General features: G+C 64.8%; 53 protein-coding genes and 2 pseudogenes (2 of these 55 running past the window's edge). 32 read left to right on the top strand and 23 right to left on the bottom strand.

All coding sequences use genetic code 11. The annotated features are described in order from the left end of the window. The 3 genes from ACI6S0_RS25970 to ACI6S0_RS25960 all read left to right on the top strand — a co-directional run. A protein-coding gene (locus tag ACI6S0_RS25970; RefSeq protein WP_026109407.1) for an NAD(P)/FAD-dependent oxidoreductase crosses the window boundary here: on the top strand, positions 1-465 show its 3' portion. 423 nt of this gene lie to the left of the window's left edge; the window shows 465 of its 888 coding nt (coding positions 424-888); the start codon falls outside the window, past its left edge; the stop codon is at positions 463-465. Positions 466-569: 104 nt separating this feature from the next. Beyond that, positions 570-2,939 carry a heavy metal translocating P-type ATPase gene (locus ACI6S0_RS25965; protein WP_376784562.1) on the top strand — a complete coding sequence of 790 codons (2,370 nt, stop codon included), beginning with the start codon at positions 570-572 and terminating at the stop codon, positions 2,937-2,939. Then, on the top strand, positions 2,936-3,322 hold the full coding sequence (locus ACI6S0_RS25960) for a MerR family transcriptional regulator (RefSeq protein ID WP_026109405.1): 387 nt from the start codon (positions 2,936-2,938) through the stop codon (positions 3,320-3,322). Before ACI6S0_RS25965 ends, ACI6S0_RS25960 begins: the two co-directional genes overlap by 4 nt. Before the next feature lie 313 nt (positions 3,323-3,635). Here the strand turns inward: ACI6S0_RS25960 and ACI6S0_RS25955 are convergent, their stop codons facing one another. Continuing rightward, the gene (locus ACI6S0_RS25955) at positions 3,636-3,974 is read right to left on the bottom strand and encodes a hypothetical protein (RefSeq protein WP_125988681.1); all 339 of its coding nucleotides are present in this window, start codon (positions 3,972-3,974) and stop codon (positions 3,636-3,638) included. Positions 3,975-4,076: 102 nt separating this feature from the next. Continuing rightward, entirely contained in the window at positions 4,077-4,547 is a 471-nt protein-coding gene (locus ACI6S0_RS25950) for a hypothetical protein (RefSeq protein ID WP_313326448.1), read from the bottom strand. A gap of 231 nt (positions 4,548-4,778) precedes the next feature. Between ACI6S0_RS25950 and ACI6S0_RS25945 the strand changes: the two genes are divergently transcribed. Beyond that, positions 4,779-6,656, top strand: coding sequence for an FTR1 family protein (locus ACI6S0_RS25945; RefSeq protein ID WP_425506125.1), 1,878 nt, complete (start codon positions 4,779-4,781; stop codon positions 6,654-6,656). Here the strand turns inward: ACI6S0_RS25945 and ACI6S0_RS25940 are convergent. Genes ACI6S0_RS25940 through ACI6S0_RS25925 form a run of 4 tightly spaced genes read right to left on the bottom strand, consistent with a single transcriptional unit; the run spans position 6,642 to position 8,930 of the window. Then, positions 6,642-7,187: an MAPEG family protein gene (locus ACI6S0_RS25940; protein ID WP_188084231.1), complete on the bottom strand. Its 546-nt coding sequence runs from the start codon at positions 7,185-7,187 to the stop codon at positions 6,642-6,644. The two genes, ACI6S0_RS25945 and ACI6S0_RS25940, sit on opposite strands and share 15 nt — an antisense overlap. Positions 7,188-7,199: 12 nt before the next feature. Next, positions 7,200-7,844 (bottom strand): class I SAM-dependent methyltransferase, encoded by a 645-nt coding sequence (locus ACI6S0_RS25935; protein WP_313326445.1) that lies wholly within the window; start codon positions 7,842-7,844, stop codon positions 7,200-7,202. Further along, positions 7,841-8,476 (bottom strand): cation transporter, encoded by a 636-nt coding sequence (locus tag ACI6S0_RS25930; RefSeq protein WP_188084233.1) that lies wholly within the window; start codon positions 8,474-8,476, stop codon positions 7,841-7,843. Before ACI6S0_RS25930 ends, ACI6S0_RS25935 begins: the two co-directional genes overlap by 4 nt. A gap of 55 nt (positions 8,477-8,531) precedes the next feature. Beyond that, entirely contained in the window at positions 8,532-8,930 is a 399-nt protein-coding gene (locus ACI6S0_RS25925; protein ID WP_188084234.1) for a MerR family transcriptional regulator, read from the bottom strand. Positions 8,931-9,005: 75 nt separating this feature from the next. Between ACI6S0_RS25925 and ACI6S0_RS25920 the strand changes: the two genes are divergently transcribed. The 5 genes from ACI6S0_RS25920 to ACI6S0_RS25900 all read left to right on the top strand — a co-directional run bounded on the left by ACI6S0_RS25920 (position 9,006) and on the right by ACI6S0_RS25900 (position 15,817). Beyond that, positions 9,006-9,665: a cation transporter gene (locus ACI6S0_RS25920; protein WP_188084235.1), complete on the top strand. Its 660-nt coding sequence runs from the start codon at positions 9,006-9,008 to the stop codon at positions 9,663-9,665. Positions 9,666-9,748: 83 nt separating this feature from the next. After that, on the top strand, positions 9,749-10,090 hold the full coding sequence (locus ACI6S0_RS25915) for a hypothetical protein (protein ID WP_188084236.1): 342 nt from the start codon (positions 9,749-9,751) through the stop codon (positions 10,088-10,090). Between the two features lie 68 nt (positions 10,091-10,158). Then, a complete protein-coding gene (locus ACI6S0_RS25910; RefSeq protein WP_188084237.1) occupies positions 10,159-11,412 on the top strand; it encodes a TolC family protein in 1,254 nt (417 codons plus the stop codon). A gap of 4 nt (positions 11,413-11,416) precedes the next feature. Continuing rightward, entirely contained in the window at positions 11,417-12,580 is a 1,164-nt protein-coding gene (locus ACI6S0_RS25905; protein ID WP_434406011.1) for an efflux RND transporter periplasmic adaptor subunit, read from the top strand. A gap of 3 nt (positions 12,581-12,583) precedes the next feature. After that, the gene (locus tag ACI6S0_RS25900) at positions 12,584-15,817 is read left to right on the top strand and encodes an efflux RND transporter permease subunit (protein WP_434406010.1); all 3,234 of its coding nucleotides are present in this window, start codon (positions 12,584-12,586) and stop codon (positions 15,815-15,817) included. Positions 15,818-15,887: 70 nt separating this feature from the next. Here ACI6S0_RS25900 and ACI6S0_RS25895 read toward each other — a convergent pair whose 3' ends face one another. After that, positions 15,888-16,292 carry a MerR family transcriptional regulator gene (locus ACI6S0_RS25895; protein ID WP_188084240.1) on the bottom strand — a complete coding sequence of 135 codons (405 nt, stop codon included), beginning with the start codon at positions 16,290-16,292 and terminating at the stop codon, positions 15,888-15,890. Positions 16,293-16,327: 35 nt separating this feature from the next. On the opposite strand from ACI6S0_RS25895, the pseudogene ACI6S0_RS25890 reads away from it, so the two are divergent. Further along, positions 16,328-16,429 (top strand): annotated as a pseudogene (locus ACI6S0_RS25890) (Cu(I)-responsive transcriptional regulator); the annotation flags it as partial. 46 nt (positions 16,430-16,475) lie between these two features. Here the strand turns inward: ACI6S0_RS25890 and ACI6S0_RS25885 are convergent. Genes ACI6S0_RS25885 through ACI6S0_RS25875 form a run of 3 tightly spaced genes read right to left on the bottom strand, consistent with a single transcriptional unit; the run spans position 16,476 to position 17,875 of the window. Next, complete coding sequence (locus ACI6S0_RS25885; RefSeq protein WP_188084241.1) at positions 16,476-16,658, bottom strand: DUF1289 domain-containing protein; 183 nt, start codon at positions 16,656-16,658, stop codon at positions 16,476-16,478. Between the two features lie 10 nt (positions 16,659-16,668). Continuing rightward, positions 16,669-17,589 carry a CDF family Co(II)/Ni(II) efflux transporter DmeF gene (dmeF, locus tag ACI6S0_RS25880; protein WP_188084242.1) on the bottom strand — a complete coding sequence of 307 codons (921 nt, stop codon included), beginning with the start codon at positions 17,587-17,589 and terminating at the stop codon, positions 16,669-16,671. A gap of 10 nt (positions 17,590-17,599) precedes the next feature. Continuing rightward, on the bottom strand, positions 17,600-17,875 hold the full coding sequence (locus tag ACI6S0_RS25875) for a metal/formaldehyde-sensitive transcriptional repressor (RefSeq protein ID WP_188084243.1): 276 nt from the start codon (positions 17,873-17,875) through the stop codon (positions 17,600-17,602). A 107-nt stretch (positions 17,876-17,982) separates the two neighbouring features. Here ACI6S0_RS25875 and ACI6S0_RS25870 point away from each other — a divergent pair, with 107 nt between their 5' ends. Genes ACI6S0_RS25870 through arsH form a run of 6 tightly spaced genes read left to right on the top strand, consistent with a single transcriptional unit; the run spans position 17,983 to position 21,526 of the window. Then, the gene (locus ACI6S0_RS25870) at positions 17,983-18,315 is read left to right on the top strand and encodes an ArsR/SmtB family transcription factor (RefSeq protein ID WP_237366403.1); all 333 of its coding nucleotides are present in this window, start codon (positions 17,983-17,985) and stop codon (positions 18,313-18,315) included. Positions 18,316-18,326: 11 nt separating this feature from the next. Continuing rightward, positions 18,327-18,854, top strand: coding sequence for an arsenate reductase ArsC (locus tag ACI6S0_RS25865; RefSeq protein WP_237366402.1), 528 nt, complete (start codon positions 18,327-18,329; stop codon positions 18,852-18,854). Continuing rightward, the gene (gene arsC, locus ACI6S0_RS25860) at positions 18,854-19,285 is read left to right on the top strand and encodes an arsenate reductase (glutaredoxin) (protein WP_188084246.1); all 432 of its coding nucleotides are present in this window, start codon (positions 18,854-18,856) and stop codon (positions 19,283-19,285) included. Before ACI6S0_RS25865 ends, arsC begins: the two co-directional genes overlap by 1 nt. Then, positions 19,282-20,358: an ACR3 family arsenite efflux transporter gene (arsB, locus tag ACI6S0_RS25855; RefSeq protein ID WP_188084247.1), complete on the top strand. Its 1,077-nt coding sequence runs from the start codon at positions 19,282-19,284 to the stop codon at positions 20,356-20,358. Before arsC ends, arsB begins: the two co-directional genes overlap by 4 nt. Further along, complete coding sequence (gene arsN2, locus ACI6S0_RS25850) at positions 20,355-20,786, top strand: arsenic resistance N-acetyltransferase ArsN2 (protein ID WP_188084248.1); 432 nt, start codon at positions 20,355-20,357, stop codon at positions 20,784-20,786. The genes arsB and arsN2 overlap by 4 nt, the downstream gene beginning before the upstream one ends. Beyond that, positions 20,786-21,526 carry an arsenical resistance protein ArsH gene (gene arsH / locus ACI6S0_RS25845; RefSeq protein ID WP_188084249.1) on the top strand — a complete coding sequence of 247 codons (741 nt, stop codon included), beginning with the start codon at positions 20,786-20,788 and terminating at the stop codon, positions 21,524-21,526. Before arsN2 ends, arsH begins: the two co-directional genes overlap by 1 nt. A 23-nt stretch (positions 21,527-21,549) precedes the next feature. On the opposite strand, the gene ACI6S0_RS25840 is transcribed toward arsH, so the two are convergent. Then, positions 21,550-21,966, bottom strand: a complete 417-nt coding sequence (locus tag ACI6S0_RS25840; RefSeq protein WP_188084250.1) for a MerR family transcriptional regulator — start codon at positions 21,964-21,966, stop codon at positions 21,550-21,552. Between the two features lie 235 nt (positions 21,967-22,201). Here ACI6S0_RS25840 and ACI6S0_RS25835 point away from each other — a divergent pair, with 235 nt between their 5' ends. Next, positions 22,202-22,408: a mercuric ion transport protein, MerT gene (locus ACI6S0_RS25835; RefSeq protein WP_313326436.1), complete on the top strand. Its 207-nt coding sequence runs from the start codon at positions 22,202-22,204 to the stop codon at positions 22,406-22,408. Then, positions 22,401-22,628, top strand: coding sequence for a GDCCVxC domain-containing (seleno)protein (locus ACI6S0_RS25830; protein ID WP_281391464.1), 228 nt, complete (start codon positions 22,401-22,403; stop codon positions 22,626-22,628). The genes ACI6S0_RS25835 and ACI6S0_RS25830 overlap by 8 nt, the downstream gene beginning before the upstream one ends. A 175-nt stretch (positions 22,629-22,803) precedes the next feature. Here the strand turns inward: ACI6S0_RS25830 and ACI6S0_RS25825 are convergent, their stop codons facing one another. Together ACI6S0_RS25825 and ACI6S0_RS25820 are read right to left on the bottom strand one after the other, a co-directional pair. Then, positions 22,804-24,036: a tyrosine-type recombinase/integrase gene (locus tag ACI6S0_RS25825; protein WP_313326435.1), complete on the bottom strand. Its 1,233-nt coding sequence runs from the start codon at positions 24,034-24,036 to the stop codon at positions 22,804-22,806. 2 nt (positions 24,037-24,038) lie between these two features. Beyond that, positions 24,039-25,286: a hypothetical protein gene (locus ACI6S0_RS25820; RefSeq protein WP_188084253.1), complete on the bottom strand. Its 1,248-nt coding sequence runs from the start codon at positions 25,284-25,286 to the stop codon at positions 24,039-24,041. A gap of 151 nt (positions 25,287-25,437) precedes the next feature. Here ACI6S0_RS25820 and ACI6S0_RS25815 point away from each other — a divergent pair, with 151 nt between their 5' ends. The 3 genes from ACI6S0_RS25815 (at position 25,438) to ACI6S0_RS25805 (ending at position 27,782) form a co-directional block, all read left to right on the top strand. Then, positions 25,438-26,604 (top strand): hypothetical protein, encoded by a 1,167-nt coding sequence (locus tag ACI6S0_RS25815; RefSeq protein WP_015449224.1) that lies wholly within the window; start codon positions 25,438-25,440, stop codon positions 26,602-26,604. A 96-nt stretch (positions 26,605-26,700) separates the two neighbouring features. Further along, positions 26,701-27,099, top strand: coding sequence for an antitoxin Xre-like helix-turn-helix domain-containing protein (locus tag ACI6S0_RS25810; RefSeq protein ID WP_015449223.1), 399 nt, complete (start codon positions 26,701-26,703; stop codon positions 27,097-27,099). Further along, complete coding sequence (locus tag ACI6S0_RS25805) at positions 27,099-27,782, top strand: RES family NAD+ phosphorylase (protein ID WP_313326431.1); 684 nt, start codon at positions 27,099-27,101, stop codon at positions 27,780-27,782. The genes ACI6S0_RS25810 and ACI6S0_RS25805 overlap by 1 nt, the downstream gene beginning before the upstream one ends. Positions 27,783-27,826: 44 nt before the next feature. Here ACI6S0_RS25805 and ACI6S0_RS25800 read toward each other — a convergent pair whose 3' ends face one another. From ACI6S0_RS25800 to ACI6S0_RS25780, 5 genes are all read right to left on the bottom strand, one after another. Beyond that, on the bottom strand, positions 27,827-28,177 hold the full coding sequence (locus tag ACI6S0_RS25800) for a hypothetical protein (RefSeq protein WP_017183653.1): 351 nt from the start codon (positions 28,175-28,177) through the stop codon (positions 27,827-27,829). 64 nt (positions 28,178-28,241) lie between these two features. Beyond that, entirely contained in the window at positions 28,242-29,255 is a 1,014-nt protein-coding gene (locus tag ACI6S0_RS25795) for a ParB/RepB/Spo0J family partition protein (protein WP_313326430.1), read from the bottom strand. 47 nt (positions 29,256-29,302) lie between these two features. Then, complete coding sequence (locus ACI6S0_RS25790; protein WP_017183651.1) at positions 29,303-30,505, bottom strand: AAA family ATPase; 1,203 nt, start codon at positions 30,503-30,505, stop codon at positions 29,303-29,305. Between the two features lie 194 nt (positions 30,506-30,699). After that, positions 30,700-31,788: a replication initiation protein gene (locus ACI6S0_RS25785; protein ID WP_313326466.1), complete on the bottom strand. Its 1,089-nt coding sequence runs from the start codon at positions 31,786-31,788 to the stop codon at positions 30,700-30,702. A gap of 386 nt (positions 31,789-32,174) precedes the next feature. Continuing rightward, positions 32,175-32,471, bottom strand: coding sequence for a hypothetical protein (locus ACI6S0_RS25780; RefSeq protein WP_434406029.1), 297 nt, complete (start codon positions 32,469-32,471; stop codon positions 32,175-32,177). Between ACI6S0_RS25780 and ACI6S0_RS25775 the strand changes: the two genes are divergently transcribed. The 9 genes and pseudogenes from ACI6S0_RS25775 to ACI6S0_RS25735 all read left to right on the top strand — a co-directional run bounded on the left by ACI6S0_RS25775 (position 32,455) and on the right by ACI6S0_RS25735 (position 44,835). After that, positions 32,455-32,781: a single-stranded DNA-binding protein gene (locus tag ACI6S0_RS25775; protein ID WP_017183648.1), complete on the top strand. Its 327-nt coding sequence runs from the start codon at positions 32,455-32,457 to the stop codon at positions 32,779-32,781. The genes ACI6S0_RS25780 and ACI6S0_RS25775 overlap by 17 nt on opposite strands. Before the next feature lie 62 nt (positions 32,782-32,843). Then, the gene (locus ACI6S0_RS25770; protein ID WP_022684358.1) at positions 32,844-33,710 is read left to right on the top strand and encodes a DUF7146 domain-containing protein; all 867 of its coding nucleotides are present in this window, start codon (positions 32,844-32,846) and stop codon (positions 33,708-33,710) included. 66 nt (positions 33,711-33,776) lie between these two features. Then, positions 33,777-36,226: pseudogene (locus tag ACI6S0_RS25765) on the top strand (strawberry notch-like NTP hydrolase domain-containing protein). 145 nt (positions 36,227-36,371) lie between these two features. Further along, complete coding sequence (locus ACI6S0_RS25760; protein ID WP_434405294.1) at positions 36,372-37,919, top strand: tyrosine-type recombinase/integrase; 1,548 nt, start codon at positions 36,372-36,374, stop codon at positions 37,917-37,919. Continuing rightward, positions 37,913-38,827 (top strand): tyrosine-type recombinase/integrase, encoded by a 915-nt coding sequence (locus tag ACI6S0_RS25755; RefSeq protein WP_434405295.1) that lies wholly within the window; start codon positions 37,913-37,915, stop codon positions 38,825-38,827. The genes ACI6S0_RS25760 and ACI6S0_RS25755 overlap by 7 nt, the downstream gene beginning before the upstream one ends. Further along, positions 38,824-39,828 carry a tyrosine-type recombinase/integrase gene (locus ACI6S0_RS25750; RefSeq protein WP_434405296.1) on the top strand — a complete coding sequence of 335 codons (1,005 nt, stop codon included), beginning with the start codon at positions 38,824-38,826 and terminating at the stop codon, positions 39,826-39,828. Before ACI6S0_RS25755 ends, ACI6S0_RS25750 begins: the two co-directional genes overlap by 4 nt. Positions 39,829-39,976: 148 nt before the next feature. Further along, the gene (locus tag ACI6S0_RS25745) at positions 39,977-41,701 is read left to right on the top strand and encodes a strawberry notch C-terminal domain-containing protein (RefSeq protein WP_434406028.1); all 1,725 of its coding nucleotides are present in this window, start codon (positions 39,977-39,979) and stop codon (positions 41,699-41,701) included. A gap of 110 nt (positions 41,702-41,811) precedes the next feature. Beyond that, complete coding sequence (locus tag ACI6S0_RS25740) at positions 41,812-43,824, top strand: ParB/RepB/Spo0J family partition protein (RefSeq protein WP_313326416.1); 2,013 nt, start codon at positions 41,812-41,814, stop codon at positions 43,822-43,824. Between the two features lie 90 nt (positions 43,825-43,914). Next, positions 43,915-44,835 (top strand): ArdC family protein, encoded by a 921-nt coding sequence (locus ACI6S0_RS25735; protein ID WP_376784565.1) that lies wholly within the window; start codon positions 43,915-43,917, stop codon positions 44,833-44,835. 419 nt (positions 44,836-45,254) lie between these two features. Here ACI6S0_RS25735 and ACI6S0_RS25730 read toward each other — a convergent pair whose 3' ends face one another. The 3 genes from ACI6S0_RS25730 to ACI6S0_RS25720 are packed head-to-tail and all read right to left on the bottom strand — an operon-like array spanning position 45,255 to position 49,609. Next, positions 45,255-48,038, bottom strand: coding sequence for a TonB-dependent receptor domain-containing protein (locus ACI6S0_RS25730; RefSeq protein WP_066768143.1), 2,784 nt, complete (start codon positions 48,036-48,038; stop codon positions 45,255-45,257). Positions 48,039-48,074: 36 nt separating this feature from the next. Next, positions 48,075-49,070 carry a FecR family protein gene (locus tag ACI6S0_RS25725; RefSeq protein WP_051886791.1) on the bottom strand — a complete coding sequence of 332 codons (996 nt, stop codon included), beginning with the start codon at positions 49,068-49,070 and terminating at the stop codon, positions 48,075-48,077. Then, positions 49,037-49,609 carry an RNA polymerase sigma factor gene (locus ACI6S0_RS25720; protein ID WP_162181960.1) on the bottom strand — a complete coding sequence of 191 codons (573 nt, stop codon included), beginning with the start codon at positions 49,607-49,609 and terminating at the stop codon, positions 49,037-49,039. The genes ACI6S0_RS25725 and ACI6S0_RS25720 overlap by 34 nt, the downstream gene beginning before the upstream one ends. A gap of 281 nt (positions 49,610-49,890) precedes the next feature. Between ACI6S0_RS25720 and ACI6S0_RS25715 the strand changes: the two genes are divergently transcribed. Both ACI6S0_RS25715 and ACI6S0_RS25710 read left to right on the top strand, forming a co-directional pair. Further along, positions 49,891-52,371: a TonB-dependent receptor gene (locus ACI6S0_RS25715; protein ID WP_029547435.1), complete on the top strand. Its 2,481-nt coding sequence runs from the start codon at positions 49,891-49,893 to the stop codon at positions 52,369-52,371. Positions 52,372-52,373: 2 nt separating this feature from the next. Further along, a complete protein-coding gene (locus ACI6S0_RS25710; RefSeq protein WP_010335852.1) occupies positions 52,374-53,927 on the top strand; it encodes a CehA/McbA family metallohydrolase in 1,554 nt (517 codons plus the stop codon). Between the two features lie 389 nt (positions 53,928-54,316). On the opposite strand, the gene cueR is transcribed toward ACI6S0_RS25710, so the two are convergent. Both cueR and ACI6S0_RS25700 read right to left on the bottom strand, forming a co-directional pair. Continuing rightward, entirely contained in the window at positions 54,317-54,733 is a 417-nt protein-coding gene (cueR, locus tag ACI6S0_RS25705) for a Cu(I)-responsive transcriptional regulator (protein ID WP_037520666.1), read from the bottom strand. Further along, positions 54,730-56,035, bottom strand: the 3' portion of a protein-coding gene (locus ACI6S0_RS25700) for a heavy metal translocating P-type ATPase (RefSeq protein WP_037520664.1). It continues 1,058 nt past the right edge of the window; 1,306 of the gene's 2,364 nt are visible here — the last part of the coding sequence; the start codon falls outside the window, past its right edge; the stop codon is at positions 54,730-54,732. The genes cueR and ACI6S0_RS25700 overlap by 4 nt, the downstream gene beginning before the upstream one ends.

Raw genomic sequence — 56,035 nt, 5'->3', positions numbered from 1 at the left:
GGCAAGCGAGTGGCCGTGCTGGGCTGCTCCGACCATGGCGCGGCCGAGGCTTTGTTCGTTCGCCACTATAGCGACACCGTGACCTTGCTCGCGCAAGACAGTTCGCAATTGTCGGTAGCCGAGACGGCAGATCTGGCTCGAGGCGGTATTGCCGTCGAACGCGCGCCGGTTCGAGATTTGTCGATCGATGGAGAATTCCTGCACGCCCATTTGGCCGATGGCCAATTGCTCCAATTCGACACCCTTTATGTTGCCCTCGGAACCGCCCCTCGCTCGGAATTGGCGCGAATGGCTGGCGCTGGCCTGAGCCGGGGAGGTGGCATCGTCGTCGATGCGCACCAGCAAACGACAGTCGGCGGCCTGTTCGCGGCCGGCGACATGGTTGAAGGACTGGATCAAATTGCCGTTGCGGCAGGTCAGGCGGCTAAGGCCGCGACGGCCATCCACAATCTGTTGTCCGGCTGACGCGGCAGCGCAGAGTCAGCCACGCGAAAATATATTTTCGTCGGGCTTGACCCTGACACGATGTCAGGCCCCAGATTGCTTTTCGTCGATAAGGAGACGAGCCTGTGACTGACCCTGTTCCTGCAAGCAATTCGGGTGCGCACAGCTGCTGCGCGGCCAAGCACGGCGGCGGCACGGACGCGAAGACGGCCAAGGATCCGGTTTGCGGGATGATGGTCGATCCGGCCGCAACGCCTCATCATGCCTCGCATCATGGCGAGCAATATCATTTCTGCAGCGCCGGATGCCGCACGAAGTTTGTCGCCGAGCCGGTGCGCTACTTGTCCGCGGGTGACAAAGAGGCGATGGTCGCTCAACCAGGCGCGATCTGGACCTGCCCCATGCACCCGGAGGTCCGTCAAGACCATCCCGGGCCATGCCCGATCTGTGGCATGGCGCTCGAGCCGGAACTTGTGACGGCAGACACCGGACCAAGCGGCGAACTCCTGGATATGTCGCGGCGTTTCTGGATCGCGGTGCTGCTCACCATCCCGGTCTTTGTCCTGGAAATGGGCAGCCACCTGTTCCCAGCACTGCACAATCTTGTACCGGCCCGCATGTCCGGATGGTTGCAGCTTGCACTGGCAACCCCGGTCGTACTCTGGGCGGGCTGGCCATTTTTCGAACGGGGATGGGTGTCCATCCGGACGCGCAACCTCAACATGTTCACGCTGATCGCGATGGGGACGGGCGTGGCCTGGGCCTATAGCGTGGTCGCGACCATCGCCCCGAGGGTGTTCCCCGCAGCGTTTCGAATGATGGACGGCACAGTCGCTATCTATTTCGAGGCCGCCGCCGTCATCACCGTGCTGGTGCTGCTGGGACAGGTGCTCGAACTGCGCGCCCGCGAGCGGACCTCAGGCGCCATCAAGGCGCTGCTCAACCTCGCCCCCAAGACCGCGCGCCGCATTGGCGCCGACGGGAATGACGAGGAGGTATCGCTCGACCAGGTAGCCGTCGGCGATCTCCTCCGTGTCAGGCCGGGCGAAAAAGTACCGGTCGATGGCAAGGTCGAAGACGGCCGATCCTCGCTCGACGAGTCGATGGTGACGGGTGAGTCGATGCCCGTCACGAAGGCGCTCGGCGACACTGTCATCGGCGGAACGATCAATCAGAGCGGTGCCCTCGTCATGCGCGCCGAGAAGGTGGGCCGCGACACGATGCTGGCGCGCATTGTCCAGATGGTCGCTGACGCGCAGCGTTCGCGAGCACCTATCCAACGCCTGGCCGACCAGGTCGCGGGATGGTTCGTGCCCGCCGTCCTGTTGATCGCGCTCATTGCCTTTGGTGTATGGGGTATCTGGGGGCCAGAACCCCGTCTGGCCCATGGCCTGATCGCCGCCGTCGCCGTGCTTATCATCGCGTGCCCCTGCGCCTTGGGGCTTGCGACGCCAATGTCGATCATGGTCGGCATCGGCCGGGGCGCGGGGCTCGGCGTGCTCATCAAGAATGCCGAAGCGCTGGAGCGGATGGAGAAGATCGACACGCTCGTCGTCGACAAGACAGGTACGCTGACCGAGGGGCGACCATCGGTCACCCGCATCATTCCGGCGACAGGCTATGAAGAGACCGAACTGCTGCGGCTCGCCGCCGGCGTGGAGCGGGCGTCCGAACATCCGCTGGCGCTCGCCGTGATCGCCGCCGCCAAGGACAGGGGAATCGTGCTTCCCGAGGTCGCGGACTTTGATTCACCGACCGGCAAGGGCGCGATCGGCACGGTGGATGGCAAGCGCATCACCCTGGGCAACGCCCGTTTCCTGTCAGAAAACGGGATCGACGACAGCGCACTCGAGCCCCAGGCGGACGAACTGCGCCAGGATGGCGCGACCGCCATCTTCATCGGCATCGACAAGCAGGCGGCCGGCATTCTGGCCATCGCCGATGCAATCAAGGCGACGACGGCCGAGGCCATCGCGGCGCTTCGCAAGGAGGGCATACGGGTCGTGATGCTGACCGGCGACAATCGCACCACGGCCGAAGCGGTCGGGCGAAAGCTCGGGATCGACGACGTCGAAGCCGAAGTGCTACCGGATCGGAAAAGCGCGGTGGTCGCGCGATTGAAGAGTGAAGGGCGCATCGTCGCCATGGCTGGCGACGGGGTCAACGACGCGCCCGCGCTCGCCGCCGCCGATGTCGGCATCGCGATGGGTTCGGGCACCGATGTCGCGATCGAAAGCGCTGGCGTGACCCTGCTGAAGGGCGACCTTAACGGCATCGTGCGTGCGCGCCGGCTTAGCGAGGCGACGATGTCCAACATCCGCCAGAACCTGTTCTTCGCCTTCATCTACAACGCCGCCGGGATCCCGATCGCGGCAGGGCTGCTCTATCCGATCTTCGGCATCCTGCTTTCGCCGATCATCGCTGCAGCAGCGATGGCATTGTCCTCAGTCAGCGTGGTCACCAACGCGCTGCGCCTTAATCGGGCGGCGCTATGAACATAGGCGGTGCGTCGGGCGCGAGCGGGGTCTCACAGCGGATGATCCGCCACTACGAAAAGATCGGCCTGGTCCCATCGGCTGTGCGGCGGGATAGTGGCTATCGCGATTACAGCGACGCCGACGTCCATCGCCTGCGCTTCATAGCCAATGCCCACGATCTCGGCTTTCCGATCGAAGAAATCCAAAAGCTGCTTGATCTATGGTCCGATCGTGCACGCGCCAGTTCAGAGGTCAAGGCGCTGGCAGAGGCCCGAGCGGCCGACCTTGGCCGCAAGGCGGATGCGCTAAATGCGATGCGAGAAGCGCTGATGGGGTTGGCGAAGAGCTGTGACGGCAACAACCGACCGGAATGTCCGATCCTGACGCACCTGGCATCTTGAACATGTTCAACGACACGCCTGCACTCTCAGTTTTGCAATTCGCGTCCCGTCAGCTTCACGAGCCGGCGCGGACGGTCGGCGGCGATGAACATGGCGTTCGACGGCAAGCCTTCACTGCTCGATGGCATTGCCGTCGCGGCAAGGTCGCGTTCGACGTGACGGCCACCCGGATACTATAGACAGTCGCTGAGCTCTTCGGGAGGAGCCATGAAAGAGCCTCCCGAAGAGCTCCGACAAGTTTGGAACAGGCAATGTTCGCCAATCCATGATCGACGGCGAGGGGAAGTTAGCGCCTCGCCGTCACTTCACGCTATCAGCAGACATCGCTCCCATCGACCCAAACGCGGACCGGTCCCTGCAACGGCGCACGCGGACCATATTGCGGCCGCTGCCGCCACACATAACGGCCGGTTTTGCCGGTATAGGCCGGATCGCATTCCGGTCCACCTTTGCCTGTCCACTGCTCGCGTTGGTCGGCGACCTTCCTGCAGACCCGTGCACTTAGCGGTGCACGCGGACCAGGAGCCTGGGGTTGCCACTCACACTTGATGGTAGCCGGTTTCTCGACATCTGCCTGTGCCAATGCCGGAACTGGGGCGGCGGCGAGCATCGTGAATGCGGCCACCGTAGCGCTGAATATCAAGGTCTTCATGATTCCTCTCCTTGGACTGAAAGTGCTCTGGGCAAACGGCCCCGGAGGGGCGGGCAGCGCACGGCGCCGTCCAGCGCTTGGGAGGGTTCGCCTGGCGAGTTGTCAGGCCAAGGTGTTGGGTGGATGCTGTTCGGGCTGGGACGATCGTCCGTGTAGCGCCGGATAAGACGGTGAGATGAGAAGCGGATTCGTGCTCACCATTTCCGCCGCGAGGGGCGACCGGCTATTGAGAGCAAATAGGGGAAGACAACCCATGCCGGCCACGCAAGCGAGCGTCATCCGCTGACAGGGCAGCGATTTCTCGCCTTTGTCTTGCATCATCCCGGCACAGTCGATGGGCATCACCGCTGGCGCCGTTGCGCTGAATGCAGTTGCCACAATTGGGCTTGCGGCAACTGTGACTATCTGTCCGAACAGGCCGAGTAGGACGCCTAAGATCAGCGCTATTTTATGCGCTCGTCTCATCAGCACATTTTCTGCCTGTTGCTGAACCGAGTCAAGGTTCTGCGCCCGGAAACCGACTATTCCGAAGCCCGTGGCGCCATCATGGCCCCCCATCACCGAGGCCAGCACCGAACAGCTGTCAACGTCTCCCCCCCGTCCAGCCCTGCGGTCTGATCAATGCCTCTTGACCCTCTAGTTGCTACAGGGTGCAAGTTGCGAATAATTCTTAGCAGAGACTCGCACATGTACCTCCGTTTGCCTGCCGCCCCTTCCACCGCTTTTGCCTTCAAATGGTGCTCGACAGCGAATCTTGTTGTCTTGGCATTCGCCCTGATCGTGATCGTGCTTCCAGGGCGAGCCTTGGCGAGCGATGCGGACGTGCAGACCAGCTGGCGGTTGCTCGATTATATCGGGGTGGACTACGCGGGAGCTGTCTCGAACGGGAAAGTGATAAGTTCGGCCGAGTATGCCGAGATGTCCGAATTTGCCGGGCAGGTCGAAACTCGGGTCCGGGCACTGGCTCCAACATCGGCCAAGGCGGATCTGCTTCGCCGGTCGGGGACGCTGCGCAATGCGATCGCCGCCAAGGCGCCGCCGGCGATGGTGGCGGAACAATCCCGAGCGCTCGCTGCAGCGCTGCTTGCGGCGTATCCAGTACCGCTCGCGCCCAGTTCGCCGCCGGATTTGACGCGAGCCGCCGCGCTCTACGCGCAGAATTGCGCCGCCTGCCATGGCGCAAGCGGCGATGGCCACGGCCCGGACGCAGCCAAGCTCGATCCGCCGCCGATCGCGTTCACCGACAAGGCGCGCGCCGATCAGCGCAGCCTGTTCGGCCTCTACCAGGTCATCAGCCAGGGCCTGGACGGCACCGCGATGCAGAGTTTCGCGGCGCTGCCCGAAGCCGATCGCTGGGCGCTGGCCTTTCACGCCGGTCAATTCGCCTATCCCGAGACCGCCGCGCGTGACGGCGAGCGGTTGTGGCGCGGCGATGCCGCGCTCCGCGCCAAATATCCCAATCTCGCGGCGCTGGTCGGCGTCACCCCGGCCGCGCTGGCGGCCGATATCGGCCCGGAAAAAGCGGCCGCGCTTACCGCCTTTCTGCGCCGCCATCCCGCCGCGGTGACCGTGCGCGTCGATGGCTCGCTTGCCTTGACGCGCGAACGGCTCGACCAGAGTATGGCAGCCTATCGCGCCGGCGACCGCAAGGCCGCAGCAGATCTCGCGCTTTCCGCCTATCTCGATGGCTTCGAGCCGGTCGAGCCGGTGCTTGCCGCGCGCGATGCGGCCCTGATGGCGCGGATCGAGGGGGCGATGGCGAAGCTTCGCGCGGCGATCGGACAAGGGCGTCCGGCAAGCGAAGTCGAAGCGGCGAACCGCTCGCTGGCCAGCCTGTTCGCCGAGGCTGAAGCCGCCCTGGCGCCCGAGCGGGCGAGCAGTGCGTCGAGCTTTCTTGGCGCGTTCGGCGTGCTGCTGCGCGAAGGGCTCGAGGCGCTGCTAATCGTCGTCGCGATGATCGCGTTCCTCAAGAAGACCGAGCGCCCCGAAGTGCTGGGTTTCGTCCATGGCGGCTGGATCGCCGCGCTCGCCGCTGGTGTCGCCACCTGGTTCGTCGCGACCTATTTCATCAGCGTGAGCGGCGCTTCGCGTGAGCTCACCGAAGGCTTCGGCTCGCTGTTCGCAGCGATCATCCTGCTCACCGTTGGCATCTGGATGCACGGCAAGAGCAACGCGGAAGCCTGGCAGCGTTATGTGAAGGCGAAGGTGACCGCCGCGCTGTCGCGCCAGTCGGGCTGGTTCCTGTTCCTGCTGTCGTTCGTGGTCGTCTACCGCGAGGTGTTCGAGACGATCCTGTTCTATGCGGCACTGTGGGGGGAAGGGAATGGCGTGGCGATGCTGGCCGGAGCCGGCGCAGCGACCGCACTGCTCGCTCTGATCGCCTGGATCATGCTCCGCTTCAGCGCCCGGCTGCCGATCACCCAATTCTTCTCGTGGAGCTCGATCCTGATCGCGATTCTTGCGGTCGTCCTCGCGGGCAAGGGCATTGCCGGGCTGCAGGAGGCAGGCATCCTCGGCGTGGTGCCGCTGGCCAATATACCGCGCATCGAGTTTCTGGGTCTGTTTCCAACGACCGAGACCGTGCTTGCGCAGGCCGCGACAATCGTCGTGCTCGTCGCCGGCTTCTGGTACAGCGGGCGCAGTGCGGCCACGGCCCGCTCGTCAGGATCACCCGCCGAATAGGCGACCGAGGAGCATCGCGAGCGCGACCAGGTAGCAGGTCAGCGACCCGAGCGCCGTCGTCGCCATCCCGAAGGCGCGCGCGCCGGCGCCATCGGGATAGCAGCGGTAGAAGCTCCAGCGGCCGACCGCGAACAGCATGGACGATGCGACCAGCAGCCCCAGCCAGCGGCCGCCGGCGACCGAGGCGAGCAGCAGATGCGCGCCGACGCCGAGGAATGCCTGCTCCAGCGTGTTCTGCAGGAACGCGGCCTTGACCGCGAGCGCGGGGCTCGGCGGCCCCTTGGCCGCGCCGCCGATGTCGGCGGCGGACCGGTAGCGCCCGCTCGAGACCAGGCGGACGGCGAGCAGGACGAGGGCGAAATGGACGAAGCTCGTCTGGATCGCGAAGGCAAGCCGCGCGCCGATCACAGACGGGAAAGTGACCAGCTTGGGCAGAAAGAGGACGCACGCGACCGAGATCGCGGCACAAAGCAGAAAGGCCAGCCCCGACTGCTTCCTGATCTCCTTCTGCTCCGCTTTGAGGTCCGTCATGGCCACGCTCCGTCAGCCCGGCCGATCCGCCGCGATCAGCGCGATCGTGCCCGTCACCGTGTGGATGCGCGCTGCTTCGCGCACATTGTCGAACCCCGTCGCGCGCACGAGTTCCGGAAGCACGCCGTCGGCATTGGGCTGGGTGTCGGCCACGCCGTCGAGCCGCTGGATAGTCAGGCGGAACAGCAGCCGCATCAATCCCCATTGCCGCCCATAATCGGCGATCACGAGCCTGCCGCCAGGGCGGAGTGCCGCGTGCATCGCCCCGAGGCCCGCCCGCTTTTCCGCCATCGGCACCTGGTGGAACATCAGGCTCGACACCACGGCGTCGGCAGAGCGGGAACCGATGTCCCGCGCGAAGCCGCGCTCCCAATGGATGTCCGCACCCGCGGCGTCGCCCTTGGCGCGAGCGATCGCCAGCGCTTCTTCGTCGGGATCGATGCCGATGATGCGCACGCCAGGCGCGGCCGCCTTGAGCATGACCGCGAAGCTGCCCGTGCCGCACCCGACATCGATGATGGTCTCGCCGGGGCGCGGCGCGAGCAGCTCGATCATGGCGCTGCGCCAACGCATCTCGCGGGTCCAGCGCCGGATTGCGCGATCGTAATCCGCGGTGTCGCCGATCCCGAGCGGCTGCGTGTAGGCGCTATCATTCATGCCCGTGCCCTCGTTGCATGTTCCGCCAGCTCGCGGCGCGCGTCGCGAATTATGTCATAGGCGGAATGGAGGAACAGCAGCGCGATCACGCCGGCAACGACGAGATCAGGCCAGGCCTGTCCCGTCCAGGCAACCAGCGCGGCAGCGGCGATCACGGCGATATTGGCAAGCGCGTCGTTGCGCGAGAACAGCCAGATGGCGCGAGACGTCGCATCTCCCTGGTCCCGGAACCGCGCGAGGATCAAGGCGGCCGATACGTTGACGACGAGCGCCGCGATACCGATCACGCCCATCAGTTCGGCTTCGGGCGGGGCCGCATGGAATGCGCGCCACGCTGCGAACCCGATGACGCCGAGCCCGAGGCTCGCGAGAAAGATGCCTTGCACGAGCGCGACGCGGCTTCGCGCGACCGCAGTCCAACCGAGCGCGATCAGCCCGACGAGCGTGATCGACCCGTCACCGATGAAATCCAGCGAATCTGCTTTCAGCGCCTGCGAACCGGCAATGAAACCGCCAACCAGCTCGAACAGGCCGAACCCGACGTTGAGGATGACCACGATCCACAGCGCCCGCCGATAGGCCGGATCAGCGCCTGCCCGCTTGGTGTCCGCCTCACATTCGCAGTCGCTCATCGTCATCTCCGCCGCGAGTCGCGAGCATGTTCTGCACCCTGTAGCAGCTATAGGGTCAATGCCTTGCGTGGGGTCCCAGCGCTTCGATGATCCGGCAGTCGGAAATAGCGCCTTGGCTGCACTGGCCGATCACTTCGTCAAGCTCGCGTCGAAGTGCGCGGAGATCGGCGATCTTCTGATCGATCTGCGCGAGATGCGCGCGCGCGACGCTGTCGACGGCGCCGCACGAGCGGCTGCGATCGTCGGAAAGCGCAAGAAGCTCGCGCACCTGATCGAGTGTAAAACCAAGGTCGCGCGCGCGGCGGATAAAGGAGAGCCGCGCCAGATGGGCGGCCCCATAGTCGCGGTAGTTGCCCGCGGTGCGCCCGGGTTCGGGAAGCAATCCGATCTTCTCATAAAAACGAATGGTCTCGACCTTGGTCGAGGTCGTTCGTGCCAGTTCACCAATCTGCATCAGAAATCCCGCTTGACCCTATAGTTGCTACAGGCCGCACATAGCGCATGACATCGAGTCGTTCGAGGTAATGAAATGGCCTGCAACAGCTGCGCGTCCGCGAAGCCGGACCCATCCAACGATCCGCGCTGGCGGCGCGCGGTCTGGATTGCGTTGATCATCAACGCGACGATGTTCGGCGTCGAGATTTTCGCGGGCGTTACCGCCCACTCGGCCGCACTCAAGGCTGACGCGCTCGACTTCCTCGGCGACAGTGCCAACTACGCGATCAGCCTCGGAGTTGCAGGCATGGTGCTCACCTGGCGTGCGCGCGCGGCGATGCTCAAGGGCGCCACCCTGTTTGCGCTCGGGGTCTGGGTGATCGGCAGCACCGGCTATGCCGCGTTCGCGGGCACGCTTCCGCAGGCCGAGACGATGAGGATTGTCGGTGGTCTCGCGCTGGCGGCCAATGTCGCGGTCGCCTTCATCCTGTACCGTTTTCGCAGCGGCGAGGCGAACATGCGCTCGGTATGGATCTGCTCGCGCAATGACGCGATCGGCAATGTTGCCGTGGTCGCCGCCGCGTTCGGCGTGTTCGGCACCGGCTCGGCATGGCCCGACCTGACCGTTGCCGCGATCCTCGCCACGCTCGGGATCAGCGGCGGCATCCAGATCATGCGCCAGGCGGCGGCCGAGCTGCGGGCGCCGCATCTATTGCACGCGGCGCCCGCGCAGCCAATTCTTCAGGGGGAATAAATATGGCGTCGAAACAGGAGAATGGGAGGCGATCCCGCCCCGCCGCTTTGCTTGGCCGTGCCGTCCGGCTAGCAGAGCAGCCGATGCGACAATCGCTCGCCCTGATCGCCGGCCTGATGCTCGTCCTCTCTTTGTGGACGGGTCTCTCGGTGTCGGCGGCGCACGCGGCCGAGATCGTCGGCTGCCTTGAGCTGTCCGCCGGGGCCGGAGACCATGTCGCTTGCGATGGCGACGAGGTTCCGGGCGACGCGGACAATCCGGCGCCGCATCACCACGGCAGCTGCCACAATCATCATCTGAGCATGCCCGCCGTCGACGGCCCGGCAACGATCACCCCAATTGCCCGGACTACGCTGAGGATCGATCCCGCGATCGAGCCCGACGCGATAACCGCCGCGCGCGACCTGAGACCACCGATCGCCTGACGCGCCGATCGTCCACGCGGCTGCAGGCCACGGCGGACTCCCAGCCTTTCGTCAGGAGATCATTTCCCATGTCCCGTATCTTCGCGGCCGTCCTCGCCGCGGCCCTCTGCTCCACCCAGGTCGCAGCGCAGGACGCGCCGCCGGCCACGGTGTCGCTCACGCTCGATGAAGCGCTCGCCGCCGCCCGCCAAGCCTCGCCCGCGCTAGAAGCGGCATCCGCCGACCTGCGCGCCAGCAGCGCGGCGCGCACCGTCGCCGGCCTGCGCCCCAATCCCTCGCTCGAGGCGCAAACCGAGAATGTCGCCGGCAGCGGCGCCTATCGCGGCATCGACAGCGCAGAGACCACCGTGGGGTTCGCACTGCCGATCGAACTGGGCGGCAAGCGCTCGGCGCGGATCGGCCTCGCCGACGCACAGGGCGTGCGGGCGCGGGTCGATGCCGCGATCGCCGATGCCGATGTCACGCTGCGAGTCACCCAGGCCTATGTCGCCGCCGTGGCCGCCGAGCGCAGACTCGGCATCGCCCGCGAGCAGGCGGGGATCGCCGCCGAGGCCTATCGCGCCGCCAGGATCCGCGTGAGCGCGGGACGCGCCTCGCCGATCGAGCAGCAACGCGCCGACGTGCTCCGCATCAATGCCGAGGCGGCGGCCGCCCGCGCCGAGCGCGACGCTGTGGTTGTCCGCGACACGCTGGCCCGGCTGATCGGCCGCCCCGTCATGGCCGGGCTCGACCTTGCCTGGTTCGATCGGCTCGACGGCTATGGTCCCTCGGCACGAGCCGGTGTCGACGGCACGCTCGCGCTGGCCGCGGCCGATGCCGAAGTCGCGACCGCCGATGCGCAGGTCGGGCTCGCCCGCTCGCAGCGCATTCCCGACGTGACGCTGAGCGCTGGCGCACGCCGGCTCGAAGCGACCAACGACACCGCCGCGGTATTCGGCGTGTCGATCCCGCTGCCTTTGTTCAACAATGGCAGCGCTGGCGTCGCCCAGGCGCGCGCCGAGCGCGACCGGGCCGACGCGCGACGGCGCATGGCGCGAATCGACGCCGAACAGGCGATCTCTGCCGCCGAGGCCGAAGTGGCAAACGCGGCGGCCGATGCGCGCAACGCGACCGGGCCTGCGCTGGCCGCCGCGGTCGAGACCGCACGCATCGCGCGGATCGGCTATCGCGAGGGCAAGTTCGGCCAGCTCGACCTGCTCGACGCCGAGCGCACGCTGGCGGAGACCCGCGCCGCCGCGATCGACGCGCTCGCCGCCTGGCACGACGCGCGCGCCCGCCTCCAGCGCCTCACCGGCGCCGCTCCCACGATCACGAAAGACTGAGCCCATGAAGATCACGATTTTGCGGGCGACGCTGCCCCTGGCGCTTATCGCGACTCTCGCCGCGTGTGGCGGCACCAAGCCCTCCGAAGAAAAGGCCGAAACCGAAGCCAAGGAAGGCGCTGAAGCGCCCTCGCAAGGCGTCATCAAGCTCAGCCCGCAGCAGATCGCGACCGCCGGTATCCAGCTCGTCCGCCCGACTGTCGGCGGCGGGGGCGCGATCGAGCTGCCCGGGACGATCGAAGGCGATCCCCAGGGCACCCAGGTGGTGTCGGCGGCGATCGGCGGGCGCGTCGTCGCGCTGACCCGCAATCTCGGCCAGTCGGTCGGTCGCGGCGAGACGCTCGCGGTCATCGAGAGCCGCGAAGCCGCCCAACTCAACGCCGAGGTCGAGGCGGCGCAGGCGCGCGCCGCGCTCGCCCAGTCGAACCTCCGTCGCGAACAGCGGCTGTTCAACGAGCGCGTGTCGGCCGAGCAGGATCTGATCGCCGCCCGCACCGCGGCGCGCGAAGCAGAGATCGCGCTCAGGCTCGCGCGTCAACAAGTGTCCGCCGCGGGCGGCGGCGGCGGATCGCTCAACCGTCTCGCGATTCGCGCGCCGATCGGCGGCCAGGTGATCGCGCGCTCGGTCACGCTCGGCCAGACCGTCGCGGCCGATGCCGAACTGTTCCGGGTCGCCAATCTCTCCACGGTGTCGCTGACCCTGTCGCTGTCGGCCGCCGATGCCGGCCGTGTCCGGCCGGGCGCCACCGTCGAGGTAAGCGCGCCGGGCCGGCAAGCCACGGCTCGCATCACCTTCGTCTCGCCGGTGCTCGACGCCACGACCCGGCTGGTGCCGGTGATCGCGGCGATCGATAACCGCAGCGGTCAGTGGCGCGTCGGCGAGAGCGTGCAGGCCGCGATCCTGCTCGGCGGCGGCGGCGGCAACGAAAATGGAGGCGGAAGCGCAGTCAGCGTGCCGTCGACCGCGGTGCAGACGATCGGCGACAAGCCGGTCGTGTTCGTCCGCACAGGGGATGGATTCCGGGCCGCGCCGGTCACCCTCGGCCAGGCCAGCGGTGCTTCCGTCATGGTCCTCTGGGGCCTGACCGGCCGCGAGCAGATCGCCGCCGCCGACAGCTTTGTCCTCAAGGCCGAACTCGGCAAGGGCGAAGGCGGGGACGAGGACTGAGCCATGATCGAACGCATCGTCACCCTTGCGGTCGAGCGCCGCTGGTTCGTCCTGCTGCTCACCGCCATCGCCGCCATCATCGGCGCCGCCTCGCTCTATCGGCTCCCGATCGACGCGGTGCCCGACGTCACCAACAACCAGGTCCAGATCAACGTCCGCGCGCCGGCGCTGTCGCCTGAGCTGATCGAGAAGCAGGTCACCTTCCCCGTCGAGACCGCGCTGGCCGGCATCAAGGGGCTGGAGAGCACAAGGTCGCTGAGCCGCAACGGGTTCGCCCAGGTCACCGCGGTGTTCTCGGATGCGACCGACATCTATTTCGCGCGAGCACAGGTCGCCGAGCGCATCAACGACGCCAAGGAGCGGTTGCCCGACGGAGTCACGCCCGAGATGGGCGCGATCGCGACCGGGCTCGGCGACATCTATATGTGGACCGTCCGCTATCAGGATCGCGGGCACGAGCAACATAAGCCGGGCGAGCCCGGCACCCAGCCCGACGGCAGCTACATCACCCCCGAGGGCGACCGGCTGGTGAGCGAGGCCGACAAGGCGACCTATCTCCACACCGTGCAGGAATGGATCGTGGCGCCGCAGGTCAAGTCGGTCGCCGGGGTCGCAGGGGTGGATTCGCTCGGCGGCTACGACAAGGAATATCTCGTCGTTCCCGACGTGCAGAAACTCGCCGCGCTCAAACTGTCCCTGAGCGAACTCGCCACCGCGCTCGACGCCAACAACAGCGCAATCGGCGGCGGCATTGTCGATCGCAACGGCGAAGGCCTGGCGGTGCGCGCCGATGCGCGCATCGTTAGCACCGCACAGCTCACCAACACTGTCATTGCCACGCGCGAAGGCACGCCGATCCTGCTCGGGCAGGTTGCTGCGGTGCGGTTAGGCCAGGCGATCCGCCTGGGATCGGCGTCCGAGGCCGGGCATGAAGTGGTCACCGGCACCGCCGTGATGCGGATCGGCGAGAACAGCCGCACCGTCTCGACGGGGGTCGCCGAAAGGCTCGAACGGATCAGCCCGTCGCTGCCGCCGGATATCGTCATCGAGCCGGTGCTCGACCGCACCGACCTCGTCAACGCCACCATCTCGACGGTCGCCCGCAACCTCGCCGAGGGCGCGCTGCTCGTCATCGTCGTGCTGTTCGTGCTGCTCGGCAGCTTTCGCGCGGCGCTGATCGCGGCGGCGGTGATCCCGATCACCATGCTGCTGACCGGGTTCGGCATGCTCCAGGCCGGTGTCTCCGCCAACCTCATGAGTCTCGGCGCGCTCGACTTCGGGCTGATTGTCGATGGCGCGGTGATCATCGTCGAGAATGCGCTCCGGCGCATCGCGGAGCGCCAGCACCATCTCGGCCGGCCGCTCGATCGCGGCGAACGCCTCGCCCTGGTGGCGCAGGCCGCCCGAGAGATGATCCGCCCGTCGGTCTTTGGCCAAGCGATCATCATCCTCGTCTATGTGCCCTTGCTCACCCTCTCGGGCGTCGAGGGCAAGACCTTCGAGCCTATGGCGCTCACCGTCATCATGGCGCTGCTGTTCGCGTTCGTCCTGTCGCTGACATTCGTGCCCGCCGCGATCGCGGTCTGGTTGAGCAAGCCGGTCGAGGAAAAGGAAGGCCGGATCGTCGGCTGGCTGCGTCGTCGCTACGAGCCGGGGCTCGATCAAGCACTGCGGGCGCCGAGGCGCACGTTCGGCGTTGCGCTCGCTGCGCTGGCGCTGGCCGGCGCCGGCTATGCGACGCTCGGCCAGGAGTTCCTGCCGCAGCTCGACGAGGGCAATGTCCTGGTCCAGGCGTTCCGGGTGCCCGGCACCTCGGTCGACCAGAGCCAGAGAATGCAGTTCCAGATCGAGAAGGCGCTGTCCGGCATACCCGAGGTCCGGGTCGTATTCTCGCGCACCGGCACGGCCGAGCTCGCGTCTGATCCGATGCCGCCCAATGCCACCGATACGTTCGTGATGCTCAAGCCCCGTGGCGAGTGGCCCGATCCGGGCGAGACCAAGGCCGATGTCGTCGAGCGCATCGAGCAGCGCCTAGCGCAAGTACCCGGGCACAGTTACGAGATCACCCAGCCGATCCAGATGCGGTTCAACGAACTGATCGCCGGCGTGCGCAGCGATGTCGCGGTCAAGGTGTTCGGCGACGACTTCGCGCAGATGAACGATACCGCCGACAGGATCGCTGCGGTGCTGCGGCGCACGAAAGGCGCTGAGGACGTCAAGGTCGAGCAGACCGAAGGGCTGCCGATGCTCGACATCGCCTTCAACCGCGATGCGGCCGCGCGACTCGGGGTGACCGCCAAGGACGTGCAGGACGTGGTCGCCGCGGCGGTCGGCGGCCGCCCGGCGGGCGTGATCTTCGAGGGCGACCGGAAGTTCCCGATCGTGATCCGCCTCTCAGACACCGAGCGCGCGAATTTCGCGACGCTCGGACAGACTCCGGTGCCGACGCCCTCGGGCGCGTTCGTGCCGCTCGCCAGCGTCGCCGACATCGGCGTCGCCGACGGACCCAACCAGATCAGCCGCGAGAATGGCAAGCGCCGGGTGGTCGTCCAGGCGAATGTCCGCGGCCGCGACGTCGCCGGCGTGGTCGCCGATGCGCAGGCGGCGATCGCGAAGGACGTGCGCCTTCCCGCAGGCATCTGGCTAGAATGGGGCGGTCAGTTCGAGAATCTCGCCTCGGCGCGTGATCGTCTGATGCTCGTCGTGCCCGCCTGCTTCGCGCTGATTCTGCTGCTCCTCTACGGCGCGCTCGGCAGCGCGCGCGACGCCGCGATCGTGTTCACCAGCATACCGCTGGCGCTGGTCGGCGGCGTAGCTGCGCTGATGCTGCGCGGCATGCCGTTCTCGATTTCGGCGGCGGTCGGGTTCATTGCGCTCTCCGGCATCGCGGTGCTCAACGGCCTGGTCATGGTCACCTCGATCCAGGACCTAATGCGGGCCGGCATGGACCGTGCCCGCGCCAGCCGCGAGGGAGCATTGCTCCGCTTGCGACCCGTGGCGATGACCGCGCTGGTCGCCTCCCTGGGGTTCGTGCCGATGGCGCTTGGGCACGGCGCCGGAGCGGAGGTCCAGAAGCCGCTCGCGACCGTGGTGATCGGCGGGCTGATCTCGGCTACCTTGCTGACTCTGTTCGTGCTGCCGACGCTCTACGCCCGATTCGGTCGACGCGAGCTGGCGGCCTCGAACGTAGCGCACGCCGAGGATCTGCTTCCGCGCGATCCGCTGCCCGCTGAATGACGAGGGAAAGTCGGGTAGCCGTCAAACTACAATGACCGGAAGCTAAAGGTGATGGAGGAACTGGTCCGGATCACAGCGCTGCGAGGGTTTCGAGCAGCGGGCAACCGGCATGGCTGCCCGCCTCGCAGGCGGCGACGCTGTCCGTGAGCACGTCCGCCATGCGCTCGAGGTCGGCGATCTTCGCGCGCACATCGCGCAGGTGCGCCTCCGCGAAAGCTTGCGCCTGCGCACATGACGCTGACCCTCCAGCGGCGAGCGTGAGCAAAGCCCGCACCGTTTCGATGGAGAACCCAAGCTCGCGCGCTCGCCGAACGAACGCGAGGCGCCGCACGTCGTCGCGGTCATAGGCACGGTAGCGGCCCCGGCGCTCCGGTACAGGCAACAGGCCAATCCGTTCATAGTAGCGGATCGTTTCGATGTTGCAGCCAGTGCGGCGCGAGAACTCGCCGATCGGGATCCTCTTGGATGCAGTCATGGTCGCGATTAGCACTTGAGTCTGTAGTGACTACAGATGCGCTTAACGCAATGCGCGATGCATTGCTGGACCTGGCTAAAGCTTGCCACGGCAATGAGCGGCCCGAATGTCCGATACTTGCACGTCTGGCTTCCTGAGCTGATCTCACAGGCCAGTAGATCGCTGTGAGCGCAGCGAGCCCACTCACTCGTGCGGAGCGCGTCCTGCCAACTTCGCGAGTCGGCGCGGAAGGTCGGCAGCGATCTTGCGTTGTTGTTGAGGTTGCGCCTTCTTCCATGCCCGACATTCGAGTTTGGATCTGCCGCACCCCCGACACCAGCCGGTCGAGCCGTCGAATCTGCACAAGTCTATGCACGGGGACTTCACGTGGGCACCTTCAATGGCATTCGATCGTCAGGTGCTTCAGTTCATGGACAGGGACGAGCCGGTCACGGATGACACCAGCGTGGATTCCCGCACCGCCGACAACACCGACGATGGCGGCATGGGCTTCGGGGCCGACGCGCCACACATGGAGATCGGCAATACGCACGTCGCCCGGTCCCTCAACGAGATCCTGTATTTCCTCGGCAACGTGATTGTCGGTCGAATCAAGGAGGACTGAAGCGGTATCTCGCATCAGGCTCCAGGACCAGCGAGCGATCACCACAGCTCCGACGATACCCATGACAGGGTCCATCCACACCCAACCAAGATAGCGACCTGCCAGCAGGGCCGCGATCGCCAGCACGGAAGTCAGGGCGTCGGCGAGCACATGCACATAGGCAGAGCGGAGGTTGTTGTCGCCGCCATGGGCATGATGGTCGTGTACATGATCGTCATGACCGTGATGGTGGTGGCTGCCCGACAACAAAAATGCGCTGAGGATGTTCACGCCTAGCCCGATCACTGCAATCAGGGTCGCCTCGCCGAACGCAACCTTGATGGGCTCGAATAGGCGCAGGATTGATTCAACACCGATCCCCAAGGCGATCAGGCCAAGCACCAACGCCGAGGCGAAGCCCGCCAGGTCGCCGACCTTGCCGGTTCCGAAGCTAAACCGCCGGCTCGATGCACGCTGCTTGGCATAGGCATACGCAATCGCCGCGACACCCAGCGCGCCGGCATGGGTCGCCATATGGAAGCCATCGGCCAGGAGTGCCATCGATCCGGTGACATACCCGGCGAATATTTCGCCGGTCATCATCACAGCCGTCAGCACCACCACCCACAACGTCCGGCGTGCATTGTCGTCGTGGGCGGCCCCCAGATACACATGGGCGTGCGTGAAATCGTCAATATCGCGTAAAGTGGTCATTATCTCGGCTCTATTTCGCGTAGCGGCGTATCACCGCGATCAGTTCTTCAGCTCCTGCGGCACGTTCTGCGGCCGTAAGGTCGGGGTCCGCCACATGGTCTCGGACATGCTCTTCTATAATCTCGTCCATCAGCCCATTGATGGCGCCGCGCGTCGCTGCGACGAGATGCAGCGTCGTCGTGCAATCCGCATTGGCCGTCAGCGCTTTTTCGATCGCCGCGACTTGGCCTGCGATGCGGCGGACCCGCTTCAGGAGTTCGTCATTGCCTTCATTCAAATGTCCCATAGGATACCCCCCTACCCTATGTAGCGCGTCGCTACCACCGTAATCGACTTGGATTGGGCTATCAAAATTGCCTGGTGTTCTTCCTACATATCTATCATAGTGGATATATGGAATCAGAGAGAGCTATTACGGCGCTGGGAGCGCTCGCCCAGACAACGAGGCTCGATGCCTTTCGTCTGTTGGTGCGGCATGAGCCGCACGGTCTCGCCGCAGGTGAAATTGCGCGTCAGTTGGGAGTTCCCCAGAACACCATGTCGGTGCATCTCGCGACGCTTGCGCGCGCCGGGCTCATTCGCTCGGAACGGCGCAGCCGCATCATCAACTATCGCGCCGATCTCGACCAGTTGAAGGCGCTTACCCTGTTCCTCGTCAAGGATTGCTGCGGCGGCAAGGCGGAGCTTTGCGAACCGCTGATCGCCGAACTCGTCCCCTGCTGCTGATGGAGCCCATCATGTCCGATCGCATCTTCAATATTCTCTTCCTGTGCACCGGTAACTCGGCCCGCTCGATTCTCGCAGAAAGTGCGTTGAACCAGCTCGGCGACGGGCGCTTCCGCGCCTTTTCGGCCGGCAGCTTTCCCAAGGGTGCGGTCAATCCCGACGCCATCGCGCTGCTCGACCGGATCGAGTATCCAACCGAGGGCCTGCGCTCGAAGAGCTGGGAGGAGTTTTCCGGAGCCGACGCGCCGGTCATGGATTTCGTGTTCACGGTCTGCGACGACGCCGCCGGCGAGACCTGCCCCATCTGGCCGGGCCATCCGATGACGGCGCACTACGGCATCGAGGATCCAAGTCACGTCCAGGGCACGCCGGTTGAACGCGAGCGGGCATTCGTCACTGCGCTCCGTTACCTCGAAAACCGCATCAAACTCTTCATCGCCCTGCCGTTCGATCGGCTCGACGCCTTGGCATTGCGCACGCATGTCCGCGAGATCGGCCATGGCGAAGGGGCGAGCAGCCGCCGGGGGGATGCCGCTTGATGTCCGTCGATATCGTGATCTACCACAACCCGGAATGCGGCACGTCGCGCAACACGCTGGCGATGATCCGCAATGCGGGGATCGAGCCGCATGTCGTCGAATATCTGAAGACGCCGCCATCGCGGCCGATGCTGGTGTCCCTCATCGAACGCATGGGGATCGGCCCGCGCGCGCTGCTGCGGGAAAAGGGGACGCCCTTCGCGGAGCTTGGCCTGGGTGATTCATCGCTCGGCGACGACCGGATCATCGATGCGATGATGGAGCATCCGATCCTGATCAACCGGCCGATCGTGGTCTCACCGCTCGGGGTGAAGCTCTGCCGCCCTTCCGAAGAAGTCCTCGACTTGCTGCCGAGCGAACAGCGCGGGGCATTCACCAAGGAAGACGGCGAGCGCGTCGTCGATGACAGCGGCCAGCGGGTCGCGTCATGAACGCCACCACTGGTCAAGCGTTGGCGCCGGCGAAGCCGGCGATCAGCACATTCGAACGCTATCTCAGCGTTTGGGTAGCGCTGTGCATCGTCGTCGGCATCGCGCTCGGCTATGCGCTGCCCGGCCTGTTCGCGGTGATCGCATCCGCTGAGGTCGCCAGGGTCAACCTCGTGGTCGCCGTGCTGATCTGGCTCATGATCATCCCCATGCTGCTCAAGATCGATCTCGGCGCGCTCGGATCGGTCAGGCAGCACTGGAAGGGCGTCGGGGTGACGCTGTTCATCAACTGGGCGGTGAAGCCCTTCTCGATGGCGCTGCTCGGCACGCTGTTCCTCGGGTGGCTGTTTCGGCCGCTCCTGCCCGCGGCCGATGTCAGCTCCTATATCGCCGGCCTGATTCTGCTGGCCGCCGCCCCCTGCACCGCGATGGTGTTCGTCTGGTCCAACCTCTGCGACGGCGACCCCACCTATACGCTCAGCCAAGTCGCGCTGAACGACATCATCATGGTGTTCGCTTTTGCGCCCTTGGTGGGCCTGCTGCTCGGCGTCGCGTCCATCACTGTCCCATGGGGCACACTGCTGATCTCGGTGCTGCTCTACATCGTGGTGCCGGTGATCGTCGCGCAACTGATCCGCCGCGCGGTGCTGTCATCGGGCGGGCAGTCAGCCCTTGACCGGCTGCTGGCGCGGCTAGGCCCGGTGTCGCTGGTCGCGCTGCTGACGACGCTCGTCCTGCTGTTCGGCTTCCAAGGGGAGGCGATCATCGCCCATCCGCTGGTCATTGCGCTGATCGCGGTGCCGATCCTTATTCAGGTCTATTTCAACGCCGGGCTTGCCTATTGGCTGAGCCGCCGGTTCGGTGTCGCTTGGTGCGTGGCCGCGCCGGCGGCACTGATCGGCGCCTCAAACTTCTTCGAACTGGCTGTCGCTGCCGCGATCAGTCTGTTCGGGCTCAACTCGGGCGCGGCACTGGCGACCGTGGTGGGCGTCCTGGTCGAGGTTCCGGTCATGCTGTCGGTCGTCAAGATCGTGAAGGCGACCCGGCCCTGGTACGAGCAACGTGTGCCGGAATGATCGCGAGTTTGCTCAATGCAGAGTCGCTATCCGACCTGACGGCCGAACTTGCTGCCGCCGGCCTGCCGACCAGCGATCTTGCCGAACCAGATCGTCGCTTCTTTCGATTCGAGGACGTCGCCGGCATCATTGGCTATGGCGGCATCGAAGGCGATGGGCCTGACCGGCTGCTGCGATCCCTGGTCGTAAAGCCCGAGCGACGTGGCGCAGGTTTGGGCGCTGCCATCCTCGGCGCGATCGAGCAGGCGGCAACCGATAACGGTGTCGCTGCCCTCTATCTGCTGACCACCACGGCTGAACCATTCTTCCGACGGCACGGCTATAAAACCGCCGAGCGCGCCAATGCGCCCGCCGCGATCGCCCGGTCGGCCGAGTTTCGAACGCTCTGCCTGGCGAGCGCGGCCCTTCTCTCCAAACGGATTGCCTGATGTCGCGTCTTCGAACCCTTGCCGACCCCGATTATGTGCCAGCGCTCGATCGCGACGTGGTTCGCCCTGATCTGGCGGCCGGCCTTGGCTCGCTCGACCATCCGCCCCGGATCCTTCTTCTCTACGGTTCGCTCCGTGAGCGTTCATTCAGCCGACTCGCGGTCGAGGAAGCGGCCCGGCTGCTGATCTTTTTCGGTGCGGAAGTGCGTATATTCGATCCCTCCGACCTGCCATTGCCCGATCAAGTGAAGGGCGACGATCATCCAGCCGTCCACGAATTGCGCCAGCACGCCTTGTGGTCCGAAGGCATGGTCTGGTGCAGCCCGGAACGGCACGGCCAGATCACCGGCATCATGAAGGCGCAGATCGACCATCTGCCGCTGGAGTTCGGTGGCATGCGCCCGACCCAGGGTCGGACGCTCGCAGTCATGCAGGTGTCGGGCGGCTCACAGTCGTTCAACGCGGTCAACACGCTACGCCTGCTAGGCCGCTGGATGCGCATGTTCACGATCCCCAACCAGTCGAGCATTGCGATGGCCTGGAAGGAGTTCGACGAAGCCGGCAGGTTGAAGTCGTCGAGCTATTATGACCGCATCGTCGACGTGATGGAGGAACTGGTCCGGTTCACCGTGCTGACCCGTGGCCACGCCGATCAGCTCGTCGATCGTTATTCCGAGCGCAAGTCCGCGGCTGCCAAGCGCGACGCCGCACACGACCTGGCATCACAATCGATCGCCTGACCTAATCCCGACAACCTCCGGATCTAACGCGCTTCCGAAGTGCAAAGCGTTTCCAGCAAGGGACAGCTCACGGTGTCGTCCGCCTCGCAGGCGGCGACGGTGTCGCCGAGCACTTGCTCCATGCGGCGAAGGTCGGCAATTTTCACGCGGACATCCCGCAGATGCTCGCTCGCCAGATCACGCGCCTGCGCACATGAGGCAGCGCCGCCGTCGGCAAGCGCCAGCAGCGCCCGCACCGAGTCGATTGGGAAACCCAGTTCGCGCGCACGTCGCACGAACGACAGGCGCCGCACATCCGACGGTCCATAGGCGCGGTATCGACCACGGCGCAGCGGCACCGGAAGCAGGCTGATGCGCTCATAATAACGGATCGTCTCGATGTTGCAGCCCGTGCGCTGCGACAGTTCGCCAATCGGGATGGTGGTGCGAGATGTCGTCATCTTCAAAATACCGCTTGAGTCTGTAGTAGCTACAGACGCTAGGACAAGATCCAACAGCTCTCAAGGGGTCGCCATGTCTGAACCTTCTGCCACCCCCCGTTCGCCGAAGGGATTGGGAACCGCGTCTCTCACTCTCGGCGGGATCGCAGCCGGTTTCGGCGTCGCGGCGTGCTGCGCCCTGCCAATGCTGCTGGCTTCGGTTGGCATCGGATCGGCATGGCTCGCCGGAATCGCTATGACCGCGCTACCCTATCGCGTGCCGCTGCTCGGGATAGGCGCATTATGCCTGGTTGCAGGCGCCGCACTTCTCATACGTCAGCAAGCCGTCGCTGCCCGCTGCGCACCGGGCGGCCTATGCACCTCTCTCGCCACGCGCCTCATCACGCTTGCCGGCCTGCTGATCGGTGCCGCGCTCCTCTGGCTGGGCTATGCCTATGTCTGACATCACCCCGGAGCTAAGTTCGACGATCACCTGTCCAGAGTGCGGCACGGTGAAGACCGAGCAGATGCCAACGAACGCCTGCCAGTTTTTCTATGATTGTTCGGACTGCAACGCCGTGCTCCGGCCCAAACCCGGCGATTGCTGCGTGTTCTGTTCGTATGGAACCGTTCCTTGTCCACCGATCCAGATCGAAGGCAAGGGCGCAGGCTGTTGCAGCTAGTTTCCGGTGTTGTCGTGGACGATGTTTAATTAGAATAAAGGATCGAAGCGAAGCGGCCTGCACGCAATTTGTGTCGAGGTGGCAGCCAGACACTTCGCTGAGCGTCAGAAGTGGCTGAGTCGATTTCAGGGGTACGCGGTACCCCCGGTCTTGACCGCACGGGGGGGCAATCTGGTCATCCCAGCTTGCCCATCAGCCTTCCAGCCGCGCCCGCCTCAGCGGCGAGATTGCGGTTGTAGGCGAGTGGCATACGCGGGCTCTTCCAGCGTAGCGCGTCCATGATCCCGGCGAGATCTTCGCCGCTCGCGAACAGGTCCTGGTTGAGGCCAACCCGCGTCGAGTGCGCGCTGATTCCCTTGAGCAGCCGGGCAAGATCGTCCGCCGTCAGATCGACCAGCGCGGCACGGTCGAATGCCCGCTGGATCATCGACCGGTAGATCGGGCCAACCGAGGCGGGATGGAGAGCCCCCTCCCCCACATCATACTCGACCCGAGCCGGCACGGCAGGTGTCGACAGTGTTTTGCGCAAATCCCACGTCTCGCGGCCCGAAATGCTGTCGATCTTACGCCCGCGCAGCGCAGCCCGCGCCTTGTAGCGCCGCACATTCACCCGGCGGAACACTGGTCCTGCCTTGATGCCGGCGGCTTCCAGCCACGCCGCGATGGCCCGCACGGTGCGCGGGCTCAGAAACGCGGTCGCCCCCTCCCCCTCCTGATCGCCCTTGCTGCGCGGAATGCTGAGCAGCCGCGCGTCGGGATCGATCGCCTCGACGATATGCTCGACCTCGATCGCCACCAGCTCGGAGGCGCGCAGTCCAGTGTCATACCCTGCCGAGAGTAGCGCACGATCGCGCAGGCCTGGCAGATCTTCAGCGCAGCTCTCAAGCAGCGCTCGCACATTGAGCCCGCGGGGTTCGTCGCGCTCGACATTGCGCACCGGCCCCTTGAAGCGCAGCGGCCGCGCCTGCTTCTGCGCGGTGCCGAGGCGGCGACGGATCGCCTGCAGGCGCAGCTTCACCAGCGACGCCGACGTCGGATCTTTCAGATCGAGCAGCTGATGGATTTTGGCGATCGACGCCTTGTAGCGGCCGAGCGAGGCCGGTTTGCTACCCTTTCCTGCCCGCGCGTCAAGATAATCGGCGACCACTTCGGGCGTCGCCGGCAGCGCGATCCGATGCGTCCGCCGGCACCACGCATCAAACGCCTCGATATCTGATTTCAGCGCGCGGAGGCTGTGGGGCGAGGAGGCCGCCTGGTAGGCGGCGATCAGCGACTCATTGATGACGATGCGCTCGCCCGCGCGCATCTGCACGACCGTCCACGCGAGATCGACAGCGTCGGCCACAGCCGGAAGTGACGTCTCCGACGGAGGCGGCACAGGCAACGGTGTTCCTGCATCCTCGGTCATGGCTACCGCTTCGCCATCTCTAGAATTTCGGCGAGCGTGAAAGGCTCGTGGCCATAGACGCTCGCCAACCCGTTGAAGGCGTCGACGGCGACCTGCTGCAGCACCTCTGTCTCGACCGAGGTCAATGTCGCTTCAAATTGGTAGGACGGCTCAACCGCGGCGAAACCATCCTCACCGAAATCGAACGTCCCAGGCGGCCACCACGAGCCGGCCAGACCGTTGACCCCCAATCGCATATGGATCGGCAGCGCGCCGCCATGATCGAGCGCGAGCGTCGTGTTGCGCTTCAGAAAATCCAGCCAGTGCTGGAAGAAATATCCGGTCGCGAGCGTGATCCGGCTATCCCGATCGAACAGGAATCCGCCCGCAACGCCCCAGAACTCGCCGGTCTTCTCGAACCACTGGGTAACGGCAACGGTCGGCGCAACGCCTTCCTCCTCCGTGCCCGGCCAGTAAATCGCAGTGCCGCCCCGGCTTGTACCAAAGCCGAGTGATCGGGCGTCCGCCATCAGGTCGGGATGCCCCTCACTACTCGCAAGCGACCGCTTCGCATCCGCATTGGCCGTCCATTTGGACGGGATCAGACGCGCGTAGCCCGGGAAGTGATCCTTCCAGCGGTATCTGCTCGATCCATGACTGGGGTGGGTAACGATCTGCGGCTCGGCCCGATCGAACCAGAGATCGGCGTCGCCGGGAAAATGCGGCTGCCAATGCACCGCCTCGGGGAGCGGCGCCGGGAGCTGTTCCAGCGACAGCTTCAGGGCGGCCGCCAGCTGCTTGGCCAGCTCGCCGCGTACGCGGCGCAGCTCGGCGGTATCCGCGCCGACGGGAAGACAGAAGCCGATCGGCCCGCGCCGTCCGCGCATATCGAACGGCAGCTTCTCGAGCGTCGCGCCCTCGAACGCCGTATTCCAGACCTGGATGACGCGGTGCTCGCTCAGTGCCCGGTTGGCATACCCCATCTCGAGCAGGACGTTGGGGTTCGCGCAGGCCTTGCCGCTGGCGGACACCGCGATTGGCGTCACGTCGCCGACGAACACAGCGGCTTCATCGATCTTGCGGAGAATAGTCGCAACAATGTCCGGTGTGCCGGCGACACCCTGCGTGTCGGAGGTCAGGCTCGGCCGATCGGCTTCCTCGACGTCGGCCGCGAGCATCGTGATCGCAGCATCGAGCGCAAAGCGGACAACTTCTCTAGTGACGCGCCCGTCGAGATCGCTCTGCCATGACCAGAAAACCGTCTTTTCCACGCGTGATCGCCCTTCATTTCTCGCGACGCTTCATAGCCGACCTTATAGAGAGGCGTCAAACATGGACATGTGATAACTGCAATTATCACATGTTCATTTACGGACCCTCCGAGCAGTTGTGCAGTATTTTGGCATTCACTACACATTCGGCATGGAGCGCTTCCATCCCCTCGCCGCCGACACCGACGCTCCGCCCGAGGCGCTTGGCCAGGCGCAGGCGGAATGCGCGCTCGCGCTCGGCCGCCTCGACGGGCTCCTCACCGGCCTCACCGATACCGAAAAGCGGCTGTTCTGCGTAGGGCTGCTGCGCGAGGTGCTCCTCTCGGCCTTGGCGCAGGCGGGATTTGCTGACGCCGAACACCGGTTCAACGCCTGGTTCGCCGGGCTCGATCGCGGCCCCCAAGAGACGCCCCTCACCGCCTGCTCCGCCTATGCCGTGGTCCGCGCCCTGCTGGGCGAACTCAGCCATCATCCGTGGGAACCGCTTGCCGACGCCGCGCAGACCATCGCTCTGGCCGCTCGCTTCGGGGCCGACCGCCCGATGCAAGCCGAAGATGCGCTGGCGGAGGAGGCGATCGGCAGAGCGATCACGCTGGTGAAACAGGCCGGCGCGGATGACGAGATTCCCCTGCCCTTCGCGGGTCTGGCGCGCCTTCACGCGCTGCTGCACGCCGATCCGCTGTTCGCGCCGCTGGAGCGCGCGGTGCAAATCCGTTCGCTTGGGAACCGCGCGGTGGCGATCGAGCAGGCCGCCCCGCGCACACCGCTCTGGGCGGTCGATGCCTCGCTGGGGCGGCTGCTGGCCGCGTGCGGCGCGTGGCAACTTGCCCTCCCCTGCCCCGGCGCGGTGACCGCCGAAACGCTTCAGCCGCAGCTCTGGCCTGGCGAACGCGCCATTGTCTCAGCGCGAACTCTCCACGCCAGCGCTACCCGGCTTGCAGAGCTGGTCGCGAAAGCGCGACGGCGCGCGGCGCTGATGCGCGAGCAGCTGGGGCACCTGCGCTCGAGCGCGCGGGCACCGCAGGTGTGGATCCTGCTCGCTGGTTTTGCGCCGCTCGGGCTCGATCAGATGACCTCGGCGTTCGGGATCAGCCGGCGCGGCACCTATGCGATCGGCGACGCGCTAGTCACAGCGGGCCTCGCGCGGCGCGCGAGCATCAAGGGCAAGGTTCTGCTGGTCGCCGAAGCGCCGCGAAGGGATCGGTTGTCGGCACCCCTGGACCACGCTCTCGCGCTCCCCCATCCGGCGCTCACCGAGTTCGACGCGGCGATGGGCGAGATCGACCGGCTGCTCGCCGGCAGTTCTGGCCATCCCTGACGCGGCCTCGCGCGCATTAGGCGTGTATGAAAACTGATCTCCTCTTGACGTTATGTACAGATATCATACATAGACAGAGAAAGAAGGAGATGGCCAATGGCCACAGCTGCCCATTCCGGCGTCCCCGCCAAAGCGCCTAGCCGCAAGGACCTGAGCGGTCCGGCGCTGCGCACCTTTTTCCGCATTGCCGACGCCTGGGGCCTTAAGGAAGCCGAGCAGATGAAGCTTCTCGGGCTCGACAGCCGCTCGACCTTCCAGACCTGGAAGCGCGGCGCCGTCGCGGCGATTCCCAAGGATGCGCTGGAGCGCATCTCCTATGTCATGGGGATCTACAAGGGGCTGAAGATGCTCCTGCCCCGTACCGCCAACGAATGGGTACGCAAACCCAATGAGGCGCCGCTGTTCGCCGGACGCCCGGCGATCGAGCGGATGGCCTCGGGCAATGTCGCCGATCTCTACGTGGTGCGCCAATATATCGACGCGCAGCGCGGCTGATGGATGCTATTGCGACGACGCAAGTGCGGTGGCAACCGTGCTATCGGATCGTCGCAAGCCGGTTCCCGCCCATATCGCTGTTTGAAGACGTCGCGGATCCGGCCGATTTAGAAGCGGTCTATGCGATCGAGGCGATGACCAACGACCGGCTTCGCGACGAGGTCGGGGACCTTGCGCTCGTCCCATCGGAGGACCGCGTATCGGGACCCGGGACATCGGCAATCATGGCAGCGTTCACCCACCTCAATCTTGATGGCAGCCGATTCTGTGACGGCAGTTTCGGGTTGTTCTATGCTTCCAACACCATCGAGACTGCGGTTGCCGAGACGAGCCATCACCGAACCCGCTTCATGGCGTACACCCACGAACCGGCGCAGGAACTCGACATGCGCGTCTACGCGGTCGACTTGGACGCCATGCTCCACGATATTCGCGGCCTGCGCGATGAACGCCCTGCCCTCTACGCCCCGGACAGTTATGCCGCCGGCCAGGCGCTTGGCCGACACCTGCGTGAGCAAGGTTCGGATGGCATCGTATACCAAAGCGTGCGCGACACCGACGGCGAGTGCGCCGCGGTGTTCCGCCCTCGCCTACTCGCAAACTGCCGACAGGAGCGGCACCTGTGCTACGTTTGGGATGGCCGGGCGATTGTCACCGTCTACGAGAAGAAGACATTCACCTGAAGGTCCTGGGGACAAGCTAGCCTTTCGGCATCGAGTGACGCCTGTCAGGAATAGACCCCGGCAGCCATACGATCGAGATCTTCCATGACGATATCGATATCGCCATTCGCAACCAATTCCGCAGCCGTTTTCCCAACTCCAGAAAGGGGTTGATGCTTGAACCAGATAACCGCCTTGCCTTCTTCGCCTGCGAGCTCTGCCGCTCGCGTTATAACTCGGGCTATTTCCTCCAGTTTAATCTGCACGGTCGGGGCGGAGGGATACAGAGTCATGGCCTTACGATCCAGGCGAGCAACGCGAGCCAAATGCGCCATGGAGAAGCGCAGGCGCTCCGCCAGACGACGGGGCGCGATGATCTCATTCTCGCGAATGTCATCCTGGAAGGCTGCAGTCATTGGGCAGTCCATATTCAACATGTGAAGACAAAACTCTCACATCTCAGAACCGCTGAAGATTGTCCTAGCTCCAATGCTGATCGAGCAGGGCTTTCAACGCGGCCTCCGCTTCAGCCCGCGTACCACCGGCATGCGGAAGCAGGGTGAGCTTGAGACCCTTACGATCCACCGCCTCCACTTTCAGCAATGGTTTCCCCCCTTCGGACACGATCGTTTCTGGCTTTCCTGACTTCTTGGGGGATCCTGACCTCTTGGGGGGATCGGCGGCCAGAGCGAGAGCGCGTATGATATCGGGAACCGGCATCGGTGCTGCGCGGTCGGACTGCACCTGAGCGAGACGCCCCGCCTCGGCGAACACACGCTGCCGCCGGTCCTCCGGTTTCAAGAGAGGCTTGATCGCGGTGACATGCTTGATCCTGAGATCCTGTGGGATGGCAAAGGCCGCCATCAGTTCTGCCGGCAGTCGGGCAAGGTCGAGATAGCGGCTGAGCCAGCTTTCCGTGACGTTGATCCGCTCGGCCATGACCTTCTGGCGACCTTCATAATAGGCGTCGAGCGCGCGCAGATAATCGCGCGCGCGCTCCAGATCGCTAAGGTCGTCGCGCGCCCGGTTTTCCAGGTCCGCAAGCCGGAAAGCCTCTTCGTCGGTAAGGCTGCGGATATCGACGAGAAAGCGGAAATCCGGATAGTTGTGGGCGCGCAGCCAACTGATCGTCCAATGCCGGCGCGCGCCACAAATCACCTCGAAATCGAAGGCAGGGTCGTCCTTCACGCGGCGAACGATGGCGGGCATTTCCTGTTTACCCTGCGCCTTGATGCTCTCGATGAGATCGGCGCACCGCTCCTCGTTAAGCAGCGCATATTCGCGGTTATGGCCGACCCACATCCGGCAGCGTGCCGGATCAACGAGTTCATGGGTGCGTGAGACGACACTGCCCGTCGCCAATTCGGCAAGTCGGCTTTCTCGACCCGCCAGGACGCTCGCACCGATGCCAGGGCGCCGCGCCGCTGGGGCTTGCGCCCCCGGGTCGATTCCGGCGACCAGATCAGCCGCGAAGTTGGCGTTTTTCTTGCTCATCATCCACCCCTTCTACCCGGAATTGCACCGGTGCAATTTTGCTCGCATCAGGCGAGGCCCTCCTTGCGCAAGCGCGCCAGATGGCTGGGCCACATCGACCGGATGTCGACCTCGATTTCACTGTTCACGCCGTCGAGATAGGCGAGGCAGCGGTTGCGCACCGCCGAACTGGTGACAGGTCCGTCAAGCTCATAGACGGTCATTAGCCGCGCCGTCGCATTGTCGATTTCCGCCGAATCCTTGAGCGGTGTGCGCACGATCGCGTGGCCGAAAAGGGTCCGCATCAGGTTCAGCAATTCCTTCTGCATCGACTTGTTCTCGTCAACCTTGGAGGCGACGAAGCGCAGAAACTGCAGCGACGGGGCCAAGCCGCGATCAGCCAGGGTCTCGATGGTCTCGTCGAGCATGGCGAGGAAGGCTGCAGTCGACGAGAAGTCCATTACCGTCGGCGGCACCGGCACGACCAGCGCATTGGCCGCACGCAGCACCGAAAGCGAGATCGCACCGAGCGCCGGCGGCGGGTCGAGAACAACGACATCAAACCGATCGGCTATGCTCGCAATGCCTTGTGCCATGCGATCGATCAAGTTCCCCTGCCCGCGCGCCATACGCGCCGCGATTTCATATTCCGACTGGAACAACCGGAGATTGGCCGGGACAAGCTCGAGGCCGTCGAAGTGAGTCTTGCGCAGGGCGTAATCGAGCGACTCCATGTCGTCATGCCGCAAGAACGGATAGAGCGTGTCCTCCTCGGTTAGGTCGAGGTCGGGAACATAGCCGAACAGGGTCGTTGCCGACGCCTGGCTGTCGCAATCAATGAGGGCCACCCGGTAGCCCTTGATCGCGAGATATTGGGCCAGATGCACCGACAGGGTCGATTTCCCGACCCCGCCCTTGAAGTTCTGCACCGCGATGACGCAGCAGGGGTCGGTGGCAGCCCGCCAGGGCCGGGTGCCGAACAATCCCCGCATGTCGTTGAGCTGCGCCAGGGTATAACCGACGCGCCGATTATTTTCGGTTCGCGGAGGCGGCGGCAAGCGGCCGTCCTTCTCGGCCTCGCGAATGGCCGCCGCGGTCCGGCCGACCAGTTCGGCCGCTTTACCGATCGGGAAGGTGGGCTCGCGCCGTTCGTCCGCCCGGGCGCTACGCGCAGAGTCGCGGAGCCGCTCGAGAACAGAGCTGGTCCGTTGTGCAAGCGTTGAGACGGACAGCAGATCCTGCGTGCCCTCAATATCGAGTGATGCAGCCAAGAGAGGCCCCCTTGCGAAACTGTAGGGGGCATAGCTCAATTTGCACTTTTATGTCAATGAAAGGCTTATTTTCGCAAGTGAGTAGGCCCGGTCGGCCCAATTGCCTCGAATTGCGTCGCCAGCCTTTCGTGCACGCCTACAACCTGACCTCTTGGGGGCTAGCCACCCTGAAATTGCACCGGTGCAATTTCGGCTCAAGGGCGCCCGCGCCGCGCCAGGAAGCTCTCGCAAAAGCCGGTCCAGGACGCGATCAGCTTGGCGCCCTTCAGCTTCGCCAGCCTCTCACCCATCTGCGCGCGATAGGCGTCGGCAATCAGGTCGATGTCCCAACCACCGCCGGCCGAACGGCCAATGGCCGCGAGCGTGTCCGACCCAAATCGGATCGTGCCGTTTGGGAAGGTAACCTCCCCTGCCCCAGTCTTATCCTTTGACACCAAGGCCGCCACCGCCGCCTGCGTGACGGCTTCGACGGCCACAGTCTCGACCTCGTCCTCGCGCCTCGCCTTCCTCCCCGCAGAGTGTCGGGCAATTTCATCCACGGTCGCTATCTGCTCAGGCGCATCCTTTGGCTCAAAACGAAATTCGATCTCGGTGACGGTTCGACCCTGACGGATTTCCCGCCACTCCACACGGAAATGAGCGAGCTGGTCGATTTCGGCCTTCGCCTTTTCGAGAACCTTGCGGCGCAGCTGCGCAAAGTCCTTGTAAACGTCTGGCGCGATGCCGAGCAGCGCACGCAGTGCCGTCATGTCGCCCTTCCATAGCGACTGGCGTCGATGCAACCGCAATGCCCCGATCTCGTACAGCTTTAGCGCATAGGTCGACCGAAAGCCGAGCACCGCCTGCCGGTTCAGGACCGCATAGGTCTCCGATTCCTGAATCAGTTTCCGAGCCTCGGGCGTGAACTCCCACTCGATCCACCCTGTCTCAGCGCCCTCCTCGTCCTCCACTTCTTCGCGCGATGATGAGATCAGAGAAAAGCGCAGCGTCGCCTTCTTGCCGCGCCAGGACTTATCATCGACCGCAAAAAGCGTGCGATGCAGTTCCTCGAGCATATCCGAGATGCGCTCATTGCCCTTGTGGCCGCGGCGAATATCCGCCTTTCGCATCTTGTGCGGGCGGTCCTCCCAGGCATCACCGCCCGCAGTCAAAATCATCAGCGCAAGCAAACGCGAAGCGGTCAGGCTCAGCGACTGGCCTTTGACGAACTTGACCTCAACGATGCTGCCGGGCTTGGCGAACTCGTCGCCGCCCTTGGCCTGCAGGGCGGCAGCCACCCGCATCGCCCGCCCCGGAGAAGCATCATCACCGGCGGGGGAGGGCGTTACAGCGTGGTCTAGGGCTTGTTCGTCATCCATGCCATGAAGTCTGCACCGATTCGTCCGGCGTGGAAGAAAATCTGCCTGACCTGTCCTCTTGCGTCAAGTCAGGGCAGGATAGACGGCGGTTTCGGCCCCCAAGAGGTCAGGATGGAACTTCAACCCGAAACGACAAAACACAAGGAAGTACGCCGAGTCGCGTTTCAAAGCGATCTAACCCTCGCAAACGGCCGCGGGGAGGGCGAAGAACGTCCCTGACGAGCGATATGACGAGCGAATCGCGCCCAACAGAGCCTGGCCCCCATGCGGTCAGGAAAGCCCCAACCGGTCAGGTTGCATCCCCCGATCGGTCAGGAATGAGCCCCCACAAGGGCAGGCAAAATCCCCCGTCCGGTCAGGATAGGCTTGCTCAAGCCCGCAGAAACGCTGGGCTTTCGGCTTCCCGAATCTGAATCGTTTTGAATCGGAAAAGCTTCCGCTGCGAGCAGCGGCGTTTTGATATTTTTATTTTGAGAAAGAGATTGGCGCTGCGCTTGAAGCAAACCTTCAATCCCCCTGCCTGGAGGGATACGCGAAGTTGGCCGTCCACGATAGGCTTCCTCGCCAAAGGACGTCACGAATGGAGGGTGCATGATCAACTTCGCCAAGTTCGAGATCATCGGCCGGATCGGCGAAATCGATGCGCGACCGAAAGTCACCCTGCTGTCGGTCTGCGCGAATTACCGCCGCAAGGGTGACGATGACGAATGGCAGGAAGACAGTCACTGGAACCGCGTGAGCGTCTTCAGCGAGGGCCAGCGCAAGCATATCGCCGACCGAGCCCAAGTCGGGGATCTGGTGCGGATTGCCGGGCGGCTCAAGGACAGCTCCTATGAACGCGACGGCGTGACCCATTACACAACCGATCGCATCGTCGAGGAATTCGGTATCCTCGCAGCCAAGGGCATGCCTGGCTGAATTGGCGGAGAGGGGAGGGCGCAACCGGCAGCGGCGCTCCACCACTTTGCAAGGTTTAGTTGATGCCCCTAGCTGCTTCCCATCGCGCCAAAGCCATTGTCGAAGCCCTCGGCGGAACGTGGCGCGGGACGTGCGGCGAATGCCGTTGCCCGGCTCATGACGATCATGGCCCCAGCCTGTCAGTGCGCCTGGGCGAACGGGCGATCTTGTTCCACTGCTTTGCTGGCTGCGATACGCGCGACGTTCTGACTGCCCTGCGCCGGCGGAAACTTCACGATGCGGTGCCGCTCACCATGCCGCGCCCGAAGGCGATGGCCGACCATCGCGCTCTCGCGCTTCGGCTATGGAAGGCAAGCCAGCCCATAGCCGGCTCGCCAGCGGCCGATTACCTTGCCGCACGCGGTCTTGCTCCTCCCTATCCGCGTTGTCTGCGCTACAATCCGCGCACCATCGTCGGGGCCGGTGAGCGTCGCCGGTACTTTCCGGCGATGATCGCCGCGGTCGAGAATGATCTGGGAGTTGTCGCCGTCCAGCGGACCTGCCTCGATCTCGCCGACATCCTGCACAAACCCTTGCCAAAACCGAAGATTGCCCTTGGCCTTCTCGGCGACGCGGCCATTCGTCTGGCGCCGGCCGACGAGGAGCTTGGCCTTGCCGAAGGCATCGAGGACGCCCTTTCAGCAATGGCCTGGTTCGGAACGCCGACCTGGGCACTGGGCGGGGTCGAACGCCTTGGGCTTGTCGCCATCCCCGAACGGGTCAAGCGTATCATCGTCTATGGCGATCGCGGTGCCGCCGCTGCCGCCATGCTCAAAAAAGCTCGGCCGCATCTCACAGCCCATGGACGCGAACTGGTGCTCCGCCTCCCGGAACGGCACGCGGACTGGAATGATGCTTGGCGTGTCCGCCGGGCCACCGAGGCGGCCTGAGAGGGGAGGGGGCCTTCAGGCTGATGACCTGGCGCTGATGCCAGGTGTCAGACCCGGAGATACCCCATGGCCACACAACCCCTCGCGCTCACGCTGCCGCTCGATGATCCCGCCCGGACCGCTGCTCAAGGCATAGCCGACCGGCTGTCCGAAGGCCGTTCGGTTGCACGTAACGACCTCCTTGCCGGGATGACCTCCGCCTTCGGTGGCTCGAGCGCGGATGGCTCATGGTCATTGCGCGACGCCTATGATGTGCTCGAACTCGCGCAGATACTCCATCTGAAGAACACAACACTCCCGGCAGATGCGAATGTGCGGCTCGCCCAGCTGATCGCCATGACGGCGGCGCTTCCGACGCACAGCGTGCGTAGCGAAACGCAGGTCGCGTTCCAGCAATTCTCGACACCGGCACCGATCGGCTTCCTTGCCGCCAGGGCAGCCGCGATCACGGCAAGCGATATCGTACTCGAGCCCTCGGCCGGGACCGGGCTCTTGGCCGTACACGGTCATTTTGCCGGCGCTCGCCTTCTCCTCAATGAGATCGATGCCTGGCGCGCGCGTTTGCTGCGTCATGCCCTTCCCGAGGGCACATTGAGCACGCATGACGGCGAATTGATCGACGACATGCTCGATCCGCAACTGGTGCCGAGCGTCGTGCTCATCAACCCGCCCTTCTCGCGGAGCCAGGGACGGGGGCGCGACCGCCACGCTGCGCTTCGCCACCTGCGCTCCGCGCTCTTGCGCCTCGCACCAGGCGGGCGCTGCGCCGTCATTCTTCCCGATCGCATCGAGACAGGGGACGCGGATTGGCTGCACGCCACCGCGGGCGCACATCTCCGGCTGCATCTCGACCTGCCGCCCAATGCCTATACCAAGCACGGCACCGGGCAAGCGGTTCAGCTCATTCTCCTCGAAAAGGGCGGGGCAGGGGATTGCGTCTCACGCCAGACCTGTACGACGTTCGGCGCTGCGCTCGCGGCCGTCGATGCGATGGCGACCCCGTGCGCCCCCACGCCGCAACCGATCTCCCGCCCCAGCGGATTGTTCCGGGGCCTTACGCGGCGGACCTGCCCCGTAAGCTCGCGTGTGGCGGTAACCCTGCCCACGATCCGCGCGGTCGCCTATCACCGTCTCGACGCGCCGGCGCCCGCGGGCGAACCGCAAGGGATTTACCTGCCCTATCGGCCGAGCCGTCTGCTGATTGCCGATGCCCGTGAGCACCCAAGCGCGCTGGTCGAATCGCAGGCAATGGGATCGATTGCCGCACCCTCGGTCGCTTATGAACCCGTGCTGCCGGCCAGGATCTTGGACGACGGCCTGCTCTCGGACGCGCAGCTCGAAACGCTGATCTACGCTGGCGCGGCGTTCGAGCGTGACCTTCCGGGCCGGTTCGTATCTAGCGAGGAGGGGCTTTCGCTGTTGCCGGCAGAGGCCGGCAATGCCTATCGGACGGGCTTTTTCCTTGGCGATGGCACGGGCGCCGGCAAGGGGCGGCAGGTGGCGGGCGTCATCCTCGACCAGTGGTTGCGCGGCAACCGCCGCCACCTCTGGATATCCAAGAGCGAGACGCTGATCGAAGACGCGCGGCGCGACTGGTCGGCGCTTGGCGGCTTGCCGCTCGACATCCAGCATCTCAACCAGTGGAAGCTCGGCACCCCGATCGCGCTGGGCGATGGGATCCTCTTCCTGACCTATGCCACCCTGCGCTCCAACCGCGGTGACAGGGGCACGCGGCTGCGCCAGCTGATCGAATGGATGGGTGAGGATTTCAGCGGCGTCATCGTCTTCGACGAGGCGCATGAGATGGCCGGGGTGGCCGGTGGCGAGGGCCGGTTCGGCGCCACGAAAGGATCCGAACAGGGCATCGCCGGCGTCCGCCTCCAAAATCTCGCTCCGCGCGCCCGGATTCTCTACGCTTCGGCGACGGGCGCCTCGGACGTCAGCAACCTCGCTTATGCGACACGCCTCGGATTGTGGGGACCGCAGACGGCCTTCGCCGACCGGCGGGCCTTCGTGGAATCGCTTCGCCGCGGCGGCATCGCAGCGATGGAGTTGATCGCCCGCGACCTCAAGGCGCAGGGCCTCTATGCCGCGCGGGCGCTCAGCTTCGCCGGCGTCGAATATGACATCCTCGAGCATCGGCTCAGCGAAGAACAGATCGCCGTATACAATGCCTATGCCGATGCCTGGGCGATCATTCACAACAATCTGCAGGCCGCCTCGCCGCCACGCGCGTCACCGACGGTTTCAGCGGTGCCACCTACAATAGCGGCGCGAAGGCCGCGGCATTGTCGATCTTCGAATCGACCAAGCAACGCTTCTTCGGCCAGATCCTGCTGTCGATGAAGCTGCCGTCGCTGATCCCGGCGATCGCCGCCGATCTCGCGCGGGGCGACTGCGCCGTGGTCCAGCTCGTGTCGACGTCGGAAGCGATGCTCGATCGTGCCCTTGCCGACCTGTCCCCTGAGGAGCGCGCCTGGCTCGACATCGAGCTGTCCCCGCGCGAATACGTGTAATGTGGATCTCAACATTAGACGGCTTCTTTGCAGTCGCAGTTTATGTCGAGCGTGGCGGCGGGAGGCGCAGGTTTCCTTCGGTTTTCCATGATTTCACTCCAGATAATTACAGTTCCTTCGACCTCAACAAGTCGAAGGAAGCTACATGCGAACAAGATCATCATTGCCGTTTCGAGCGGCCTCGCTCCGGGTCGAAGACCCGCCCAGTCACGGCACCCTACTCACCGCATTCCTCTCCTCTCTGTCGCTCGACGAGAGGTCAGCCTGTGCGGTTCTGTTTGGCGCTGCTGTCCGCCATTTCCTGCATTGGCTGGAACTGCATGGGATCGCGATCCGCACGATCGACGATCAGGCTGTTCGGCGGTTCGAGAAGCACCGGTGCCGGTGCCACCGGTATTCGGCGCAGCAGCCAGTATATAAGGCGGACATTGCAGCGCGGGTCAGACGCTTCGTCCGCTTCCTGGAAGATCAAGGCTACGTCGAAGTCGACGACGGGATCGACGATCTGCCACGGCACCTCGCCGACTATTTCGACGCGATCGATCGCCTGCAACTCGCCGAGGGACCGGCGCAGTCCTATCGATCCGAGGCCGAGCATGTCGTGGCCTGGCTCCGCATTGCGCGACGACGGTGGGCCGATGTCGACGACACGATCATCGACCAGTACGCCGTGCATGATTGCCGTTGCCCGGTCTGGCGCAAGCGGGGCAAGCTGGTTGCCACGGGCACCAAGCGGCGGCGGCGCTGCGCTCGGCACTTCGTCGAGTTTCTGCGGGGTCGGGGCGTCGTCCCATCGGTCGAACCGATGGTGGACGATAACCCGCACATGGCGGCATATCTTACATGGCTCAAGCAACATCGTGGCGCGACCGACGAGACGATCCGGCGTTACCGGACCGATATCACGCGGCTCATGCCCATGCTCGGCGAGCCTTCACAATGGGATGCAGCCGCTCTCAGGCGCGCGTTCCAGCGACGAAGCAAGGAGACGCCGGGTTCGGCATCGCTGCTCGTCACGATAATGAGGAGCTACATTCGGTTTTTGATCGTGCAAGGCGAGTGCCGACCGGCATTGTTGCACGCGATACCATCAGTGCAACGCTACCGCCTTTCGGCGTTACCCCGTCACGTCGACCCGGCCACGATCGAGAAGATCATTGCAGCCTGTCCGACTGATCGGCCGGTGGAAGTCCGCGACAAAGCCATAATTCTCCTGCTCGCCAGGCTCGGACTGCGAGCGGGCGATGTCCGGGACATGCGGCTCGACGATATCGATTGGCGGGGCGGGTACATCCGGGTCAAGGGCAAGACCCGAAGGCCGGACCGGTTGCCACTGCCGCAGGATGTCGGCGACGCGATTCTGACATATCTTGCGGCAGCCCGCCCGAAGGCCGTCGAAGAGCATCTGTTCCTGCGCGTGCAAGCTCCGTTCCGGCCATTCAGCTCGTCTGCGGAGATCGCAGGCATCGTCGCACGCACACATGAGCGCGGTGGGATCGAAGGGGTGCCGACCGGGTCGCACATATTCCGGCATTCGCTTGCCACCAACTTGCTGCGCGCGGGCGCGGGCTTGGAGTCCGTAGGGACCATCCTGCGTCACAGCACGCCCGAGACCACTGCCATCTACGCCAAGGTCGATCTGCCGATGCTCATGAAGATCGCGCAGCCCTGGCCCGGAGACCTGCCATGTTGAACACACACATCTCAAGATACGTCGCTCTGCATCGCAGCCTGGGTCGGAAGTATTCCGAACAGGACCGGATGCTCCGCCAGTACGCTGCTTACGCCGAGGGTTTCGGCGATCGGCACACTCAGGTCCGGCGCATCTACGACTGGTGCCACACGTCGAGCTCACAATATGTGGCCCGCCGGAGGTTCGACACCGCACGTAACTTCAGCCTTTTCGCTCACGCCGAAGATTCAAGCCATGAAGTTCCGCCTGCCGGCGTCTTCGGCCGGGGCAAGCGGCCACGCCCGACGCCGACCATCATTGAACCGGACCAAGTGCGGGCGATCATGACTGCTGCATTGGACGTTCCACCCCAAGGCACGATCAGCCCATACACGTACCATTACCTGTTCGGGCTGCTGGCGGCGACAGGTCTCCGGATTTCCGAGGCCCTCGCGTTACAATGCAACGATCTGGTCGAGGATGGCCTGATCGTCCGCAACGGCAAGTTCGGCAAGCAGCGGCTGATTGCCTTGCAGCCATCGACGCGCCAAGCACTCGAAGCCTATCTCGCCCTCCGCGAGAAGCACGCGGCCAGGGGCAACGACCTGTTCGTCACTATCCGGGGACGGGCACCGCACAAGGTGCGCACCCACGTCGTGTTCGTCAGATTGGCCCGGCTCCTCGGATATCGTGGACCAACCGGTACGGCGGGCATGCGACTCCACGATCTGCGGCACACCTTCGCTGTCCGCTCGCTTGAGTCATGTCCGCCCGACAGGGAGGCCATCGCTCACCACATGGCCGGTCTCAGCGTCTATCTGGGGCACGTGTCGGTCGCCAACACGTACTGGTATCTCGAGGCCACTCCAGTGCTGCTGCGCGACATCGCTGCCGCCAGCGAGCAGCTTTACCGGGGAGAAGCGGCATGACGGCGCTAGCTCCCCATCTCTCGGCATACCTGCGTGAGCATCTGCCGCGCGAACGTGCCGTCAGCCCGCACACGGTGAAGACCTATGCCAACTGCTTCGTCCTCCTCGTTCAGTTCGCTGCCGATCGGCTGAAGCGTCGGCCGACCGATCTTGAGATCGAGGATCTCGGCACCGACATGATCATGGCCTTCCTGGACCATATAGAGACCGGCCGCGGCAGCTGCGTGCGGACCCGTAATGGCAGGCTCGCTGCGATCCGATCCTTCTTCCGGTACATCGAGTATCGGATTCCAGCCTGCCTCGATCAGGCTCTCCGCGTCAGATCGATCCCGACCAAGAGGACCGACAAGGCGCTGATCGACTATCTCGACCGGGCCGAGATCAAGGCGTTGCTCGACGCCCCCGATCCCCGCACTCGGCTTGGCACCCGCGATCGCGCCATGCTGCATCTGGCCTATGCTGGCGGGCTGAGGGTGTCGGAACTCGTAACGCTGCAGCTGCGCGATTTCCCGGACCGCTCCCTGTCCACCGTGCACATCATGGGCAAGGGTCGGCGTGAACGGGTCCTGCCGCTCTGGAAAGAGACCCAGTTCGTATTGCGCGCGTGGCTTGCGATACGGCCCGACGCGCAAGCTGCCGAGATATTCCTCAATGCCAACGGGCAGCCCATGACCCGCGACGGATTTGCGTTCCGTTTGGCCGAGCACGTCAAGACCGCGGCAATGAAGCAGCCGTCGATCCTTGGCAAACGGGTTACGCCGCACGTGCTGCGGCATTCCTGTGCGATGCACACGCTCGCGGCGACCGGGGACATTCGCAAGGTCGCATTGTGGCTCGGCCACGCCAGCATCCAGAGCACCGAGACCTACCTGCGGGCCGATCCCGAGGAGAAGCTGCAAATCCTCGCGGCCCATGGCGCGCCTGCAATCAAGCCCGGGCGCTTCAAGCCACCATCCGATGCCCTGATTACCATGCTTACCGACGTTCGAAGGCGGGCTTAGCCCGTCCCAGAACATTCCCCCTGACCCTCATATTATCTGGAGTGAAATCATGGAAAACCGAAGGAAACCTGCGCCTCCCGCCGCCACGCTCGACATAAACTGCGACTGCAAAGAATTCCTGGTCGACTATCTGACGGCGGCCTTTCCGGTGCGCCAGATGCGCACCTATACCGACGATAGCGGCACGGTGCGCTCGGAACCGATGATCGACGAAGCTGGGCAGCCCGTGCTGTGCCGGGAAGCGATGGCCATGCGCGACCAGCTCCTCGAGCAACTCTGTGCGCTGCCGGTGGTTGGCTCGGCGCTCGATCATATCATCGGGCATTTCGGGACGGAGGCAGTGGCCGAGGTGACGGGTCGCAGCCGGCGGATCATCGTCGATGCCGAGGGCCGTCAGCGGATCGAACGGCGCAGCGCGCGCACGAACCTCGCGGAGACCGACAGCTTCATGCGCGGCGAAAAGCGCATCCTGATCTTTTCCGACGCCGGCGGCACGGGACGGAGCTATCATGCCAGCCTCGACGCGCTCAATCGGAGGCGCCGCATTCACTATCTCCTCGAGCCCGGTTGGCGTGCTGACGCGGCGATCCAGGGGCTGGGCCGCACGCACCGCACCCACCAAGCCAGCCCGCCCCTGTTTCGGCCCGTTTCCACCGATTGCCGAGGCGAACGGCGGTTCATCTCGACGATTGCCAGACGCCTCGACAGCCTCGGCGCGCTGACCCGCGGCCAGCGCCAGACCGGTGGACAGGGACTTTTCGATCCCCGTGACAATCTGGAGTCCGACTTCGCGCGGGAATCGCTCGACCAGTGGTTTCGCCTGCTGTTCCAGGGAAAGCTCCAATCGGTGCGCTTCGATCAATTCCAGTTGCTCACCGGTTTGAACCTGGCCGGGGAGGGTGGGGGACTCACTGAGACCTTGCCCACGATCCAGCGGTGGTTGAACCGCATCCTGGCGCTGCGCATCGACCTGCAGAACGCGATCTTCGACGAATATCTGGGCTTGATCGAAGCACGGGTGGAAAAGGCCCGCGAGGCTGGCACCCTCGATCTTGGCGTCGAAACGATCGCGGCCGACCGCATTTCGATCCTCGACCGCACGGTGATCCGGTGCGATCCCGTGAGCGGCGCCGAAACCGAAATCTTGCGCATCGAAACCGAGGAACGATATCGACCGCTGACCCTGGAGCGCGCGCATTGGCTTCTGGCCGACCCGGAAGCGCGTGGGTTAATCAACCCGCGTTCCGGCAAGGCCGCCATTTGCCGGCCGACCTTCTCGCTGACGGACGAAGAGGGGCGGACCGTGCGCCGCTACGAGCTGGTGCGTCCAACGCGCACCGAACGGCACCGGCAGGACCTCTTCGCCGAAACCCATTGGACCGACGCGGACTGCGCGAACTTCGATGAAGCCTGGCAGGCCGAATGCGACGCGATGGCCGCGCAGACGCGTACGCAGATCATCTATCTGGTCACGGGCCTGCTGCTCCCGGTCTGGGGAAAGCTGCCCGACGATCATGTCCAGGTCTGGCGGTCGACGAGCGATGACGGCCAGTCGCTTCTCGGGCGTCTTATTCCGGCGCCGCTGGTGGAGCGGATCGCCAGCGCATTCGGCATCGCCGCCCATGTCGCGATCGATCTAGGCGCGCGGGTCGAGCACGTTCACACCTCGGGCGAGATCATGCCGATCGGGTCGCTTCGGCTGAAGCGGGCCTTGGTCGCCGGCGACCAACGCCTCGAATTGCTCGACTGGAAGTCCGACGCCCTTCCTCATCTCAAGGCGGCGGGCTGCTTCACCGAGATCATCCAACACCGCACGCGGCTCTTCGTCCCACCGAGCCGCGCCGTCGAGATCCTTGGCGAGATAGCAGGCTGAGCAGCGGCAGCGTCAAGCGATCGAAGAGAGGGGAGGGGCCTTCGGCCGGGTGGGCCTGAGTGGCTCAAGCCGGCCGACGACGTCGGCGCAACCCTCGAAGGAGACAACCGATGATCCAGTCCGTGAAGGTCAAGAACCTCTCGCTCTCCAAGGATAATGTACGCAAATCCAATCGCGATGCCGACCTCGACAGTCTGGCCGAGAATATCGCTGCGCATGGCCTGTTGCAGAATCTCGTGGTCACGCCGCTAAAAAAGGCGGGGCACTTCACCGTCAAGGCGGGCGGCCGCCGCTTGCGGGCGCTCCAACGCCTGATTGAGACGAACCGGCTTGCCGCGGACCATGAGGTTCAGGTGCTGGTGCTCGAGGATGATGCCGGATCGGCCGAAGCGAGCCTTGCCGAGAATTTCCATCGCGTAGCGATGAACCCGGCGGATGAATGCTCGGCCTTCAAGCACTTCCTCGACCGGGGGGCGAGCGGCGAGGATGTGGCGAAACGCTTCGGGGTCACGACCCGCTTCGTCGAGCAGCGGGTCCGGCTTGCCGAACTGGCTCCCGTCGTCTTCGCGGCGCTTGCCGCAGGCGAGATCACGCTCGGGGTCGCACAGGCTTATGCCGTCACGCCCGATGTCGACCGCCAGGCGCGTGTGTTCCAGAGCATGAGCCGGTCCTATTATGGTGACAATCCCGACAATGTCCGCCGTGCGCTCCTCAACGGGACGGTGAAGGCGACCGATGCGAAGGCGCGGTTCGTTGGCCGCGATGCCTATGTCGGTGCGGGCGGCCGGATCGAGCGCGACCTGTTCGGCGATGATGCGGACGAGAGCTGGATCGACGTGGAGATCATCGAGCAGCTTGCCGCCCAGAAGCTCGAAGCAGCGGCACAAATACTCGCTGCCGAGCAGAAGCTGGCATTCGTGACACCGGTCCTCGCGACCCATGTGCCCTATGACATGGAGTGCCAGCTCTACGAATATCATCCGGCGCTGCGCGAATTGAGCGAGGACGAGCAGGATCGCGTCGACAGTCTTTCCGATGAGGGCGATGCGCTCATCCGTGAACTGGAAACCGAACTTGAGGACGGCACACCAGAGGCCGAGGCGGCTTCGGTGCGGCTCGCCGACATCGAGCGGGAACTCGATGCGATCGAGGCGGCGCGCACGATGGTCGACGATGCGGTCAAGGACCAGCTGGGCACCTTCATCTATCTTGCCCCTGACGGCACCCCGCGGGTGCACAGCCGCATGTTCAGCGAGCGCGCCATTCGTCAGGCGGGAGAGGACGGCGAACCCGAGGCGCCGTCCGGCAAGGTCGCGACCTCCCGGCTCAGCGCGACGCTGGTCGACGAACTCGCGACGCAGCGGCGGCAGATCCTGGCGTCCCATGTCGCCTCGGACGCGGGGTTCGCGCTCGACCTCGCGATATTCCTGATCGCGCACCGGACCGTGTTCGCCAGCGGCTATGTCCGGGACCACTCGACGCTGCAAGCGGCCGCCGCGAGTTTCCCGATCGTCGGCTTCCGCGACGAAGGCAGCGCGGCCAGCAACGTCCTGGCCGAACAGCGCCAGGGGCTCGATGTGAGCTGGGCAGGCGGGAACACGCTGTCGTCGCGTTTCGATGCCTTCCGGCAACTGGATGAAGAGGCGCGCGCCGATTGGCTTGCCCATGTCGTGGCGCAGACGCTCGAACCGACGCTCAACGTCGACGATGGCGGGCGCCGTAACGGCTTCCACGATCATCTCGGACGTCTGCTCGACATTGATGTCGCGCAATGGTGGCGGCCCGATGCCCAGAACTTTTTCGGGCGCGTGAAGAAGGACGTCATGCTCGAAGCGCTTGAAGAGATCGGCGGGCCAGTACTGCGCGGCCGCTACAAGGACGCCAAGAAGGGTGACCTTGCCAATGCCTGCGCGGCGCTCTGTTCCGGGCAGGGCATCGTCGAGGCCGAAGTCCGGGAAAAGGCGCTCTGTTGGCTGCCCGACGAGATGCGGTTTGGCGCGGTGGAGAAGCCCGAAAGCTTCCGCAGCTATTCCGCCTTCCTCAGCGACGAAGACGACAGCGACGGCGGGGCAGGGGAGATCGCTCCCGATGGCGATGCTGATGACCTCGACGAGGCGGCCTGAGACCAACGCGTAATGGCGGGCGGCGCTCTTGCGTCGCCCGCAGTCCTTCATCGGCGGCGCTGGCCGCCGCTCTTTCGCGGAGTATCCACCATGACTCGATCATCGGGCCGGCCCTCGCCGGCCGAGACCATCACGTGCGCCATCATCGACCGGCTCGAGGCCGGTGTGCGTCCCTGGGTACGGCCCTGGCGATCATGCGCCGCGCAAGGGCGCCCGCTGCGCGCCAATGGCGAGCCCTATCGCGGCATGAACACCTTTTGGCTGTGGCTGGCTGCCGAGCAATGCGGCTATCGGTCACGGCATTGGATGACCTACCGCCAGGCGCAGACCCTTGGCGGGCAGGTCCGTGCCGGTGAGCAGGCGCAATTTGCAATCTTCTACAAGGCCTATTCGAAGAAGGTCGATTCCAGCGAACGCCCCGGCGAGCTGGTCGATGAGCATCGCCGGGTGATGCGGTCCTATGCGGTCTTCAATGCAGACCAGATCGACGCGCTGCCGTCCGATTTCTATCCAGAACCGCTATCGCTCGTCCCACCGGGCGACCGGCTCGGTGCGCGGGCACAACGCTTCGTCGATCGCCTGCCGGCGCGGCTGCGGACTGGAGGCGATCGCGCCTATTATAACCTGCGCGCAGACCTCATCACGATGCCGCCCGTCGAACAGTTCGACACGCGTGCTGCATGGGCGGCCACGCTCGCGCACGAGGCCGGTCATTGGACGGGTCATCCAGACCGGCTTGCCCGATCCTTCGGCAAGCGCTTCGGCGATCAGGCCTATGCGTTCGAGGAGTTGGTGGCTGAACTGACAGCAGCGCTGGTTGGCGCCGATGTGGGTCTCCCAACCACCCATCTCGACGATCATGCGGCCTATATCGGTTCCTGGCTTTCGATCCTGCGCAGGGATAATCGTGCCTTGCTCACGGCGGCGGCGCGGGCAGAGGAGGCTGCGGGCTACTTGCTGCGCGCAACGGGTCTTGGCTGCGAGGATGCGGATGAGCAGGCCGCCGCTTGAGATGGTGGATAGTGTTTCCTGCTTATGTGATCGTTGCGATCGCGGATCCTGACCACAGTCTGCGCCTTTCGGGGAGTGGTCGGCAATCGCCAGATGTCTGCTCCCGACCAAATCGTGCCATTCAGATGAGGTCGCTGGAGTGTCCGCTGACACCGAAACCGGTCTTTCTCAAGCGAGACAACGGCTGGTCTGCTACGCGCCCGGTCCAAGTCGTAGAACCGAGATTTCACCACGCCTAGGAGCGGACATTCAGATCATGCGCAACGGGCTGTCGGCCGGCGTTGCCGTGAGAGTCTGACGAAAGCCGGTCTCGCGTTCGATGATTCGATTAACCGCGGGAACCCGCTGAATATGCGAGAGGAGCATGTGCGTAATCGTGATCTCGCGCTCAGCGAGCCCCCCTAGAGTTTGCGCATGTTTCAATAAGAAAGACGATATGTCGCTCGAACCGTACGCCCGAATTCTGGCCGAGCCAGGAAATAGCGCGCGTTCATGCCCCCGGCATCAAAGGAACCCATGCGTGGATTGCCTTCGGTCAGCCCAAGGCTGTTGGTCAGGTTGGTGCCATTCAAAGTCAGCGTCGCATGATCGCTGATCTGTGTGCTTACCTCGACATTGATCATCGAAAAGGGAGGCAGGCGCTGCGAGTTCGCGATGTCAGCGAAACGCGCGGAATAACGCGTGAAATCAGCGCTGAGATGCAGGCGGCCCGAGATGAGATCGACGCTAGGGCTTGCGCGCAGGGCGATGCGCGGCACCCGTATAAGCTGATTGCCCGTCACGTCATGGACCGCGACCGTGCCGCCCGACAGTTCGCTGTAGCGAAAATCTCCATAGCGTAAGTCTTGCACCGTCGCCTGCATGTCGATGCTGAGCGGGCCGATCAGCCGAGCATGGGCTGAAACTTCCATGCCAGTTGCGGTTGTGTCGGCAATTGAGGTCTGGCTGACATAGATGCTGGTGGCAGGATCGAAGCGATAGTCGGTGAAGGGCAGCCGCTTGAAATGGGTCCGGAAAAGGACGGCGGAGAAGTTCCAGTTGCGCCGCTGCACGATCAGGCCGGCCTCCGCCATGACGATCGGGACGATGGCCTCGTCCGTGCGATCGGGGTCGGCATAGAATTCCGACGCGCTCGGCAGGCGGGAAATGCGGGTGGCGCGCAGGAACAGGCCGGTCCCCGGATCGGGATTGAAATTGATGCCCGCCGTCATGCTGAAGCCTGAGAAGTGCCGATCGATAGGTTGGAAAAGACCCGTGCCGGCCAGCACGCTATCGTCCGCCAGGGTCGTCGGATCGCCCAGATCGACCGCCGAGGACAGTTCCATCCTGCCGCCGATCCGCGTCCGTTCCCACCGTCCGCCAAGGTCGATGCGCCAATGCTCGCCCAGCTTCCATTCGTCGGCCGCATACACGGCCAGATTGGCGGTCTTCAGGGTCACGTCGTCGAACAGCGAGCCATAGCGGACGAAGCCGTTGTCAGTCAGCGATCCGACCCGCCGCCCATCCGCATCGACCGCCACGACATCCAGCCGCCGCGCCTGTCCCCGCACGTCGAGCAGCACCGTCCCCATCGTGCGATCATAGTCGAGGCGGCTGTCGGCATAAGTCAGGCCCAGCGCCAGATCATGCTGTCCCCACTGGCTGACCTGCCCGGTCAGGCGCGCGTCGCCGATGAATTCGCGCATCGGCAAGGCGACGGACAGCAGGTTCGCGCCCACGACCAGCCCGTTGCCATTGCTGTCGGGCAGGAAGGCGCGGCCGGTCCCGGCGTCGCGTATCTCGACTTTGGTTGCCATGGGAAAGGCGGCCGCAAGTTGGGGCCAAATGGTCGAGACATAGCTGTCGCCCGATTGCGGGCGGCCGATCGGGAACAGGCCGTCGCGGGAGGTGTCGCCCGTGCGCAGGCGCACCTTCACCTCCAGCGCGGCACCTCCACCAAGCGCCCGCCGCCCGAACAGCGTGTAGAAATCGATGCGGCTGCGCGTTCCCTTCGACAGGTCGAAAAGGCGAGAACCTGAGGGCGTCTTGAACGCGACGCTGGCATTATCGGGGCCTGCCAGCGTGTCGTACAGGGGATCGAAGCCGGGAACGGCGTTGACCCGCCCGGCGCCGTCCACCTGCAAAGGTACCGGCAGGTAAAGGATGACGCGGTCGTCGAGATGCTTGACGTTGAAGGACAGGCGCGTCGTCCCATCGTCATACTGGACCCCGGCCCGAATCTGCCCGCCCCGGTCGGCGGGATAGCCCGGATCGCGCAGGCCGTCGTCGCGGCGGTAGAAGCCGCCGATCGCAATGCCGAGTTCGGGCGTCAGGCGCATCCCCGCATAGCCGTCGATCCGCGCATAGCCGAAATTCCCGCCCGTCGCCGCCAGCGTCACGCCCGGCTTCTGCAGCGGATTGCGGGTCAGGAAATCGATGCTGCCGCCCGGCGCATTGCCGGCGAAGATGGCGGAAGGCCCGCCGCGCACCGCTTCGATATGGTCGATGGTCGCGTCGCTGCGGAAAATCTGGTCGGTGTTGAGATAGCCGAGACCGCCGTCATATTGCACCGGCAGCCCGTCCTCCAGCAACGCGACGGAGGAATAGCCGTCGGTCGGGATGCCGCGCGACCGGATATTGTTGCTCGCTTCGCCGCCGGTGCTTTCCACCCAGAAACCGGGGATCTGCTTGAACAGGTCGGCGGTCGATAGCGGTCCGGCGCGAGCCAGCGTCTCGGGGTCGATCCGGGTCAGCGCATAGCTGAGCTGGGTCGCGGTGACGGGCGTCTGCAGCGCGCGGCCGGTGACGACGATCTCGGCAGGAACAGCAACCGGCGGCGGGGCAGGCGACGGGATGGGGGCAGGCTGCGGACTGCGCCGGGCGCGGGCGGGTGGAGCCGGTTGCGCCGCCCGCAGCGTGACAATCCCTTCGCCGAAGCGCGCGACCGCAAGGCCGCTGCCGCGCAGCAGCCGGTCGAGCGCGCGCCGCGACGGCATTCTGCCCTTCACCAGCGGGCTGCGCAGCGCGGCGGCGCGCGCATAGGGATAGAGGATCTGCACGCCTGCCTGACGCGCAAACCGGTCGAGCGCATCGGCAAGGCTTTGCGCGGGAATGTCGAAACGGGGCTGCGGGGTGGCGGATCGGCTACCCGGCGGCGGCGCTGCCTGCGCGGGCGCGACCATGACCATCGCCATGACAAAGAAAAGGCCGCGACTCCGACGCATCACGCTCCAGTGGCGTTCCTACGCGACAGCTTCGTGTCAGGCGCGGAAAGCGCCCCGGTTTCCGCCTGTCCGGAACAGCATCATCCTGTCTCCTTCCCTGCGGTGACCGATGCCGAAGCCGTCCTGCAGCGCTGTGAGGAAGGATTGCGGATCGGCGGTGCGGAAGGTGCCGCCGAGGCGTGTCGCGCCCAGCCCCTGATCCTGCACGACCAGCTTGACCTTGAGATAGCGGTTGAACTCGCTGATCGCCTGGTCGAGCGCCATGCCCTGGAACATGATCTCGCCCCGCTCCCAGGCCGTCGCGCGCGACAGTGCTTCGGGCGACAGCGCTTCGACATGCACGTCGGCATTGCTGACGGCGAGCATGCTGCCGGCATTCACAGTCTGAGCCGATGTGCCGCGCGTGATCGTCGCCGCCTGTCCCGAGAGCACCAGCAGCCGCGCGAGCGCCGGATCGATCCGCAGGCTGAACTTGCCGCCGCTCAGCCGCCCGTCGATCGGATCGCTGTAGAGGCGAAAGGGCTTTTCGGCGTCCTTCACCAGAAGGGTCGCTTCCCCGCGCTCGATCCAGAAATCGCGCCTGTCATCGTCGAACCGCCACGCCACGCGCGTATCGGTGTTGAGCATCGCCTGACTGCCATTCTGCAGGCGCAGGATGCGCCGCTCGCCCACCGCCGTTTCGGCATAGGCCCGGCGCGGCCAGGCGAGGAAGGTTCCGGCTCCGCCCACGGCCAGCAGCCCGGCGACGCCGCCCGCGACCGCGCGGCGCGACAGCATCGCGGGGGGTGCGGGCACGATCTCTTCCTCCGCTTCTGTCTCTTCCAGCGAGATTGGGTCCAGCATCGCGGGCAGGCGCGGATCGGTCGTCCGCCGCCACGTCGCCGCAACTTGCGCGAAGGCAGCTGCATGGCGCGGGTCCGCGCTGCGCCAGGCTTCAAATGCTTCGGTGTCGGCGGAACCACAGTCGAGCGCGATCAGCCATTGAATGGCCTCGTCGCTCAGACCTGTTCCAACCTGTTCCTGCTCTCGCATTGAGATGCCTGCTCCGCCTTCGCCGGTCTGTCCGCCTGATTCCGCCGCTCTACCAACAGGCGGAGGGCTCTGACCAGATGGGTTTCCACGGTGGAGACGGAAATATTCATCTTCTCCGCTACAAGCGCCGGAGAAAGTCCTTCAATTCTCCGCAGATACAGCGCCTCACGCATCCGGGGCGGCATGTCCTGCATGACCCGGGCGATATGGTTCAGTTCCGATCGATCCATCGCAACCACGTCGGGTGTCGGCTCCTGATCCGCGATCTCCAGCGACAGCAGCACGGCGCCCTGGTCGATCCGCACCACGTCGGCGCGCCGGAACCGCTCGATGGCCAGGTTGCGGATGATGCGTATGGTGAAGGCGTGCGGGCTGGCGATGGCCGCCCATTTTTCCAGTGCGAACAGCCGGGCATAGGCTTCCTGGACCAGTTCCTCCGCTTCCTCCTGCTGGCGCACGAGGCTCAGCGCATAGCGGCGATGCTCCTGGTGGAAGACGAAGACATGGTCGGCAAACCAGATGTCGATGTCGCGAAGCATGGACATTTCTCGATGCGCTCCATCGGAATCGGCGGGTGGAGCGCGTCACCTAGGGCGCGGTTGTTACATTCGGTTGACACTGGACCGGGCAGGACGATTCGCCGCCATCGGGAAAAATATTTTCGGGTGGAGTAGCGGCGGTGCTCCCCTCCACCGTCTGCGCCCCGACAGTTCAACGCATGGCCATTCGCCCATGCCGGCAGCGCGACACGCTTCCGGCAACGGGGACCGCTGCGCCTGCGCCGGGACTTTCAGGAACGGACATGAAGGGGACATCGACCATGAAATCTTTGCGCATCACCACATCGCTCATCGCTTTATTGTGCGCTGGCGCAACGCCCGCATTGGCGCAGGAGCCGGCCCCCGCCGACAATGCCGTCGATACGCAGGGCGGCAATATCGACGACATCATCGTTACCGGCCGCGCGGGCACCGATGTGCGGACCAAGGCGGAAACCAGCTATTCGGTCACCAACATCAACGAGGAAAATCTGCGCCTCCAAGCCCCGACCAGCGTTACTGAAGCGCTGAAATCCGTGCCCGGCTTCTGGGTTGAGGCGTCGGGCGGCGAAGCGTCGGGCAACGTCCGCGCTCGTGGCGTACCGGTCGACGGCTTCGGCTCGGTCCAGCTTCTGGAAGACGGCATCCCGGTCCAGCATGATCCCGCGCTCGGCTATCTCAACGCGGACCAGGCATTCCGCATCGACGAGACGATCGAACGCATCGAAGTGGTGCGCGGCGGCCCGTCCTCGCTCTTCTATTCCAACGCACCCGCAGGCGCGATCAACTTCATTCCGCGCAAGGTCGGCGACTGGGCCGAGGGTCTTGTCAAGGTGACGCTCGGCGCGGACAGCCTCTATCGCGCCGACTTCTGGATCGGTGCGCCGGTGGGCGACTGGAAGGTCGCGGTCGGCGGCTTCTACCGCTCGGAGGGCGGTGTGCGCGATCCCGGCTTCACCGCGAACAAGGGCGGCCAGATCCGCGCCACCGTCTCGCGCGAGTGGGAGAATGCGAAGTTCAGCGTCGACGTGAAGCGCGTGGACGATATCGTCGCCTTCTACACCGGCATTCCGATGCGGACCTATCCTGATGGCGATATCCGCGCGGTTCCCGGTTTCGACGGGCACAAGGGCACGGTCGCCGGGCCGGAGACGGCGCATATCAAGATGCGTCAGGGCGATGGCAGCATCTATGATTTCGACAACACCGTCGGCACGCAGATCAAGCGCACGCAGATCACCACCAATTTCGAGATCGAGCCGATGGACGGCTGGAAGATCACCAACACCTCGCGCTACAACGACACGACGACGCGCCGCAACGGCGTGTATCCCAACAGCCTGCAGAGCGCCGCGAGCCTGCTGACCGCCAATGCCGGCCTGCTGGCCCAGGCGCCCGGCGCGACCGCGCTGCAGCTGCGCTACACCAATGGAGGCCAAGTCTTCGACACTGCCAACCAGAACGGCAACGGCCTGATCATCAACGGCGGCCTGCGCGGTATCACAATGCCGGTGAAGGAGTTCATGAGCGACACGCGCATTGCCCATCGCTTCGAAATGGGATCGACTACGCACGACGTCACCTTCGGCTATTATTTCGCGACGATCGACCAGTATTTCAGCCGCTATTCCTCCACCGCGCTGCTCGACGTTCAGGACAATGCCCGACTGCTCAGCCTCGTTGCGGTCAACGCGGCGGGCTCTGTGGTGCGCAGCTTCTCCGACACCAACGGCATCTACAAATATGGCTATGAGTGGGAGGACGCGCATGGCGAGCAGACGACGCACGCCCTCTATCTCACCGACGAATGGCAGATCACGCCGAAATTCCGGCTGGACGGCGGCGTCCGCTGGGAAAGCATGAACGCACGCGGATCCGTGGCGCTCAAGCAGACGGTCAATCTGGGCACGCCCTCGACCTCGTCGATCATCACCGGCAGCGGCCTCACCGCCAATTATGACCGGACCTTTAAGCATGCGACGGCGACGGCGGGCGCGAACTATCAGTTCACCGATCGCGCCGGCATGTTCGCGCGCTACACTTATGCCAACCGCATGCCTGGTCTCGGCAATTATATCACCAGCCCGACCGCGACGCCGATCACCCAGACCATGCACCTGGGCGAGGCTGGCCTGAAGTATAACAGCCGGTTCTTCGACGTATATGCCACCGGCTTCTGGACCAAGTACAACAATGTCGGCTTCACCAATTACCGGTTCGACATCAACACCGGCGCGTCGCGGACCGAGGCACTGTTCGCCAATACGCAGACCTTCGGCGTCGAACTGGAAGGCACGGTGCGTCCGGCGCGCTTCTTCGACATGTCGGCCACGCTGACCCTGCAGGACCCGAAGTATAAGGGGCTGGTCTATACGGACTCGGCACAGCGCGTGAACGACTATGACGGCAACCGCCTGATCCGCGTGCCGACCGTCAGCGTGCGCGTCGTGCCCGCAGTCAACCTGCTCGACGATCGGCTGCGCATCCAGGCCGCCTATGAATATCAGGGGCCGCGCTTCGTCGACACGGCCAACTCGGTGCGCCTGCCGGGCTATTCCGCGATCAATCTCAGCGCCCGCGCGCAGCTGACCGAAAGCCTGTCGCTCTATGGCTATGTCGACAATCTCACCAACTCGCTGGGCCTGACCGAAGGCAATCCGCGCGCGGGCGAAGTGCAGAATGCCGATGCCGGCGCGAACACCTTCATCGCGCGTCCGCTGATCGGCCGGAACTTCCGCGCCGCCCTCATGTACAAGTTCTGATCATGAGGAAGGGGATCGCATCGCTCGCCGCCTTCGCTCTTGCTCTGTCGCTGTCCGTGCCTGCATGGGCCGGAGCGCCGGAACCGGCCACGGCCGAGGCGGCAAAGGAAGCGGTCCCCTATCAGACGCTCACCGGCACGATCACCCGATCGGACTATGAGCAGTATCGGCAGGTTCCCTTCGATCTGCCGGCGGGCGTCACGCGCGTCACCATCCGTTTCAGCTATGGCGGCAAGGACAAGAAATCGGTCATCGACCTGGGCCTTGCCGACCCTGAGCGGTTTCGCGGATGGAGCGGCGGGTCGCGCGACCATATGACCTTGAGTACCGAGGATGCCACGCCGGGCTATCTTCCGGGGCCGTTGCCGGCCGGGCGCTGGAACCTGATCCTTGGCGTCCCAAATATCCGTGAAGGCGCGCAGGCGCCGTTCGAGGCCCGCATCTTCATCGATCGCGCTCCGGCGGTGACGGCGTTCGAGGACGCCCCGCTCAACCCTGCGCCGGGCTGGTATCGCGGCGATCTGCACATGCACAGCGGCAACAGCGACGGCAAATGCCTGTCGCAAAAGGGCGAGAAGGTACCATGCCCGGTCTATCGCACGGTCGAGGCAGCGGCAGCGCGCGGCCTCGATTTCATCGCGCTCACCGACCATAATACAACCGCGCATTTCGATGCCCTGCGCGGGTTGCAGGGCGCGTTCGACAGGATGCTGCTGCTGCCGGGGCGGGAGGTCACGACCTTCTTCGGCCATAGCAATGTGTTCGGCCCGACCGACTTTCTCGATTTCCGCACGCTCGCATCCACCTATGCCGAAGCGGCCAAATGGATGGACGCGGTGAAGGCGCAGGGCGGCATCGTCTCGCTCAACCATGCCGGCGCGCCCTCGGGCGAGATCTGCATGGGCTGTGGCTGGCGCATCGCCGACCTGCCCCCCGGCACGGTGCAGGCGGTCGAGGTGGTGAACGGCGGCACGATGGCGGAAACCGGATCGGCAGAAAGTCCGCTGCAGGGGCTCGGCCTGTGGCGCAAGCTGCTCGACAGCGGCCAGCACGTCACGGCGATCGGTGGCAGCGACAATCACAATGCCGACATTCCTGCCGATAAGCCTGGAGCCATCGGAACGCCGACCACCGTCATCTATATGCGCAACCTGTCGACACAGGGATTTATCGACGGCATTCGATCCGGCAGGGCATTTGTCGACATTGACGGGACGCGCAACCGGATGATCGATATTTGGGCGGAGAGCGAAAGCAACAAGATCGCCATGGGCGGCACATTGTTTGCCTGCAGGGGAGCGTCGGTGAGGCTGGTAATCTCTGTTAAGGGCGTATCGGCCGGCATCATCGATCTGCTTATCGATGGTCAGAAACATCAGCTTCGAGTCAATCAGGATCGTCGCGAAAATGTGTTTGACTGGGTGTCCGACGGCGCACAACACTGGATCAGCGCAAACGTTCGCACAAGTGATGGTCGTCTGCTCCTTGTTGGCAATCCGATCTATGTGGATGTTTGTCCGTCGTCACAACATTTAGGCTCAGATTTCATTGATTGATCCAGAAAATCACGGTTGCAGCGATGCAAATTGCGGACAGACTGAGGTGATTTCCAGCAGCCGCATCTGATGGCAACCATCTTGGGCTGCCCGCCACAAACCTGCCAGTCTCTTCTCGGCCAGTCCCGCGCATCCCGGGAACGATCATCAGGGCTTCAGGAATGGCAGGTGTTAGATGGGGACCTGCCATTCCCGGCCCGGCTCGCGAACGACCGTTTTGTCCCACGACCTTCCGGCGGCAGGCGAGCAACCCGTGCCGTTCCAGGCTCGCGCATGAGCGGCAGCTCTCGCCAGCAAAGCCGACGTCTGCGTTCAATGTCAACGCAGGCGGGTAAACAGGCAATGCGGTCCATTGCCGCCTACCGAGCCATATCCGGGTCCTGGTTTCCTCATCGAACGCCCGCGGCGTCGCGGTCGTCCTCGCCAGACATGCGCTCGATGATCGGGCAATCGGGGCGGTCGTCCCCATGGCAGCGCTCCGCCAGTTCGAGCAGCGTCTGGCGCAGTGCCTGAAGCGCTTCTGCCTTGCGGCCGAGTTCTTCCGCGCGGGCGACGGCGAGTGCCTTCACTTCGGCGCTGGCGCGCTGGCTGTTGCTCCACAGCCCGAGGAGATCGCGAATATCCTCGATCGGAAAGCCGAGGTCGCGCGCATTGGCGATGAAGCGCAGGCGGTGGACATCGGCATCGGCATAATCGCGATAGCCGCTGTCCCGGCGCGGCGGCGCCGGGATCAGGCCGATCTTCTCATAATGGCGGATCATCCGCTGCGAGACGCCGCTCGCCTGCGAGGCCGCGCCGATATTCACAGCTTCACCCGGTTGAGGCGCAGCGCGTTGGCGACGACGCTCACCGACGACAGCGCCATCGCCGCCGCCGCGATCATCGGCGAGAGCAGGATGCCGAAGACCGGATAGAGCAGCCCCGCCGCGATCGGCACACCCGCCGCGTTGTAGATGAAAGCGAAGAACAGGTTGTGCCGGATATTCGACATCGTCGCCTCACTGAGCTGGCGGGCCCGGACGATGCCGTTGAGATCGCCCTTGAGCAAGGTCACGCCCGCGCTTTCCATGGCAACGTCGGTGCCATGTCCCATCGCGATGCCGACGTCGGCCGCCGCCAGCGCCGGGGCATCATTGACGCCATCGCCCGCCATGGCGACGACGCGGCCTTCCTGCTTCAGCCGCGCGACGACATTCGCCTTCTGGTCGGGCAGCACATCGGCCTCGACCGCATCGATGCCGAGTTGACGCGCAACCGCTTCAGCCGTGGTGCGATTATCGCCGGTCAGCATCACCACCTTGATGCCGTCGGCGCGCAGGGCGGCCAGCGCCTCGGGTGTCGTCGGCTTGATCGGATCGGCGATGGCGAAAATCCCCACGGCCCGATCATCCAGCCCCATGAAGATCGTCGTCGCGCCATCGCCGCGAAGTGCATCGGCCTCGGCGACAAGCGGCGCGGTATCGATCCCCGATTCCGCCAGGAAGCGCGCATTCCCCAATGTGACCCGCTTGCCTTCGACGGTGCCCAGCGCCCCCTTGCCGGTGGGTGAATCGAAATCGCTGACGGGAGGAATGTCGATGCCTCGGCCCGTCGCCGCATCGACGATCGCCAGCGCCAGCGGATGCTCCGAGGCGCGCTCGACGCCGGCGGCAATCCGCAGCAACCCGCTTTCCGCATAGCCATCCGCCGCGACGATCCGGGTGACGGCGGGCTTGCCTTCGGTCAGCGTGCCGGTCTTGTCGACGACCAGCGTGTCGACCTTCTCCATATGCTCCAGCGCTTCGGCATTCTTGATCAGCACGCCAAGCCCCGCCCCGCGCCCGACGCCGACCATGATCGACATCGGCGTCGCCAGCCCCAATGCGCAGGGGCAGGCGATGATCAGCACCGATACCGCCGCGATCAGCCCATGGGCAAAGCGCGGCTCCGGTCCCCAGACGCCCCAGATGACGAAGGCGAGGACAGCGACCCCGATGACAACCGGCACGAACCAGCCCGAGACCTGATCGGCCATGCGCTGGATCGGCGCGCGCGAGCGCTGCGCCTCGGCGACCATCTGGACGATGCGCGACAGCATGGTATCGCGCCCGACCTTGTCGGCGCGGATG

This window comes from Sphingobium sp. DN12, from assembly GCF_051058005.1.
GTDB classification, from domain to species: Bacteria; Pseudomonadota; Alphaproteobacteria; order Sphingomonadales; family Sphingomonadaceae; genus Sphingobium; species Sphingobium yanoikuyae.
Note: the sequence above shows the minus strand (reverse complement) of the source record. Positions and strands in the feature narration are given on the sequence as shown.

Coding starts and splice junctions, on each gene's coding strand:
- ACI6S0_RS25715 (WP_029547435.1), top strand. CDS start 49,891: ATGAAATCTTTGCGCATCACCACATCGCTCATCGCTTTATTGTGCGCT.
- ACI6S0_RS25825 (WP_313326435.1), bottom strand. CDS start 24,036: ATGACCGAGGATGCAGGAACACCGTTGCCTGTGCCGCCTCCGTCGGAG.
- ACI6S0_RS25840 (WP_188084250.1), bottom strand. CDS start 21,966: ATGACGACATCTCGCACCACCATCCCGATTGGCGAACTGTCGCAGCGC.
- ACI6S0_RS25755 (WP_434405295.1), top strand. CDS start 37,913: ATGTTGAACACACACATCTCAAGATACGTCGCTCTGCATCGCAGCCTG.
- ACI6S0_RS25710 (WP_010335852.1), top strand. CDS start 52,374: ATGAGGAAGGGGATCGCATCGCTCGCCGCCTTCGCTCTTGCTCTGTCG.
- arsN2 (WP_188084248.1), top strand. CDS start 20,355: ATGATCGCGAGTTTGCTCAATGCAGAGTCGCTATCCGACCTGACGGCC.
- arsB (WP_188084247.1), top strand. CDS start 19,282: ATGAACGCCACCACTGGTCAAGCGTTGGCGCCGGCGAAGCCGGCGATC.
- ACI6S0_RS25735 (WP_376784565.1), top strand. CDS start 43,915: ATGACTCGATCATCGGGCCGGCCCTCGCCGGCCGAGACCATCACGTGC.
- ACI6S0_RS25895 (WP_188084240.1), bottom strand. CDS start 16,292: ATGACTGCATCCAAGAGGATCCCGATCGGCGAGTTCTCGCGCCGCACT.
- ACI6S0_RS25875 (WP_188084243.1), bottom strand. CDS start 17,875: ATGGGACATTTGAATGAAGGCAATGACGAACTCCTGAAGCGGGTCCGC.
- ACI6S0_RS25770 (WP_022684358.1), top strand. CDS start 32,844: ATGCCCCTAGCTGCTTCCCATCGCGCCAAAGCCATTGTCGAAGCCCTC.
- ACI6S0_RS25925 (WP_188084234.1), bottom strand. CDS start 8,930: ATGCAGATTGGTGAACTGGCACGAACGACCTCGACCAAGGTCGAGACC.
- ACI6S0_RS25920 (WP_188084235.1), top strand. CDS start 9,006: ATGGCCTGCAACAGCTGCGCGTCCGCGAAGCCGGACCCATCCAACGAT.
- ACI6S0_RS25800 (WP_017183653.1), bottom strand. CDS start 28,177: ATGACTGCAGCCTTCCAGGATGACATTCGCGAGAATGAGATCATCGCG.
- ACI6S0_RS25795 (WP_313326430.1), bottom strand. CDS start 29,255: ATGAGCAAGAAAAACGCCAACTTCGCGGCTGATCTGGTCGCCGGAATC.
- arsH (WP_188084249.1), top strand. CDS start 20,786: ATGTCGCGTCTTCGAACCCTTGCCGACCCCGATTATGTGCCAGCGCTC.
- ACI6S0_RS25750 (WP_434405296.1), top strand. CDS start 38,824: ATGACGGCGCTAGCTCCCCATCTCTCGGCATACCTGCGTGAGCATCTG.
- ACI6S0_RS25930 (WP_188084233.1), bottom strand. CDS start 8,476: ATGAGCGACTGCGAATGTGAGGCGGACACCAAGCGGGCAGGCGCTGAT.
- ACI6S0_RS25940 (WP_188084231.1), bottom strand. CDS start 7,187: ATGACGGACCTCAAAGCGGAGCAGAAGGAGATCAGGAAGCAGTCGGGG.
- ACI6S0_RS25900 (WP_434406010.1), top strand. CDS start 12,584: ATGATCGAACGCATCGTCACCCTTGCGGTCGAGCGCCGCTGGTTCGTC.
- ACI6S0_RS25815 (WP_015449224.1), top strand. CDS start 25,438: ATGGAGCGCTTCCATCCCCTCGCCGCCGACACCGACGCTCCGCCCGAG.
- ACI6S0_RS25870 (WP_237366403.1), top strand. CDS start 17,983: ATGGAATCAGAGAGAGCTATTACGGCGCTGGGAGCGCTCGCCCAGACA.
- ACI6S0_RS25960 (WP_026109405.1), top strand. CDS start 2,936: ATGAACATAGGCGGTGCGTCGGGCGCGAGCGGGGTCTCACAGCGGATG.
- ACI6S0_RS25935 (WP_313326445.1), bottom strand. CDS start 7,844: ATGAATGATAGCGCCTACACGCAGCCGCTCGGGATCGGCGACACCGCG.
- ACI6S0_RS25730 (WP_066768143.1), bottom strand. CDS start 48,038: ATGCGTCGGAGTCGCGGCCTTTTCTTTGTCATGGCGATGGTCATGGTC.
- ACI6S0_RS25805 (WP_313326431.1), top strand. CDS start 27,099: ATGGATGCTATTGCGACGACGCAAGTGCGGTGGCAACCGTGCTATCGG.
- ACI6S0_RS25830 (WP_281391464.1), top strand. CDS start 22,401: ATGTCTGACATCACCCCGGAGCTAAGTTCGACGATCACCTGTCCAGAG.
- ACI6S0_RS25725 (WP_051886791.1), bottom strand. CDS start 49,070: ATGCGAGAGCAGGAACAGGTTGGAACAGGTCTGAGCGACGAGGCCATT.
- ACI6S0_RS25835 (WP_313326436.1), top strand. CDS start 22,202: ATGACCGCGCTACCCTATCGCGTGCCGCTGCTCGGGATAGGCGCATTA.
- ACI6S0_RS25775 (WP_017183648.1), top strand. CDS start 32,455: ATGATCAACTTCGCCAAGTTCGAGATCATCGGCCGGATCGGCGAAATC.
- ACI6S0_RS25910 (WP_188084237.1), top strand. CDS start 10,159: ATGTCCCGTATCTTCGCGGCCGTCCTCGCCGCGGCCCTCTGCTCCACC.
- ACI6S0_RS25905 (WP_434406011.1), top strand. CDS start 11,417: ATGAAGATCACGATTTTGCGGGCGACGCTGCCCCTGGCGCTTATCGCG.
- ACI6S0_RS25740 (WP_313326416.1), top strand. CDS start 41,812: ATGATCCAGTCCGTGAAGGTCAAGAACCTCTCGCTCTCCAAGGATAAT.
- ACI6S0_RS25785 (WP_313326466.1), bottom strand. CDS start 31,788: ATGCGGGTGGCTGCCGCCCTGCAGGCCAAGGGCGGCGACGAGTTCGCC.
- ACI6S0_RS25720 (WP_162181960.1), bottom strand. CDS start 49,609: ATGCTTCGCGACATCGACATCTGGTTTGCCGACCATGTCTTCGTCTTC.
- dmeF (WP_188084242.1), bottom strand. CDS start 17,589: ATGACCACTTTACGCGATATTGACGATTTCACGCACGCCCATGTGTAT.
- ACI6S0_RS25955 (WP_125988681.1), bottom strand. CDS start 3,974: ATGAAGACCTTGATATTCAGCGCTACGGTGGCCGCATTCACGATGCTC.
- ACI6S0_RS25760 (WP_434405294.1), top strand. CDS start 36,372: ATGCGAACAAGATCATCATTGCCGTTTCGAGCGGCCTCGCTCCGGGTC.
- ACI6S0_RS25915 (WP_188084236.1), top strand. CDS start 9,749: ATGCGACAATCGCTCGCCCTGATCGCCGGCCTGATGCTCGTCCTCTCT.
- ACI6S0_RS25865 (WP_237366402.1), top strand. CDS start 18,327: ATGTCCGATCGCATCTTCAATATTCTCTTCCTGTGCACCGGTAACTCG.
- ACI6S0_RS25810 (WP_015449223.1), top strand. CDS start 26,701: ATGGCCACAGCTGCCCATTCCGGCGTCCCCGCCAAAGCGCCTAGCCGC.
- arsC (WP_188084246.1), top strand. CDS start 18,854: ATGTCCGTCGATATCGTGATCTACCACAACCCGGAATGCGGCACGTCG.